This window comes from Rhodococcus sp. NPDC055112, from assembly GCF_053607505.1.
The window spans coordinates 1-44512 of the sequence record NZ_JBSGTR010000045.1 but is presented as its reverse complement, the minus strand read 5'-3'; the positions used below and the strand labels follow the sequence as shown (position 1 = coordinate 44512).

Here is a 44512-nt window from a genome sequence, read left to right as displayed (position 1 = left end):
CTCTCCCGAGGAGCGCCGGCCCCTCGGCCACCGCGCAGGCGGCTGATTCCCGCACCCGGGTGATCGACACCCGCCCCTCGACCCCGTGTGCTCGGCGCAGCGACCGCCGCGCGCCGAGCACACGGATCCACGCCCCCAACGCCGCGACCCTCATGCCGAAGCCGACGGTCGCATTCCCAACCACCGAAGGAACAGCCATGACACAACGAGCGATCACCCGAGGCGTCGCCGCAGGCGCTGCCGCCGTACTGTCCATGGGGGCGCTCGCCGTCCTCGGGGCAGGTACCGCAGGCGCTGCCCCCGGCTCGACCTCGTGGGATGACGGCAAGTCCCAGTTCACCCGGACCATCAGCAACACCACCCCAACTGTGGGCGACACGGTGACCGTGACCACGAAGTTCGATCGGACCAGCTGGGTAGACGAGTACATCTACAGCGTCACGGACCGGCATCCGTCCTGCCTGACCTACATCCCCGGCTCCGCCAAGATGGGCGGGGCCCCGACCGACACCGACGACGTCAAGCCCGACTACGCCCATTCCTCCTGGAGCGTCATCTCCTGGGTGGTCCAGAATCGCCCGGGCTTCCACGCAACACCGGAGTACAGCGTCTCCTACAAGGTCGGCGCGAACTGCCCCATCGGCACCCCCCTGGCCACCGGCATGGACTACACCGGATCACTCGGCAGCGGCAACTACGGCAACAAGGGCCCGTCGATCACCGTTGCCCCCGCCAGCACCGGTGGAACGGGCGGAACGGGCGGCACCGGCGGCACCGGCGGAACGGGCGGCACCGGCGGCACCGGCGGCACGGGCAGCCTCAGCAAACTCCTGGCCGGCTTCGGTTCCTGACGACCGGCACGCGATGAAGGGTCTGTCCCCGGCCACCGCGGCCGGGGACGGGCCCTTCATTTCTGACGTGCACAGCACGACGCTCGATCCGGGCTATGGATCCTGCTGGTTCTCCACGATCCAGGCGGCGATCTGGGTTCGCGAGGTGAACCCGAGCTTGGACAGGATGTGTTCGACGTGGCCCTGGGCGGTGCGGGGCGAGATCACCAGCATCGAGGCGATCACCTTGTTCGGGTGGCCTGCCGCGACCAGCCGGGCCACCTCGGTTTCGCGCGGGGTCAACAGTGAGGACACCGGCGCGGGCCGGGGCTGGTCGGTGAGATTCTCCCCGAGTGCGTAGGCGACGGATTCGTCGAGGTTCATGGCGGTACCGGTGCGAAATGCTTCGCCATAGGCCTTGTCCCCGAGCGTATTACGGGTGAGTTGCTCGCACTCCTCGTGGTTGCCGAGCAGGTTCGGGAGGGTCACCGAGATCCTTCCGACCGTCTGCGCGAGCGTCTCGGCGGCGCCCATCAGGACGGCGGCCCGGGTTGACTGGTGCTCGCGTATCACGGCCCAGGCCAACGACTCGAGGCACCAGCCCGCCACGACCAGGTCTTTGAGGCGCCGGAGGAGCGGCAACGCCGATTTCAGGAGGGCTGTTGCCCGATCGGTCTCCCCCGCCTCCAGTGCGGTCAGCGCGAGGGCCCATGACGCCCACGCACGGTAGGTGGACTCGCCTCGCGGCGCGGTGATCGCGAGCACCTGCTCATGACAGGCGATCGCGGTCTCCTCGTCACCCGACAGTCCACTCGCGATCGCCAGGCCGAGGAACCCGCCTATCGATCGTGCGATCTGGAGTCCGGTCCCAGTCGGGTGGGAGCCCTCCGCGCGTGCCCCGGCGAGGGCCGACTGGAACGGTTCGACCGCCGCTGCGAGGTCTCCGGTGAACAGGGCCAGATATCCACGCGCGTAGTTCGCGATCTCGAGCGACTCCGCATGCCCCAATTGCTGTGCGAGCGAACAACATTCCACCGCCCGTGCCGCGGCCTCCTCAAGTTGGCCCTGCATCCCCGCCAACAAAGAGTCGCCGTACAGCGTCTTGACGCGCTCCTCGGCACTCGCGGTGTCCGAGCCGTTGAGGCAGCGGCCCATCCAATACCGGGCCTCCGTCAACAGACCCCGGCACGACCAGAACAGCCACAGGGCGTTCGCCATGCGCGGGGTGACATCCGGGTCGGTGGCGATGACCGATTCGGTCATGCTGAACGTCAGCGCCTCCCGCAGATTCGGCTGTTCCCGATCGAATCGATCGACCCAGTCCACCTGGTCGGGGCCGATCCACTCGATCTCGACCCGCTTCACCAACCGCTCGTACCACGCCAGGTGCCGCCGCTGCGCCGTGGAATAGTCGCCGGATTCGCGCAGCTTCTCCCTGCCGTATGCGCCGATCGTCTCGGCCATGCCGAATCGCACCACCGCCCCGTGTTCCTGGCGAACCAGGATCGACTTGTCGACGAGCGAGGCCACCGAGTCGAGAAATCCGTCGGTGACCAGATCCTCGGGACAGATGCCCTCGGCCGCGTCCAGCTCGAAACCGCCAACGAACACCGACAGCCAGGCCCACAGCTGCTGCTCACGGGGCCCGCACAGCTCGTAGCTCCAGTCCACGCAGGACCGCAAGGTCTGCTGTCGGGACGGTGCCACCCGGGAACCGACGGTCAGCAGCCGGTAGCTGTCGGTCAGGCGCTGCAGGGTCTGCTCGGCCGACATCGCGCGGATCCGCACCGCGGCCAGCTCGATGGCCAACGGCAGCCCGTCCAGCCTGCCGCAGATTGCCGCTACCGCAGCGCAATTGGCCTCGGTGAGCGCGAAATCAGGCACCGCGGCGGTGGCCCTCGCGACGAACAGCGTCACCGACTCGTATCGGGGCATCGCCTCGAGCTGTGACGGCTGCTCCACATCGGGAACAGTCAACGGCGGCACCCGCAGCACCCGCTCCCCGTCCACCCCGAGGATCTCGCGGCTCGTGACCAGGATCCGCAGCTCCGGGCACTCTCGCAACAGTTTCTGCGCCAAATCCGCGACGGCACCCAAGAGGTGCTCGCAGTTGTCCAGGACCAACAATGTGTGCCGGGTGGAGAGGTGATCGGCCAGCAGGCGAGCCAACGACAGGCCCGGCTGATCCGGCAGCCCGAGCGCGCCGGCGACCGTCTCCACCAACAAGTCGGAATCCTGCAGGTCACCGAGCGCGACGAACCACACCCCATCAGCGAAAGCTCGCCGCGAATCCTCGGCGACCCGCAAGGCCAGCCTGGTTTTGCCGACCCCACCGATGCCGGCCAAGGTCACCAACCGCGAGATCGCCAAAAGCCGCCTCGCCTCGGCGATCTCGTGGCGCCTGCCGATGAAACTGGTCAGCTCCGCCGGCAGGTTTCCGGGCTTCTGCTTCACCAAGGTCGCCATCGAGCGTCCTGTCGTTTCGTCGTTGTCGTGTGATCGAAACTACCCCTGTCACACCATGGCAGGGGGATCGATGGCCCGTGTGTTCCGTTCGAAGTCGCACGGCGAGAACGGCGAAGGGGCTGTCCCCGGCCGAGGTGGCCGGGGACAGCCCCTTCACTCTGAGATCTAGGCGCCGATCAGTCGCTGGGCCAGGTAGCCCTCGACCTTGTCGAGCGAGACCCGCTCCTGCTCCATGGTGTCGCGCTCGCGGATCGTCACGGCCTGATCGTCGAGGGTGTCGAAGTCGACCGTGATGCAGAACGGGGTGCCGATCTCGTCCTGGCGACGGTAGCGGCGGCCGATGGCGCCCGCGTCGTCGAACTCGACGTTCCAGTTCTTACGCAGCAACGCCGCGAGATCCTTCGCCTTGGGGGTGAGGTCGGCGTTGCGGCTGAGCGGCAGGACGGCGGCCTTGACCGGGGCAAGGCGACGGTCCAGGCGCAGCACGGTGCGCTTGTCGACCCCGCCCTTGGCGTTCGGCGCCTCGTCCTCGGAGTAGGCGTCGACCAGGAAGGCCATCAGCGAGCGGGTCAGGCCGGCTGCCGGCTCGATGACGTACGGGGTGAACCGCTCGCCGCTGGCCTGGTCGAAGTAGTTCAGGTCGGTGCCCGAGTGCTCCGAGTGGGTCTTGAGGTCGAAGTCGGTGCGGTTGGCGACGCCCTCGAGCTCGCCCCACTCGCTGCCCTGGAACCGGAAGCGGTACTCGATGTCCACGGTGCGGGTCGAGTAGTGCGAGAGCTTGTCGGCCGGATGCTCGTACAGCCGCAGGTTCTCTGGGTCGATGCCGAGGTCGGTGTACCAGGCGAGCCGGGTGTCGATCCAGTACTGGTGCCACTGCTCGTCCTCGCCCGGCTTGACGAAGAACTCCATCTCCATCTGCTCGAACTCGCGGGTGCGGAAGATGAAGTTGCCGGGCGTGATCTCGTTGCGGAAGCTCTTGCCGATCTGGGCGATGCCGAACGGCGGCTTCTTGCGCGAGGTGGTGAGCACGTTGGCGAAGTTGACGAAGATGCCCTGCGCGGTCTCGGGCCGCAGGTAGTGCAGCCCCTCCTCGGTCTCGATGGGGCCGAGGTGCGTCTTGAGCATCATGTTGAAGTCGCGCGGCTCGGTCCACTGGCCGACGGTGCCGCAGTCCGGGCACACGATGAGGTCCATGGCCACGTCGTCGGGGTTGTCCAGACCCTTCTTCTCCGCGAAGGCCTCCTGCAGGTGGTCCTGGCGGTGCCGCTTGTGACAGTTCAGGCACTCGACGAGCGGGTCGTTGAAGACCCCGACGTGCCCGGATGCGACCCACACCTCGCGCGGGAGGATCACCGAGGAGTCGAGGCCGACGACGTCGTCGCGGCTGGTGACGATGTTGCGCCACCACTGCCTCTTGATGTTCTCCTTCAGCTCGACGCCGAGCGGCCCGTAGTCCCAGGCAGACTTGGTACCGCCGTAGATCTCACCGCAGGGGTAGACGAGCCCCCTGCGCTTCGCGAGGTTGGCGACGGTCTCGATCATGGACTTGGGTGCCACTTGGGGAGCTCTCCATCTGGGTAATAGATGCTGCGGTCACGTGCGGTTTTCTGCGCCCCAGCCTATCTGCCCCGCCGGGCCGACCGAAATCTCCCCATTTGACATGCGCATCCATGCATATCAAAATGGAATCGATTTGCAATAAGGCGAGCGGGACCGGCCACGGGATCCGACGAGGAGGTGGGTGCGGGGTGAGCATCAGCGATGCCGACGATCTCCACGCCACCGAACACGTCCCGTCCGGCTCCAGGCCGCCTGCCGCCCTGCCGAGCAAGGACACCCTGAGCGCGGCGGGTGACATCCTGCGCGCCCTTGCCGCTCCCGTGCGGATCGCGATCGTGCTCCAGCTGCGCGACGCGGAGCGCTGCGTGCACGAACTCGTCGAGGCGCTCGGCGTCACCCAGCCGTTGATCAGCCAACACCTGCGGGTGCTCAAGTCGGCGGGCGTCGTGCGCGGCGAACGCACCGGCCGCGAGGTGTTCTACCGCCTCGTCGACGACCACCTCGCCCACATCGTGATCGACGCAGTCGCCCACGCCGAGGAAGGACCGAGACCGTGACCGAAAAGAACGACCGGCGCAGCCCCGTCGTGGTCGGCGTGCGGGCCACCAAACAACGCAGCGCGATCTCCGCACTCCTCGACGAGATCGACGAGTTCCGCTCGGCGCAGGACCTGCACGACGAGCTGCGCAAGCGCGGCGAGGGCATCGGCCTGACGACGGTCTACCGGACGCTGCAGACCCTCGCCGATGCCGGCACCGTCGACGTCCTGCGCACCGACACCGGCGAGTCGGTGTACCGCCGCTGCTCCTCCGGCCATCACCACCACCTGGTGTGCCGGTCGTGCGGGTTCACCGTCGAGGTCGAGGGCCCGACGGTCGAGCAGTGGTCGCAGTCCATCGCCGACGAGAACGGCTTCACCGACGTCAGCCACACCGTCGAGATCTTCGGCACCTGCCGCAACTGCTCCGCCTAGCGTCGGCTCGATTCCGCGCCCGCCGCTCGGGCCGCCCGCGCCGGTGGGTGCGCGGGATATGCGTGTACCAGAGCGGTCGAGAACTTCGGGACCGCTTGGGTGAGAGCGTGTTCGGCTCGATGCGCGATCCGGTGCGCGTCCTCGAGACTGGCACCGGCGTCGATGTCGAGTTCGGCGTCGGCGTGCAGCCGGTGACCGATCCACCGCATCCTCAGGCTCCGGACCCCGGCCACCCCCGGCTCGGCGGCGAGCACACGCTCGCAGGCATCGACCAGATCCGGATCGACGCCGTCCATCAACCGGCGGAACACCTCGCGCGCCGCGCTCATGAGCACGACCAGGATCGCGGCCGTGATGAGCAGACCCACGACGGGATCGGCCAGCGGGAACCCGAGGGCGACGCCCCCCGCACCGAACAGCACTGCGAGCGAGGTGAATCCGTCCGTGCGCGCATGCAGGCCGTCCGCTACAAGGGCGGCGGACCCGATCTGCCTGCCGACCCTGATCCGGTAGAGCGCGACCAGCTCGTTGCCGATGAACCCGACCAACCCGGCCGCCGCCACCCATCCGAGGTGCTCGATCTGCACCGGATCGAGCAGCCGACGCACCGCCTCGTATCCCGCGATCAGCGCGGACAGCGCGATCATGGCGAGCACGAACAGGCCGGCCAGATCCTCGGCGCGACCGAACCCGTACGTGTAGCGGCGGGTCGCGGCGCGGCGGCCCAACGCGAACGCGATCCACAGCGGGACGGCGGTCAGCGCGTCGGAAAAGTTGTGGATGGTGTCGGCCAGCAGCGCCACCGACCCCGAGACCGCGACGATCGCCAGCTGCAGGAGCGCGGTGACACCCAGTACGACCAGGCTGACCTTGACCGCCCGGATGCCGATCGCGCTCGATTCGAGGGCATCGTCCACGCGGTCGGCCGCGTCGTGGCGGTGCGGGACGAACACCTCCCGCACCGCGGACCGAAGACCGCCGCCGTCCGCCGTCCGATGGCCGTGCCCGTGGTGTTCGTGTGTCATGCCGGGCCGCCGATCTCGCCGACCGCAGCCTCCCCCGCGCCATCGGCGTGCAGGACCCGCAACCCGCTGTCGGTGCGGTGATGGCCGGGCACGCCGGGACCGGCGTGTTCGGCGTTGAACACCGCGTCGGTCAGCAACTGGCGCACGTGGTCGTTCTCGAGCCGATAGAACACCGTCGTGCCCTCGCGGCGTGTCCGTACCAGCCGCGCCATCCTCAGCTTCGCCAGATGCTGGGACACCGACGGTGCCGGCTTGCCGACGTGCGCCGCCAGCTCGTTGACCGAGCATTCCCGGTCGACCAGGGCCCACAACACGTGCACGCGAGTGGCATCGGCCAGCATGCGGAATACCTCAACGACCAGGTCCACCTGGTCGTCCTGCAGCCGCCGGCGGCAAGCTGCATTATCTGCATTCATACGCAGATAATACTCCCGAAAGCGGCGTCGGGCTCGACCGGACATACGCGACGTACAAGTCCGCCGCGCTCATCGAGGCCGATAGATTCTGGGGACATCCCGGGAAGGATCGAAGATGGTTCGTGACGTCGTGCGCCGTGCGCGCGAGCTGATCGCTGAGGGCGATCAGGAGCAGGCGCACGCGATCCTGACGCTGGCGCTGGATGCGCAGAGGTCCGCCGCCCAGGACGTGGAAGCAGTAGCCGTGGCCGAGGCGACCGGGATGCTCGTCCGGATGGAAGCTCCGTCCGAAACGCCCGATGTCGTCGAGCGGCGTATCGCGAGGATGAGCGAACTCACGGACGGCTTCGACGGCGACGCCGTCCGTGAGGCCCGCGCACTCGCCGAGCTCGAGGCGATCGAGTGGATCCACAGACACGAGCCCGATGATGCGGTCGTGCTGGTCGATGTGATGCGAGCGGCGGAGTCGTTCGCGGCACGTCACATCGGGGACCATCAACCGCTCGGTGTGCGACAGGCACGAGCTGAAGCAATGTTCACCGCCGAGATCCTGCGGCGGCACCTGGGACGGGATCGCCATCGAGTCGCGGTCGGACTCGAGACGCTGGCGCTCACGCTCACCTCGGAATCCGATGACAGACTGCGTCACCTGCGCATTGCAGCGCTCTATCAGGCGGCGCAGATCCGCTACGACATCGGCGATGACCCGGAGTCCGCGATCGGCCTGATGCACCGTGTGATCGCCGAGGCCGAGCCCGTCCCCTCGGCACGGACGCTCCTGTACGCCGCATCGCTCTGTCTGGTCGACGACGAGATCCGCCGGGGAGCGCCTGCCGCGGTGGCGATTGCCCACGGCCTCCGCGCCCTTGACGTGCCCGTCGCCGATCTCGGCTCCGAGGCGGCCACCGAACAGGTCCGGCATCTGGACCAGATACTGGAGCGGCTTCCCCACACCGAGCGCGACCTCGCCACCGTGGAACACGGTGCCGCACTGGTGGACCGCTATGCCACCTGCGCATCCGAGGACGCGCGCGAGGCGATCCTGTGGTGGGTGCTCAGGGGCGTCTCAGGGGACGCGGGCGCGGTGACGGAGGCCGGTCGACAAGTCCTCGCGCACGCCGACCACGCGTTCGGCGCCGACCCGAGCCCGCTCACCGCCGCAGCACGGGCGCGGGTGGCGGCACGTCTCGCCGAGGTGACCGCGCATCTCGGCGACCCCGAGGGTGCCGTGCGACTCTACGAGCGGCTCGATGCTCGGTTCCCTGGGCACGAACACGACGAGCGCCTCGTCGTGCCGCTCGCCCTGGCGATGGTCGACAGGGCACTCCGACTCGCCGACATCGGACGACGCGGAGATGCACTCGATGCGCTGGCGCAGGTGCCCCACCGTTACGCCACGGCCGCCGGTGTGCCCGGCGTCCCGGCCGCGATCGCCCAGGCGATGTACTGGCGAGGACGCCTACTGCGGGAAGCAGGCGAGCTGGCCGAATCTCGCCGCGTCATCGGCGACACCGTGGCTCGCTCGGCCCCCGACTCCGACGCCGACGTGCGCCTGTGGGCGGCCAATGCGCTCTTCTCGATATGGCAGTCACCCGGGCTCGATCCCGCCGAGATCGATGGTGCCCTACATCGCTTCGCAGACCTGTTCGCCGACGACGAGGACGTCCGCATCCGCCGCCTGGACGCCCGGCGACGCCTCACTCAGTCGACACGCGCGGCAGAGCGCGGCGAACGCCAGGTGGCGGCGACGGTGCTGCAGGGCCTGGTGACCAAACATGCGGACAGCGACGACCCTGACGTTCGCGACACCGTCGAACTCGCGACCGAGAATCAACGGATCCTCGCGATCTCCTCCCCCACGGATGCGGCCCCCGCCTCGGCGGGAGAGGCCAACTACCGCGATTTTCGCGAACAGGTGCACCAGGCCGACCGGGCGGTCGAGGAGGGACGCCGCGCGGACGCCGAAGAACTCCTCACGGCGATTGTCGCCGACACCGGCGCAGACCCCGATCCGAACATCGTCATGCTCGGGCTCGCGGCGTCGGACGTGCTCGGAGGCTTGTTGGTCGACGCCGGGCGGTGGGAGGAGCTCGTCGCCGTCGCACGCGGCGCCGCCTTGCGCCGCCCCGGTCTCGACACCCGGGCACGCCGGGTGCACGCACGGGGTCACCTGAGGCTCGGCATCGCGCTCGGCCGGCTCGGCGAGGAGCGTGCCGCGATCGAGGCCTACGAGGCGCTCGAGCGGCTCGCCGACGGATCGACCGACGGCGACATCGTGAACGCCCGCGAAGTCGCCGCCTACAACCGCGCAGTCCTGATCGACGACCTGGACGACCCCTTCGCCGCGATCGCCGCCTACGACCACGTCCTCAGAATCCACGACCAGTCCGTCGACTCCGCCGAGCGCCGGCTCCGCCGCATCAAGACACTGCGCAACAAGGCGCTGCTCCTGACCGGTCTCGGCCGCCTACCCGAGGCGACCGGCGCCCACCGAACGATCCTGGACATCGCCGGCGCCTTCCCCGATGCCGACATCGCCGAACGAGGTCGCAAGTCCGCCTTCGACCTGGCGGCCTGCTACGCGCAACTCGGCAGCCACCGTGCAGCATCGGACCTCTACACCTGGATGCGATCCGCCCATCACCTCGGATTCACCCGCGACGAGCTCAAGAGCATCACCCGCTCCGCCAAGAAGGCGGCCCGCGAATCCAAACGCGCACACCGGTGACGCCTGAGCGCGGCGACTACGGCAGCAACCCCTGCCGACCCTGATCCGCGCCCGAGAGCACCAGCAGCAGCATGGTGGTGAGCGCCTCGTCCTCGAGCCCGGCGGCCGGGAAGGTGTAGCGCAGGATCACGTCGGCCAACTTGCCGCGGGTGATCACCGTGATCGACCCGAACTGCATCATCGAGTTCTTCTCGGCGACCTTCTTGTGCAGCGCGGGCTTGACGGGACGGTCCCACGCCAGCACGGCGGTCACCGACAGCACGTCGAGTCCGGGCGCGAGGTTCACCGCCCGCAGCGAGCACAGGGCGCCCGCGTACTCGAAACCCAATGACCCGTCGTCGGATTCGCGCACCTCCACGAAATGCGCGAGCGCATCACGCGCGCGGACCTGCAGCTGCTCGGCGGTCCCGGCGCCCGTCACTTCACTCCTCCGAACCTTCGGTCGCGCGAGGCGTACTCGACGCACGCGGCCCACAGGTCGCGGCGGTCGAAGTCCGGAAACAGCTTCTCCTGGAACACCATCTCCGCGTATGCGGACTGCCAGATCAGGAAGTTCGACGTGCGCAGCTCACCCGAGGGACGCAGGAACAGGTCCACGTCGGGCATGTCGGGCTCGTCGAGATACTTCGCGACGGTCGCCTCGGTGACCTTCTCCGGGTTCAGCTCGCCCGCCGCCACCCGACGCGCGATCTCCCGTGCCGCGTCGGCGATCTCGGCTCGACCGCCGTAGTTCACGCACATCGTCAGGGTCATCGTGGTGTTGTGCTTGGTCAGCTCCTCGGCGACCTCGAGCTCCTTGATGACGCTCGCCCACAGCCTTGGCCTGCGCCCCGCCCAGCGCACCCGCACACCCATCTCGTGCATCTCGTCGCGCCGACGCCGGATCACGTCCCGGTTGAAGCCCATCAGGAACTTCACCTCCTCGGGACTGCGCTTCCAGTTCTCGGTGGAGAACGCGTACGCCGAGAGCCACTTCACGCCGATCTCGATGCAGCCCTCGAGGGTGTCCATCAACACCGCCTCGCCGCGCTCGTGTCCCGCGGTGCGCGGCAGGCCCCGCTCCTGGGCCCAGCGACCGTTGCCGTCCATCACCAACGCGACATGCCGCGGGATCAGCTCGGGCTGCAGGATCGGCGCCCTGGCGCCGGAGGGGTGGGGGGCCGGGGGCCGGATCACGCGGTTAGGCGGAGCTTGCGGTTCGCGTCGTCGAATCACGATCACCATCCTGCCCGACCGGACGGGGTGGTCCCGCCACCGCCCGCGGATCCGCGGCATCCGACTCGACCACGGCGTGCGGCCGCGAGCGCTCGATCAACGGCAGGGTGCGCAGCTGACGCTCGAGGTGCCACTGCAGGTGCGCGGCGACCAGCCCGCTGGCCTGCGCGCGGACCGCGGCCGTGACGGTCTCGGTGTTCGCCCACTCGCCGCGGGCGAGCGCGTCCATCAGGTCGAGCACGCCAGGGGATGGTGTCGCCGAGCCCGGCGGTCGGCAGTGCACGCACACCGCCCCGCCCGCGGCCACGTGGAAGGCCCGATGCGGACCGGGCGCGGCGCACCGCGCACACTCCTCCAACGCGGGTGCCCAGCCGGCGAAACCCATGGCCCGCAACAGGAACGCATCGAGGATCAGCTCGGGCGGCCGGACCTGCTCCCCAACCGCGCGCAGCGCGCCGACGGTGAGCTGATGCAGCCGAAGGGCGGGGGCCCGCTCCTCGCCCGCGAGCCGCTCCGCGGTCTCGAGCACCGCGCAGGCTGTGGTGTACCGGCCGTAGTCGTCGACGATGTCCCCTGCGAAGGCGTCCAGGGTCTGCACCTGGGTGACGATGTCGAGGTTGCGGCCGGGGTAGAGCTGCACGTCGATGTGCGCGAACGGCTCCAGGCGGGCCCCGAACTTCGACTTGGTCCGGCGCACACCCTTGGCCACCGCCCGCACCAGCCCGTGCTGACGGGTCAGCAGGGTGACGATGCGGTCGGCCTCGCCCAGCTTGTGCTGGCGCAACACCACCGCGTGGTCCCGGTACAACCTCACCCGGAAAGTGTCCCACGATGCGGGGACAATCCCGGACCGCCCGCCTCGGCGCGCACCGCGTCAATCCAGCCGCTGCCCGATCAGCTCGGCGAGCCGGTCCGGCGCCTCGAGCTGCGGCCAGTGCCCGATGTCGGGTAGCACGGTCACCGCGGTGTCGGGGCGCAGTTCGAGCAGCCGCGCCGGCATGTCGGGGACGGCGATGGGGTCACACTCGCCCCACAGCAGCGTCAGCGGCTCCCGGTACTCCACCAGCCCCGCGGTCCAGCGATCCTGATGCGCCCGGCGCTCGAGAATGTAGCGGTTCTGACGGGGCAGCAGCCGCCCGCCGCCGTCGCGCTCGATCGCCTCGATCAGGGCGTCGATGGCACCGGCAGGGGCGGGCGCGCGCGGCGAGAAGCTGCGGTCGAGCGCGCGGGCCAGCAACCATCGCGGGGGCGAGAACGGCAGGGCCCGCGCGGGCAGTCGCAGCATCGCGCGCTGGCCGGACGTCAGCTGCGCGAGGTCGATGAAGATCGAGCCGTTGGTCAGGATGACCTGCTCGGGAACGAACCCCAGTGCGCCGTGATTGTGCCGGTACATGAGCTCGGCCACCACGGTGTCCCCCATGTCGTGGGCGATCAGCACACAGCGGCCGATGCCCAGTTTGCCGAGCACGGCCTCCACCAGGTCCGCCTGCTCGAACAGCGAGTAGCTGGCGGCGGCCGGCTTGTCGGACAGCCCGAACCCCAGCAGGTCGAGCAGCACCACCCGCCGACCGGACCCGAGCCGCTCCGCCACCGCGGCGAAGTCGTGCGACGAACCGGGAAACCCGTGCACGATCACGAGCGGAGTGCCGGTTCCCTCCCCTACCTCGGCGACGAAGATCCGGTTCCCGTCGACCTCGAGGTGGCGCCCACGCCCTTCCCAGGCCCTCAGGTCACCGCTCATGACTCCTCCGATGTTCGGCGCTGGGCCCAAAGTTACTCACCGGCCTGGCCTCCTGGCGCGAAAACCTGGCGGGCGACACCGCCCAGAGGTACTGTTCGTTCGAACGAACAGACACGGGGAGGCACGGCGTGAGCACGCACATCGAAGACACAAGGGAGCTCGGACTCGAGGAGACCGCACGTTCTCTGGCGACCGGCGCGTCCACGTCCGTCGACCGGGTTCGCCACAGCCTGGACGCCATCGATGCCAGCCAGCCGGGCCTCAACGCCTTCCGGGTGGTTCGCCGCGAGGCCGCGCTCGCGGAGGCGGCCGAGGCCGACCGTCGGCTGGCCGCGGGTGAACGCCTGCCACTGCTCGGCGTGCCGATCGCGGTGAAGGACGACGTCGACGTCACCGGCGAACCGACGGCCTTCGGCTGCCCGGGCGAGTTCCCCGCCAAGACCGCGGATTCCGAGGTCGTGCGGCGACTCCGCGCCGCGGGTGCGGTCATCGTCGGCAAGACCAACAGCCCCGAGCTCGGCCAGTGGCCGTTCACCGGCGGCAGCTTCGGGCACACCAGGAACCCGTGGGCGCGCGAGCGGACCCCCGGCGGATCCTCCGGTGGCAGCGCGGCCGCGGTCGCCGCCGGGTTGGTACCGGCCGCGCTCGGCTCGGACGGCGCGGGTTCGGTCCGCATCCCGGCGTCGTGGACCAACCTGGTCGGCATCAAGCCGCAGCGCGGACGGATCTCCACCTGGCCCGACGCCGAGGCCTTCTACGGCATCACCGTCATGGGCCCGCTCGCCCGCACGGTGGCGGACGCGGCGCTCCTGCTCGACCTGGTCTCCGGCAGCCACGAGGGCGACCTGCACCAGCCCCCGCCGGTGACCGTGCGTGACGCCGTGGACCGCGAGCCCGGCAAGCTGCGGATCGCATTGTCGCTGAAGATCCCCTACACGGCCACGCCGAGGACCCTGCACCCCGAGGTCAAGGAGGCGATCGGCGCCACCGCGCACGCGCTGCGCCGCCTCGGCCACGAGGTGACCGTCGCGGACCCCGCCTACGGGCTGCTGTTGGGCACGAATTTCCTGCCGCGGTCGATGGCCGGGCTGGAACAGTGGCGCTCGCGGGTGCCGGACCCGACGCTGCTCGACCCGCGCACCCTGTCCAACGCGCGCACCGGCAGGCTACTGGGGGGCCTGCCGTTGCGCGCGTCCCGCGCCGCCGAGCCGCGCATGCGCAGGCGGATCGGCACCATCTTCAACGACTTCGACGTCATCCTCGCCCCGACCACCGCCACCCCGCCGCCGCCGGTGGACGCGATCGACGGCATCGGGCACTTCGAGACGGACAAGGTGATCACCGCCGCCTGCCCGTACACCTGGCCGTGGAACATCCTGGGGTGGCCGAGTGTGAACGTGCCCGCCGGCTTCACCTCGGACGGCCTGCCGGTCGGCGCGCAGCTGATGGGGCACGACAACACCGAGCCGCTGCTGGTCTCGCTCGCGGCCCAGCTCGAGCGTGAACTACGTTGGGATCGTGAACGTCCCGAACAGTGGTGGTGACCGGTGAGCGAGGCCCCGGTTCGTGAGCGGATCCTCGCCGCGGTCCTGCACATCATCGGCACCGACGGCATCGCCGCCGTCACCAACCGTCGGATCGCGGCGCAGGCCGAGGTCTCGCTCGGCTCGATCACCTACCACTTCCCCAGCCAGACGGACCTGCTGCGCGACGCGCTGCTCGGGTTCGTCACCGCCGAGACCGCTCGGCTGACCGCCCTGGCCGAGCAGTACCGGGATGCCGGGTTGAGCGTGCAGGACGCCGCCTCCCTGACCGAGCAGGTGGTCCGGGACCTCGCGTTCGACGCCGAGCGGATGGCGCCGTTCGAGCTGTACATCCAGGCCGGCCGCGACCCCGAGCTACAAGCGGCCGCCGACGAGTGCTTCGCTGCCTACGACACGCTCACGGTGACCATCCTCGAAGCACTCGGGATTCCCGACGCCGCCGCGATCGCGCCGACCCTGGTCGCGACCATCGCAGGCCTGCAGCTGCGCCGCCTGGCAACCGGTACCGCACAGGACGTGTCCGCGGCCATCCTCAGGCTCGTCCTGCCGCGGTGAGAGCCCCGATCAGCACTCCCCCTCAACCGCGGCGTCGTAGCCGCGAATCAGATCTGCCCGTTCCTCGTCGCTGGCCATGACCCAGGCGGGCGAGGACCGGACCAGGTCGAGCATCCACGCGGCCTCGTACTCGCGTGTCCAGTCGCCGTCGCCGATCTGACGCCGGAACGCCTCGCTGGATTCGAGCAGGCGCGCCACGCCCGCGCAGGTATCCGAGGTCGACCTGAAAGCGTCCGCGTGATCGACCGGCGCCTGCGACCACATCATGTACATGTCGTCGGGTGGTGGAGTCCTGCGGACCTCCTGGTCGCCGCCCGAGCACCCCACCAATACCGAGCACGACAACACGCCCACGGCGATCCCGACGCCGCGGACCGTGCCGCTCCGAAGCGGCCGCACCGGCTAGAACCCCAGGCGGCCCAGCTGTTTCGGGTCGCGCTGCCAGTCCTTGGCGACCTTCACGTGCAGCTCAAGGAAGATCCGGGTGCCGAGCAGCTTCTCGATCTGGGTGCGCGCCTTGGTGCCGACCTCGCGCAGCCGGGCACCGCCCTTGCCGATCACGATGCCCTTCTGGCTGGGCCGCTCGACGTAGAGCAGCGCGTGCACGTCGAGCATCTCGCCCTGCTTCTCGGTGCGACCCTCGCGCTCTATGACCTCCTCGATCACCACGGCCAGCGAGTGCGGCAGCTCGTCGCCGAGCCCCTCGAGCGCGGCCTCGCGGATGAGCTCGGCCATCAGCGTCTCCTCCGGCTCGTCCGTGATCTCGCCGTCCGGGTAGAACGCCGGGCCCTCGTCCATCGACTTCGCCAGGAGGTCCACCAGCATCTCGACCTGCTCGCCCGATGCCGCCGACACCGGGATCACGTCGGTCTCGGGTCCGAGCAGCTTCGACAGCGCCACCAGCTGCTCGGCGACCTTCTCCCGGCTGACCTTGTCGATCTTGGTGACGATGCCGATCAGCTTGGTCTTCGGCGCCATCTGGCGGACCTGCTCGAGGATCCAACGGTCGCCGGGGCCGATCTTCTCGTCCGCGGGGATGCACAGGCCGATCGCGTCGACCTCGGAGTAGGTGTCGCGCACCAGGTCGTTCAAACGCTGACCGAGCAGCGTCCTCGGCCGGTGCAGCCCGGGGGTGTCGACCAGGATCAGCTGGGCATGCGGGCGGTGCACGATGCCGCGGATGGTGTGCCGGGTGGTCTGCGGCCGCGACGAGGTGATCGCGATCTTGCTGCCGACCAGCGCGTTGGTCAGCGTCGACTTGCCGGTGTTCGGCCGTCCGACGAAACAGACAAAGCCGGAACGGAATTCGGTCTCAGTGCTCATGGGCATCTCCAGAAATGGGTCGGTAGGGCTCCCAGCCCATGACATAGGGGTCCGAGCCGTCGGCTCGGGCGGCGATCAGCTTGGCGGATGGCGTCACCTCGGTCAGCGCGAGCACCCCGGGCTCGTTGTCCCGGACGGCGGTCACGATGTCCGGGGCGCTGCCGGGCAGGTCGCCCACCACCGCGGCGGCCTCGAAACCCTCCGCCCCGCTCGAGAGTGCCGCGGCGATCGCGGCCTGCAACGCGGTCAGGGTCAGGGCGTCGAGCGAGACCGGACCCGCGGCGTAGGTGCGACCGTCGAGGTCCCGCACCGCGGCACCCTGCGTGCCGCCCGTTCGCCCCATCGCCCCGCGGGCGAGGACCACCAGCTTGGCGTCCTCCTCGTCGAGATGCTCAGTCATGTCGGCCCTCGTCTCCCTCGTCATCGCCGACCGAGTCGGCGTCCGGTTCGGGCGCTCTCCATGCAAGAACAGTACTGATCCGGACACGGCCGCGGACGTCGCTGCCGCCCTCGGCACGCAGCATCAGGCCGTCGGTGGTGACCTCCGAGCCCGGCAGCGGGACGCGGCCGAGCCCGTAGCCGAGCAGCCCGCCGACCGTCTCCACCTCGTCGTTGTCGATCTCCATCTCGAAAAGCTCGGCGAGGTCCTCGATCGGCAGGCGGGCCGAGAGCCGAAAGCGACCGTCGCCGAGGTCCTCCACCGGCGCGATCTCGCCGATGTCGTACTCGTCGGCGATCTCGCCGACGATCTCCTCGATGACGTCCTCGATGGTGACCAGCCCGGCGATGCCGCCGTACTCGTCGACCAGCAGCGCCATGTGGTTGCGGTCGCGCTGCATCTCCGCGAGCAGGCTGTCGAGCGGCTTGGAGTCGGGCACGAACACCGGCGGGCGCATCACCTCGCCGACGGTGACGCCACGGCCGCCGTCGGTCGAGTGATACGTCCTCTGGACCAGGTCCTTGAGGTACACGACGCCGAGGATGTCGTCGACGTTCTCGCCGATCACCGGGATCCGGGAGTGACCGCTGCGGACGGCAAGCGAGGTCGCCTGACCCGCGGACTTGGTCGCCTCGATCCACACCATCTCGGTGCGCGGGACCATCACCTCCCTGGCCGGGGTGTCGCCGAGCTCGAACACGGACTGGATCATCCGGCGTTCCTCGTCGGCCACCACCCCGCGCTCCTGCGCCATGTCGACCAGCTCACGCAGCTCGATCTCGGAGGCGAAGGGGCCGTTGCGAAAACCCCGACCCGGGGTGAGCGCGTTGCCGACCAGGATGAGCAGCCGGCTGACCGGGGAGAACAGGACGCCGATCACCTGCAGCGGCAGCGCCGCGGCGAGCGTGATCGAGTACGCGTGCTGGCGGCCGATGGTCCGCGGCCCCACCCCGATCGCGACGTAGTCGATGAGCACCATGACGACCGCGGTGACCAGCAGCGCCCAGCTCCGCTCGAGCATGTCCAGCAGCGCGGCCGCGAGCAGGACCGTGGCGGTGATCTCGGCCAGGATCCGCAGCAGCACCATGAGATTGACGTACCGGGGCCGGTCCGCCACGACCATCAGCAGCCGCTGCGCACCCGGACGCGCATCCTTCGCCAGGTCCTCGACCCGGGCCCGGGAAATCGTGTTGAGCGCGGAGTCGATGGCGGCGAACAGCCCACCGAGCGGTACCAGGACCGCGGCCAGCAGGATCTGGACTAGCTCATCACTCACTGCTCGGGGCCGTCGAAGAACCCGGTCTTGCCCAGCAGCCTGCGGTCACGGGCGGCCAGTTCCGCCTCCCGCTCGGCCAGGCGCAGTTCGTCGTACCAGTCGGCGAGCAGGCTGTTCTGCAGCGCGAACATCTCCTTCTCCTCCTCCGGCTCGGCGTGGTCGTAGCCGAGCAGGTGCAGGACACCGTGCACGGTGAGCAGCGCCAGCTCGTGCGCGGTGGAATGGCCGGCCTTGGCTGCCTGGTCGGCGGCGAACGCGGGGCACAGCACGATGTCGCCGAGCATCGCCGGTCCGGGTTCGGGGGCGTCGGGCCGGCCGCCGGGCTCGAGCTCGTCCATCGGGAAGGACATCACGTCCGTCGGGCCGGGCAGGTCCATCCACCGCATGTGCAGGTCGGCCATCGTGTCGAGGTCGACGAGCACCATCGACAGCTCGGCCGCCGGGTGCACGTCCATCCGGCCGATGACGAACCGTGCGACGCTGATCAGCTCGCCCTCGGAGACGTCGATCCCGGACTCGTTGGATACCTCAATGCTCATGACAGTCGTTCTCCTCGGGGCCGCCTGCGGCGGGGAATGGGCGGGGGCGGTGTGGTCACGTGGGCGGTGGGCCGACCGTCAGCGCCGCGACGAGCGGGCCTGCGCCGCCCGGCGCTGCGAGCGGTTGCCGAGCTTGACCTCGTCGATCCGCTCGGTCTCGAAACGTTCGTAGGCGTCGACGATGTCGGAGACCAGGCGGTGCCGGACCACGTCCGCGCTGGTGAGCTCCGCGAAGTGGATGTCGTCGATGTCGGTCAGGATCTCCGAGGCCGCCCGCAGCCCGGACCGGGCGCCGCCGGGCAGGTCCACCTGGGTCACGTCGCCGGTCACCACGATCTTGGAACCGAACCCGAGCCGGGTCAGGAACATCTTCATCTGCTCGGCCGTGGTGTTCTGCGCCTCGTCCAGGATGATGAACGCGTCGTTGAGGGTGCGGCCACGCATGTAGGCGAGCGGGGCGACCTCGATGACGCCTGCCTGCATCAGCTTCGGGATGGCCTCGGGGTCCATCATGTCGTGCAGCGCGTCGTGCAGCGGCCGCAGGTACGGGTCGATCTTCTCGTGCAGGGTGCCGGGCAGGAACCCGAGCCGCTCGCCCGCCTCGACCGCGGGGCGGGTCAGGATGATCCGGCTGACGTTCTTGCTCTGCAGCGCCTGCACGGCCTTGGCCATGGCGAGGTAGGTCTTGCCGGTGCCGGCGGGACCGATGCCGAAGACGATGGTGTTCGCGTCGATCGCGTCGACGTATCGCTTCTGGTTGACCGTCTTGGGCCGGATGGTCTTGCCGCGCCGGGACAGGATGTCCAAGCTCAGGACCTCCGCGGGCGATTCGGAGATGCCCTCGGTGAGCATCGCGATGCTGCGCCGCACCGCGTCCGGGGTCAGGGTGTTGCCGCCTGCGACGACGGCGATCAGCTCGCCGATCACCCGCTCGGCCAGCGCGACGTCCGCAGCCCTGCCGGTGAGGGTGATCGCATTGCCACGAACGTGAATGTCTGCGTCGAGGGCGCGTTCGAGTTCCTTGAGGTTCTGGTCCGAGGAACCGAGCAGCGGGAGCACCGCGTCGGGTGAGACCTCCATGCTCGACCGCACCGTGCGCTGCGCCGGGCGGTCCTGATTGCCGTTGGCCTTCGCCCCTGCGCGCGAAGCGCGTCCCCCTGCGTCGTCCGACTGATCGCCCATGTCGCTGTCTGCACTCACGTGGTAGCTATGGCCTGCTTTCCTGGTTCCGTGTCCCGACGGCTCGGGCCGCCCTGATACCTCGAAGTCTATCGCGGGTCGTTCGCGCCGCCCACACGATTACCGCCGGTCAGGGCCAGCCGCGGACACCGGAGGGCCCGCGGTGTCGCGGATCCACGCCCATGCCTCCTCGACCACCGCCGCCGCTCGCTCGGGCGGGACCCCGAGCAGCACCAGCGAGGTGACGCCGAACGACTCCCCGGAATCGCGGATGCCGCCCTTGTTGGCCTGGTCGAGCAGGGTCATCGTGACGGCCTCGGTCATCGCGACCAGGAGCCCGGCGGGCAGATACGAGGAGAAGAGCCCGTCGCGCTGGCCCTGCTCGACGAGGGCGATGGTCGGCGCCCGCGCCGGTTCCATCAGGTCGAGCATCCGCTGCTCGCCGAGCTCCTTGCGCGCGAAGGTCAGCAGCATCCGGAACCGGTCGCCGACCGGCCAGGTCAGCAGGGCGAGCACGGCGAGCGCGAGGTCGGGGCGCTCCGGCCGCGCGATGTCCGCACCGAACGACGCGACCAGCGCGGCGGACGCCTCGTCCGCGATGCCCTCGACGAGCGCCTCCCGGCTGGGGAAATGCGCATAGACCGTGCGGCGGACCACCCCTGCCGCGCGGGCGACGTCGTCCATGCTCGCGTCCGGATCGGCGGCGAAGGCGCCGATCGCGGCGTCGATGATGCGCGTCCGATTGGCCCGCGCCTCGCTGCGTCGACGCCTCACCGGCTCCGCCACCGTCGCATCCACCCTCTCGCCGCCCGATGTGATCTGCGTCAAGCATAGTTGCACAGCAGTGTGCAAGCTATTAACTTGCACATCAATGTGCAGATAGGTCCGGGCACGGACCGCCGCCGCCGAACGGAGCGCCGAAGATGACGACACTCGCGACCAAGCCGGTCTCCCGGATGGAGCAGCCCTATCGCTGGCGCTGGGCCGCGCTCGGCGTGCTGTGCTTGAGCCTGCTGATCGTGGTGATGGCGAACACCGCGCTCATCGTGGCGGCGCCGGACATGACAAGGGACCTCGGCCTGACCAGCGCGCAGCTGCAGTGGGTCATCGACGGCTACACCGTGCCCTACGCGGCGCTGATGCTGCTGGCAGGCGTGATCGGCGACAAGTACAGCCGCCGCGGCGCGCTGCTGACCGGCCTGCTGGTGTTCGGCGGCGGCGCGGTGTTCGGCAGCCTCGCGGGCACCACGACCGCGGTGATCGCCGCCAGGATGACCATGGGCGTCGGCGCGGCGATCATCATGCCCGCGACGCTCTCGCTGCTGGTCGCGACCTTCCCCAAGTCCGAGCGCTCCCGCGCGATCGCCGCATGGGCGGCCACCTCCGGGCTGGCCATCGCGTTCGGACCGCTGCTGGCGGGCTGGATCCTCGAGAGCCACTCCTGGAACGCGACCTTCCTCATCAACGTCCCCATCGCCGCGGTCGCGGCCGTCGCCGCCGTGATCCTGGTGCCGCCGTCGCGCGCGGAGGGCCTTGGCCGCGTCGACTGGATCGGGGGCCTGCTGTCGGTGGTCGCGATCGGGGCGCTCGTCTACGCGATCATCAACGGCTTCCACTTCGGTTGGGGCACAGGCCCGCTCGTCGGCGCCGCCACGGCACTGGTCGGGCTCGCGGCGTTCGTCGCCTGGGAGCTGCGGCACCCGCAGCCGCTGCTGAACGTGCGCAAGCTCGGCGAGCGCGCCGTCGGCGGCTCGACCCTCGCGGTGCTGCTGCTGTTCCTGTCCGCGTTCGGCGCCATCTACTTCATCGCCCAGGAGTTCCAGTTCGTGCTCGGCTACGGCCCGCTCGAGACCGGCGTCCGGTTGCTGCCCCTCGCCGCGGCAGTGTCCGCCGGCGCGATCGTCAGCGGCCGGATCACCCCGCGCATCGGCGTGCGCAGCTCGATCGTGGCAGGCATGGTCCTCGCCGCGGCGGGCGTGCTGCTGCTGACGCGGGTCGACGGCGGCTCGGGCTACCTCGACTTCCTCGTGCCGCTGGTGCTGCTCGGTGTCGGTGTCGGCCTGAGCCAACCCCCTGCGACCGACGCGATCATGGGCAGCTTCCCCGACAACGACCTCGGCGCCGCGGGCGGACTCAACGACACCGCGATCGAGCTGGGCGGATCGCTCGGCATCGCCATCCTCGGTTCCATCCTGGCCGCCGGCTACAAGGACTCGATCGCCGGCTTCATCGACGGCGCGCCGCTCCCCCAGCTCGGCGGAGACCTCGCCGCCAAGGCCGACTACGCGATGGAGGTCTCGCGGGAGTCTGTCGGCGGCGCGGCCCTCGTGGCGCAGGAACTGGCGGGCAATCCGCTGTCGGCCTCGTACGCACAGCCGCTCCTCGAGGCGGCCTCCACCTCGTTCGCGGACGCGATCGTGAGCGCGAGCCTGGCAGGCGGGCTCGCGCTCGCCATCGGCGCGGTGCTGGTGGCGGTGATCCTGCCGGGCCGCGAGCCAAGGTGACGGCCTGCCCCGAACGGGGCGCAATCAGACCTCCCCCGCTTGCTCTATCTCTAGCTCTACAAGCCTCTGCGGTGTCTCCGGGATTTTTGACCTGGGCTCATCGTTCGCGGGTCCGTCGCGCGCAGACGAGACAGTGCGGTTCCTGTCCACAACCTTTCGCGTGGAACGAATTCGAAAGAATGAGTGTGGGTGCAGCTGTTGGTGTCGCTCGTTGGCCGCGTGGCGGATCTGCGTCTGTGGGGCTGGCATACTGATTCGATGTCAGATGGGTCGATGTCTGGTCGCCGTGAGGGTTATCTGTTCGTCGAGGGCGGCGCCGGGATTCCGGCGGCTGGGGATGTCTACGTCAAGCAACCGTTCGAGCCGCCCTGTCTCGTTGTCGACTATTCACTCGCTGATGTCCTTGCCACGAAATGGCCCGGTCGATTGCTGCGCGTCAGCGTGGGCGAGCCCACCACGGCTGAGGAATCAGCCGCGACCGAGGCTCTTCAACACAATTTTGACCGCGCGCAGTACGCGCGCACCTATCGCGTGACCATTCTCGAGGAACTCGCACCATCGCTCCTATTCGGACGCGCCGGCGAGCACGTCGCCGCTGTTGTCGCCGTGGCTCAGAGCCTCACCCTCACGATGGCGGACAGGCTTGCAGCCGGGATTTCGCCCGACGCCGCGGCCGAGTTCGATGCGTGCTGGCGTCGTTGGCTGGCCGACCAGCCGGACGGAACCAGCTACCTAGCGGGCAATCACGAATCCACTCTTCTGATTCCAGGCGCCGGCTCGGCGGGCTCACCTGTCGGGCACGGGCTCGTTCTGATCAACAGCGAACTCAACAGACGAGCGCGGATGATCGATCCAGGCGCTATTGAAACGGTCAGCGTCGACGGGGAGTTCGAAGAAGTCCTTTCTGACCCGTGGAGCAACGCGCAGACCACACTCCGACACGCAGCCATGGCGTACGGGGCGCCCCAGTACACCGAGAACTCCGAGGTACTCACTGCGGCCTGGCGGGGTGCAGGCCATCCGGCCTTCTAGGCCGAATGGTCCCTCCAAATCGGTCCCCTCTACCCGAACGCGCAATCCTCGCCTCCCGACAGAAAGCCGACGGCATGGACAGGTACGACATCAAGAAGGCGGTGGACCACTCCGACGAATTCATCCGTGCGGTGGTCGACGAGGCCCTGCACCGGACACCTCCGGGTGGTTTCCCGGAGCTGGAGGAGCGCCGTGGCCTGACTCCGGGGACTCTGTTCGACTGGGTCGAGCAGTACGGGCCGCCGTCGCCGCCGCGGCCGTTCTCGGCGTTGCACTTCTGGATCGGCAACACCTCTCTCGACGAGGCCACGTTCGGCAGCTACTTCGACCACGACGCGGCGTACTGGTCGCTGGACGTAGAGGACATCGAGCGCGCTACCGGCGACGTGACCGGCTGCGGATTCTCCGCCGACCTCGGCGAACGGTTCCTCTACGACGACGACCTCCTGCAGGTGATCTGGATGCCGACCCCCGTGTCGGTGCGGGATGTCGTCGACGAGTCGACGCTGACCTCCGAGGAATCGGCGGAGCGGATCGTACGAGTGTGCGCGGCACGCGACATCATCTCGGCGAACGCCGCGTTCGTGTACGCGGATCCCACCCAGGTGATCCGCGACCCGGCCAAGACCTACAACGGGTTGCCCTACATCGGCCTGCTCGAGGACGTGTGAGAGCTTCGCTTGATGACTGACTACCGAATCGCCGAGGTCGCATTCACTGACGCCGACATCGTGCTGACCCTGACGAACGGCGACGTGCTGACGACGCCGATCGTGCGCTACATCCGGGTCGAGAAGGCGGCACCCGCCGAGCGCACCCGCTGGGTGCTCGCCGACGACGGGCACGGTGTGAACTGGCCGGAGCTGTGGGAACCCGGCGACGAGGGCATGGTGAGCGTCTGGGACATCCTCCAAGACCGCCTCTACGAGGCCGCGCTCGGTCGCTTGCGGCAGGCGGGGTGGGACGTGGATGCCGTGTCGCAGCGCGACCGCGAGCTGGTCGCATTGTGGCGACTGGAGGCCAACATCAACAACGGCGGGTTCTTGCAGTTCTTCGGCAACTGGGGCGAGCGTAACCATCTCACCGCCGTCGCATCACTCGACGTGATCGGCGCATGCAGAGCCGCAGATCTCGTCCGCGGGATGTACGCGGTGATCGAGCCTTACGGGCGCTCCGGCGAGGTCGTCTCACTCGCCGATCTTCCAGGTCTGCTCACCGAGGCCGACCATGACCGGCTGCAGGGGCTGGACGAGGCATTCTGGGGGTACCCCGACCGGCTCGCGCGACTCGTCGTGCAGCACTACGGCACTCGTACGCGGAAGGTGGGAGAAGAACGGATGGGGAACAGGTCTTGATCAGAGTGATGGTCGGAAGCACCGTGCCAACCGAACACCTCGACAAAGTTCTCGAGCTCTACGACCGGCTCGTGGCGGAGACGAGGAAGGAGCCGGGATGCACGAGCTATGAGCTCCTGCAGCAGGTCGACGACCCACGGGAACTGATGTTGGTCGAGGAATGGGAATCTCAGGAGCACCTCGATGCGCACACCAGGACGTCCCACTTCGTGAGCATTGTCGGAGAACTGGACCAACTCGAACAGGCTGCGCCTGCACTCATCTACACCCAGACCTTCTAGGCCGGCATCGGACCGATGAGTTTCGCCCCGCCGACCGGTCTACCTCCCCAAGGGCACAACGGGAGGCGGATCATGCGAGTGATGCTGACAGTGGCGAGCGGTTTCGGCCAGCTGGAATCCCCACGCTGGCACGACGGCCGGCTGTGGTTCGCGGACTGGACGGCCGGGGTGATCCACGCGATCGACCAGGAGGGCCGGCTCGAGGCCGTGGTCGAGCACCGGTCGTTGCCGCTGTGCTTCGACTTCCTGCCCGACGGGGCGCCGGTGCTCGCCTCGGGCCCCGAGCGAGCGCTGCTGCGCCTGTCCCCCGACCGAACCCTCACGCGCTACGCGGACCTGTCGGCGCTGTCGCCCTACGGCAGCAACGACATCGTCGTCGACGGCCGGGGAAACACCTACGTCAACAACATCAACTTCGACTTCGCCGCCGGGCCGCCCGCGGCCGGGACCGCACCCGGATTCGTTGCGCTGGTCACCGCGGACGGGCGAGCACGCGTGGTTGCCGAGGACCTGGCCTTTCCTAACGGCATGGCCGTCACCGCCGACAATGCCACGCTCATCGTCGCCGAGTCCTACCGTCACCGGCTCACCGCCTTCGACATCGAGGCCGACGGGTCGCTGACGAACCGGCGTGTCTGGGCCGACGTCGGCGACCACTCACCCGACGGCATCTGCCTCGACGCCGAGGGCGCCGCCTGGTACGCCGACGTCGGCGACCGGTGCTGCGTGCGCGTCGCGGAGGGCGGTCAGGTCCTCGACCGGGTGCAGCTCGATCGCGGCGCCTTCGCCTGCGCGCTCGGCGGGGCAGACGGCGACACCCTGTTCGTCGTCGCCGCGCGGTGGCCGGGAGCCGAGCGCCTGATGGACCACGAGGCGTGGGAGGGCACCGTGATCAGCGCGACCGCGCCCGCGCCGGGATCCGGATGGCCAGGTCCGGCGGCCTGAGTCACCCCTGCGGCGTCGACCACGGATCGTCGTCGAGCAGGGCCCGCAGGGTCAGGTCCCAGCTGCGGGAACCGCGGGAGAGGAAGTCGTTGTGCCCCTCGCCCGGCACCTCCCAGAACACCACCGTGTCCCCGGCCGCCGCCGCGGCATCCCGGTACGCGCGGCTGGCCGCCGCCGGAACCTGGATGTCCTCCGCGCCGTGGATGCAGACCACCGGGACACCGATCGGGACCCGATATACCGGTGAGGCGTCGCGATAGAGCTGCGGCGCGTCCTCGAATCGCGCGCCGAAGAACGCCGCCAGGGCGGCGCCGGCCGTGCGACCGGCCGCACGCGCCGCCAGGTCCATCGCGCCCGCCTGCGTGACGACCCGCTCGGGGCGGACCGGGGAATCCCGTTGTCCGGCAACCCATAACGCCAGCTGCGCTCCCGCGGAGTGACCGACGATCCGGACGTTGGCCAGGTCCAGCGGGATCGGTGACAGGGCGGGCAGCACGCTGCCGACCGCGGCCAGCGCGGCCTCCATGTCGGCACTGGTCTGCTCCCAGCCGCCGCCCGCGCCGACCCGGCGGTACTCGACGTTCCACGACGCCACGCCGAGCCGTGCCAGTTCGATGGCGAGGGAAGTCGCCAGATTCAGGTGGAAATCGGCGCTCCAGTAGCCGCCGTGCACGAGCATCACCACCGGCACCGGGTCTGCGACCGGGGCGGCGGGCAGGTACAGGTGCCCGAACTGCTGCGGCTCGGGCCCGTAGTCGACGCGTTGGCGGGGCACGGCGACTACTGCAGGGGCCGCGCGGACCAGCGGTCGGTCAGCACACCGATCGCGCCGAGCGCCACGGCGCCCGCCGTGGAGGTCCGCAGCACCGTCGGCCCCAGGCGCACCGCGACCGCGCCCGCCGCGGTCAGCGCGTCGACCTCCGCGTCGTCCAGGCCGCCCTCCGGCCCGACCACCAGCAGCATCTCGGCCGCCGTGGCCAGCGGCAGCTCCGCCAGCGCCGTCGTTGCCGACTCGTGCAGCACCGCGACCACGGCGCCACCGGCCACCGCGGCCGCCACCCGCTCGACAACGGCGGGCGTGCGGTGCAGGTCGAGTACCTCCGGAATATGTGCTCGCCGTGACTGTTTCGCAGCGGCCGCAGCCACCGCGCGCCATTTCGCGACGCCCTTGTCGGCCTTCGGGCCCTCCCAGCGGGCCACGCACCGCGCGGACTGCCAGGGCACGATCGCGTCGATGCCTGCCTCGGTGGCCAGCTCGACCGCCAGCTCGGAGCGCTCCGCCTTCGGCAGCGCCTGCACCAGCATCACCGCCGGGGCGGCCGCAGGGACGGTGGCGCGGGCGGTGACCTCCAGGTCGAGGCGGTCCTTGCCGACCTCGACGACCACCGCGTCCGCGACGGCACCCCGGCCGTCGGAGAGCACCAGCCGCTCACCGACCCGGATCCGGCGCACCGTGGCGGCGTGCCTGCCCTCCTTGCCGTCGAGCACGGCGACGGCGCCGACCTCGGGCAGCGGGTCCAGATAGAACACCGTCGCGGCCATGTTCGTTCGCCCGACCCGTCAGCGACCGCTGAACGCGTCGCGCAGCCGGGAGAACAGTCCGCCGTTGTGCTGCGAGGCGGTGGTGACGACCTCGGCGTGGTCCTTGTCGCGCAGGTCCTTGAACGCGTTCAGCGCCGCGGTCTGCTTGCCGTCGAGGCGCGCGGGGACCACGACCTCCAGGTGCGCGTGCAGGTCGCCGCGCACCCCGGAACGCAGCTTCGGCATGCCGTGTCCACGGACCGATTCGACCTTGCCCGGCTGGGTGCCCGCGGGAATGGTGATCTCCGTCGGGCCGTCGATGATCGTGTTGACGGTGACGGTGGTGCCGAGCGCCGCGTCGACCATCGGGACGCGGACCGTGCAGTGCAGGTCGTCGCCGTCGCGGACGAACACGTCGTGCTGCTGCTCGATGATCTCGACGTACAGGTCGCCTGCGTGGCCGCCGCCTGGACCGACCTCGCCCTGCGCGGCCAGCCGGATCCGCATGCCGCCGCTCACGCCGACCGGGACCTTCACCGCGATGTCGCGGCGGGCGCGTACCCGTCCGTCGCCGCCGCACTTGTGGCAGGGATCGGGGATCGTCTCGCCGGCGCCGCGACAGGTCGGGCACGGACGGGAGGTCATAACCTGGCCGAGGAACGAGCGCTGGACGGACTGCACCTCGCCTGCGCCGCGGCAGGTCTCGCAGGTCACGGGCTTGGAGTCGCCGTTGGTTCCGGCACCGGTGCACGCGTCGCAGAGGATCGCGGTGTCCACGGTGATGTGCTTGGTGACGCCGGTGGCGCATTCCTCGAGGGTCAGCTTGGTCCGCAGCAGCGAATCGGCACCGGGCTGGACGCGGCCGCGGGGTCCGCGGCTGGTCTGGCCGCCGCCGCCGAAGAACGCCTCGAACACGTCGCCGAGTCCGCCACCGAAGCCGGCACCACCGAAGCCGGCGCCGCCCCCGCCACCCTGCGACAGCGGGTCGCCGCCGAGGTCGACGATGCGTCGCTTCTCCGGATCGGAGAGCACCTCGTATGCGGTCGAGATGTCCTTGAACCGCGCCTGCGCCGCCTCGTCGGGGTTGACGTCGGGATGCAGCTCCCTGGCGAGCTTGCGGTACGCCCGCTTGATCTCCTGATCGGTCGCCTTCGTGCTGACGCCCAGAAGTCCGTAGTAATCCCGTGCCACGTTAAGTCTCTCGTCCTCGTTGTCGATCAGTTCCAGCTGTCAGTGAAAGTCCTGCTCGCGGCCGCCCGCGCACGCGCGTCAGCGCTCGGCGAGTACCTCGCCGATATACCTCGCAACGGCGGCGACCGATGCGATTGTTCCCGGGTAGTCCATCCGGGTGGGGCCGAGCACCCCCATGCCGCCGAAGACGTTGCCACCCGCGCCGTAGCCGGTGGTGATCACCGAGGTCCCGCGGATCTGCTCCATCTGGGTCTCTTCGCCGATGCGGACGGTCACCTTGCCCGCGTCGCCGGTGGCGGCGAGCAGCTTGAGCACGATGACCTGCTCCTCGAGGGCCTCGAGGACGGACCGCAGCGAACCGGGGAACCCGGTGAAGTCCGCCGCATTGCGGGTCAGGTTCGAGGTGCCGCCCAGCACCAGCCGCTCCTCGGGGTGCTCGACGAGGGTCTCGATCAGCACCGTCGCCGAGCGGACCACGGCGTCACGCAGGTGGTCCGGGGCGTCGGCGGCGAGCTCCGAGACGGCGATCGACGCGGCGGCCAGGCGCTTGCCCTCCAGCGCGCCACCCAGCAGGTTCCGCAGCCGGGACAGATTCTCGTCGTCGATCACGTCGCCCAGTTCGACGATGCGCTGATCCACGCGACCGGAGTCGGTGATGAGCACCAGCAGCAGCCGGGCCGGGGTCAGCGCGACCACCTCGAGGTGGCGGACCGAGGACGACGAGAGCGTCGGGTACTGCACGACCGCGACCTGCCTGGTCAGCTGGGCCAGCAACCGCACCCCGCGGCGGAGAACGTCGTCCAGGTCGACGCCGGATTCGAGGAACTCCAGGATGGCGCGGCGTTCGGCGGGCGAGAGCGGCTTGACGTCGGCGATCCGGTCCACGAACTGCCGGTAGCCCTTGTCCGTCGGCACCCGGCCCGAGCTGGTGTGCGGCTGGGCGATGTAGCCCTCGGCCTCGAGCACGGCCATGTCATTGCGCACGGTGGCACTGGAGACGCCCAGGTTGTGGCGCTCGACGAGGGCCTTCGAGCCGATCGGCTCCTGGGTGGCGACGTAGTCGGCGACGATCGCGCGCAGCACCTCGAAACGTCGTTCATCGGTACTCGACACAGCCGCCACCTCCGTCACCCAACTCCCCCGTCCGGAAGTCCGGCGAGACCATCGTCGCGGTCGGCGTGGTTCACACCCCCGCGACCGGCTACCAGTCTAATCGCCCTGCCGGGCTCGCCCCGCGAGGCCTTACTGTGTGTGGTGCGCCAACGGCGCCAGGCGCCGACCGCGCACCCCGACTACCGCGACGGAAACACCGATGATTTTCAAGGGCGTGAGGGACGGCAAGCCGTACCCGGACCATGGGCTGTCGATCCGCGACTGGTCGAAGATCCCGCCGCGGCAGGTGCGCCTCGACGAGATCGTGACCACGACCAAGGTCCTGGAGCTGGATCGACTGCTGTCCGAGGACTCCACCTTCTACGGCGACCTGTTCCCGCACGCGGTGCTCTGGGACGGCGTGATCTATCTCGAGGACGGCCTGCACCGCGCGGTCCGCTCCGCCCTGCGCAACAGGGTCGTCCTGCACGCCAGGGTCTTCGACTACGACGCGATCCGCTGACGCGAGGAGCCACCATCAACATCGCCAGCGCACTCATGCTGCCGGAACGCGTGGTCACGCGTGGATTCGGCGAACTCCGCGACCTGGAGCGTCAGTTCATGACGACCCTCGCCTTGGCCCGCGGCGTCTTCGACGCGTTCTCCCCGATCGTGGACCGGGCGCAACAACTCGGTGCGCTCATCGATCGACTCGGCCCCGCCCTGGACGACCTCTCGGAGTTGCTGGTGGCCGCCAGGCAGATCGCCGAGAGCGCCGAACGGATCGCGGTGAGCGCGCAGGGCATCGACGGCAGCGCCGCGATCATCGCCCGCGACGCCGAGGTGCTGGCTCGCGATGCCGGCCGGCTCGCGCGGTTCACCGACCGGATCCCCGGTGGCGGCAAGCGCCAGGCGTGACGCCAGGGCGTTGGTCGCGTCAGATCATCAGGGCGGCGAAACCGACACAGGCGACGGTGAACAAGGCAACGAGCGCGCACAGGACGACGGATCCGGTCACGATCAATGCGGGCGCGCAGGCCGAGACCCCGGAGCCGAGCGCGATGGTAGGCGACGATCGGAGCCGGGAGGTCGACGGTTCGGCGGGGACGAGGGCCCGGCCTGCTGCTGGGTGGTTCATGTGATCTCCTGTCCGGGCCTACAGGCCGACGGTCTTTTCGAGGGCGCAGAGTTCGTCGTCGAGGTGACCGAGCAGGGGCTGAAGGAGCGGCACCGCTCGCCTGCAGCCGGTCAGCCCGAACGCGATCTCGTCATCGGTACTGGTGCACGTGATGTTGAGGGCCTGTCCGTCGACCGGGATCGACAGCGGATACAGCGCGGTCAGTCTGGCGCCGTTCCAGTACAGAGGCGTGGCAGGCCCGGGAACGTTGGAGATCATCACGTTGGGCGGGCGGACCGGCCCGCCCATTCCGAACATGCCAAGTGCGAGCGGCGCGGCCCCGAGCGCACTCATCGCCAGAGCCTGCGCCGAGCTCATCGCCCGCAGCGCCTGTTTGCCCTCGCGCATGGATGCCGTCACGGTCGCGAGCCGCTTAGCCGGGTCGGCGAGGTCGGTGGCGAGATTGCACATCAGCACCCCGATCTCGTTGCCTGCCTTGCTCTCCCGCTGCTCGCCGCGTAGCGAGACCGGCACCATCGCGATCAGCGGGTCGGCGGGCAACGCCTCGAAGTCGCCCAGGTAGCCGCGCAGCGCCCCTGAGCACATCGCGAGCACGACGTCGTTGATGGTCACCTCGGCATGCTTGGCGACCAGCCGTAGCCGATCGATCGGCCAGGAGCGCACCGCAAACCGTCGGGCCCCACCGATCGGCACGTTGAGCATCGACCCGGGCGCAGAGAGCGAGAGCGATCCGCCACGCCCGTGCATGGCCCGGTCGACGGTGCCCACGAGCGCGGGCACGAGACCTCCCAACTCACCGAGCGCGCCGCGGGCGACGCGCAGCGCCGTGGCAGGCACGCCGAGGGGTCCGGGGCCGCCCGCCTTCGGGTCCGGGACGAGTCGCAGCGCGCCGCGCTCGCGTACCAGCGGCTCCCAGGGCGCTGGCATCTCCCGCCGTGCCGGATCCGCGCTGAGCCCACGGCGCAGCAGCTTCATCGCCGACACGCCGTCCGCGAGGGCGTGGTGGATCTTCGTGTACACCGCGAAGCGGCCGTCAGCGAGGCCCTCTATCAGGTGCATCTCCCACAGCGGCCTGCTCCGGTCCAGCAACACGGCGTGCAGGCGGGAGACCAACTCCAGCAGTTCCGTGATCCCACCGGGACGCGGCAGGGCGTCGTGACGCACGTGGTGTCCGAGGTCGACCTCGACATCCGTCTCCCAGCCCCACTGCCCCAGGGAGGTCACCGACCGACGGGCGCGTTTGCGCAACAGCGGCGCGACATCGCCCCGACCCAACGACGAATCGAGCAGAGCCCGCACATCGCACGCATCGGCGCCCTCCGGCGGAGCGAACAGCGCGAGCCCCCCGACGTGCATCGGATGGTCGCGGGACTCGCCCAGCAGGAACATCGAATCGGTCGGCGCCATCGGCAGCAGCAAGTTTCGGCCTTTCCATGTGCCCGCACCCGGACGATCACGCGGTTCGTGGAGCCGAGGGGGCGTGTCCTGGATTTTGTCCAGCGACAACGATGCGGCCAACGGTAGATGCAGCAACACCTGAAGGCTGTCCCCGAAGCGCGGGCGATGTCCCGATTGCGCAGGGACTTCGGCGTGCCGGGGGATTTGCCGTCCGGGTCACGTCGTGGTGAGGGTCTGCGACGGCGGTTGTCCGTACCGCTTCCGGTAATCGAGGGCGAATCGGCCGAGGTGCCGGAACCCCCACCGGTAGGCCACGTCGGTGACCGCGACGACGGCCGGATTCGACCGGATCAGGTCCTCGTGAGCCCGCTCGAGCCGCACATCGCGAAGGTAGGCCAGCGGCGCGACCCCGACGTACCGCTGGAATCCGTCCTGGAGGGTGCGGACACTGACGCCCACGAGTGTCGCCAGCCTGCTGACGGTCCAGGAGTCCTCGGGATGAGCGTGAATCGCGTCGATGGCCCTGCCGATGGTGCGCGGGCGGGCCGCCTGCGCGGGCGAGTCCAGGATGTCGCTGCTGTCGTGATTCGCCGCGAGCAGCAGGCCGGTGGTCACGGCATCGACCAGTCGGCTCGAAACCAGCTCGTTGTAGAGCAGGCTGCTGTCGTCGTCGAGTTCCGCGGCGAGGGTCCGGACCAGCGCCAACCAGCTTGCACCCGCCTTGCTGGACAGATCGAGCACGGGGTCGAAGTTCACCGGTTTGCCTACCGGCCGGCCGAGTAGGGCGCGAAGTTCGGACTCGAGGTAGGCACGATCGAATTTGATGCCGTACACAACGCAGTCCGCGCTCCATCGTGTGATCCTGGTGGAGCGATGCGGGAGGTAGATGGACGCACGCCCAGGGGTGACCACATCGGACTCGCCGCCGGCTTCCGACTCGATGCCGCCCGACATCGGAATGCTCACGTGGTAGGCACTTTCCAGCTCGCCGAGGTCGATGCGCACGTCCGCTCCGTACGACAACCGCCCCACGGACACCGGACCGAGCTGCACGGTGCGTAGCGACATGTCGAGGTCGGAATCCGTGGTGAGCTGGGCCAGCCGGTGGGGGTAGTACGTCCCGCCGACGGCCGCACGCGCTTCGTCGAGGGTTCGGGCCTGAAATGCCGACACCCGGCGCGTCGGTTCGGGCGCACCCGCTGCAGGCGATTTATCGTGCATCTTTCGCCTCCACACTCAGGCTACGCGCCGCACGGTTCCGGAGATGCCCGCCTGCCCACTTGTGCCGCTGACCCAAAAGGCCCTTGGTTGTTGGCCGAATCGGCCAAGCGCCGCCGCTCCGATCACACCGATACTCGACGTCACCCACCACCGAGGAGTGCGCGATGAGTATCGATCAGATGGTGCCGACGACCGGCCGACCGCCCGTGACCGTCCACTGCCCGGCGACCGGCGAGGTGGTCGGGTCGGTCCCAGACACCGAGCCCGACTCCATCGCCGAGGCGGTCGACGAGCTCCGCGCACAGCAGCCGGCCTGGGAGGCACTCGGCCCCAAGGGGCGAGCGAGGTGGCTGTTCGAACTGCGGGACTGGTTGCTGGACAATGAGATCCATCTGATGGATGTCCTCCAATCGGAGACCGGCAAGCCGCGGGCCGAAGCTGCGATCGAGATGCCGGTGGTCGCCGAGATCATCAATTTCTACGCCTCCCGCGCGCCGCGTGCCCTGGCCGACGCGAAGCTCCCGAACGCAGGCACGTTCAGCCTCAGCAAGTCGAAGCGCAAGACCTACCGTCCGCATCCGGTGGTCGGCGTGATCACGCCGTGGAACTTCCCACTGCTGATGCCCGCCATGGACGTGATCCCCGCACTGCTCGCAGGCGCCGCCGTCATCCTCAAGCCGTCCGAGGTGACCCCGCTGTCGGCGCTCGAGCTGGCGCGCGGATGGCGGGAGATCGGCGCACCGCCGGTGTTGGCCTGTGTCACCGGCCGTGGGGGCACCGGCGCGGCCGTCGTCGACGTCGTGGACATGGTGCAGTTCACCGGCTCCACCGCCACCGGCCGCACGATCGCCGCCAGGGCGGGCGAGCGCCTGATCCCCTGCAGCGTCGAACTCGGCGGCAAGGACGCCGCGATAGTGCTGGCCGACGCCGACCTCGAGCGCGCCGCCAACGGGATCCTCTGGGGCGGACTGATGAACGCCGGCCAGGCCTGCATCTCCGTCGAACGGGTCTACGTCGAGGCGTCGGTTCACGACGAGTTCGTCGCGCTGCTCACCGAGAAGGTCCGGGCGCTGCGTCAGGGCGCCGACGACGACTCCTACTCCGCGGACGTGGGTGCGCTCGCCAACGCGAACCAGCTCGACATCGTGCGCCGTCACGTCGACGACGCGATCGCCCGCGGCGCCACCGCGGCGATCGGCGGCGCCCCGACCGGCGAGGGGACCTTCTTCGAACCGACCGTGCTGGTCGACGTGGACCACACCATGGCCTGCATGACCGAGGAGACCTTCGGCCCCACCATCCCGGTGATGAAGGTGGCCGACGCGGACGAGGCCGTGCGGCTCGCCAACGACTCCGTCTACGGCCTGTCCGCGACGGTCTGGACCGGCAGCCGCTCGCGCGGGAACGCCGTCGCACGACGCCTCGAGGCCGGGGCGGTCAACATCAACGACGTGTTCAGCAACCTCTTCTGCTTCGGCCTGCCGCACGGCGGGTGGAAGAGCTCCGGGATCGGCGCGCGTTTCGGGGGAGATTCGGGCCTGCAGAAATACTGCCGGGTCCAGGCCGTCACCGCGCCCCGGTTCCCCACCCCGACGAACGAACCGCTGTGGTACCCGTACACGCCCTCACGCGGGCGGGTCGCGGCCCGGCTGCTGCGGGCGATCGTCGCCCGCGACGTTCGCAGGCGGCTCTCCGCAACCCGTCGGTGACGCTCGGAAACCAGACCGCCCCCGCTGTCGGTGCCGGTCCTGTTTAACGGTTGACCTGCGACGACGCTGCTTTCCGAATTCGACTGTGGGCCCGGCTGACTCGCCCTACTCTGACCGATCGGGGGGGGCGTGCGATGCGGGCCACCCAGCAAGCACACTTCGAACGAAGGAACCTCATGTCACGATCCCTGGCGCGCCGCGGCGCGTCTGTCCTTGTCGCCGCGGCTCTGCTCGGTGGCGGCCTGGCCCTCGGTGGGGGTACTGCATCGGCCGAGGAAGCCCCCGACAGCGGCAGCTTGATTGGCCCCGACTCTGGGCCGTTCCTGATGTGGCCGGCAGTCGCAGTGCTTCTCATCGGGACCGGGACCGGCTCAATCGGCGACGATTCCCCCTGGCTCGACTGCTACACACTCGACGGCCCGGGGAACCGCTGCCCCAAATCCACGGAACAATTCTTCGGATTGTTGCTGGGAGGCGGGTCCTGAGCTGACCGTCGGTTCGTAGGCGCACCCAGACGGCCGCAACTCCGCCCGCCCGCACAGGATTCCGGGCGGGCGGAGTTGCGTAGTGAGGGTTCAGCTCAGGATGTCGCGGATCACGCCGTCGGCCAGCAACCTGCCGCGGTCGGTGAGCACCAGTCGGTCACCGACGCGCGAGAGCAGTCCGTCCGCGACGACCTGCTCGGCGGCCGCGAGCTCGCTCGGGCGCAGGTCCGACGCAGGCAGCCCGGACCGCAGCCGCATCGTCAGCATCACCCGCTCCATGTGCCGATCCTCGTCGGTGAGCTGCTCGCTGTCCGCGACGGGCAGTTCACCCGCCGTCAGCCGGTCGGCGTAGCGGGCGGGGTGCTTGACGTTCCACCAGCGCACCCCGCCGACGTGACCGTGCGCGCCGGGACCCGCGCCCCACCAGTCGCCGCCGTCCCAGTACCCCAGGTTGTGCCTGCACTCGGCACCCTCCTTCGCCCAGTTCGACACCTCGTACCAGGTCAGCCCGGCGTCGGCGAGGCGCGCATCGATCCGCTCGTACCGGGCGGCGAGGACGTCGTCGTCGGGGGCGGGCAGGTCGCCGCGTCGCACCTTCCTTGCCAGCGCGGTGCCGTCCTCCACGATCAGCGCGTAGGCCGAGACGTGGTCGACACCCGCGGCGAGCACCGCATCCAGGGACGCGTCGAGGTCCTCGTCGCGCTCGCCGGGTGTGCCGTAGATCAGGTCCAGGTTCACGTGCTCGAACCCCGCCGCGCGCGCCTCCACGGCCGCAGCGACCGGTCGCCCGGGGGTGTGGGTGCGGTCGAGGATCCGCAGCACGTGTTGCGCCGCCGACTGCATGCCGAGCGAGATGCGGGTGAAGCCGGCCTCGCGGAGGCGGTCGAAGAACTCGGGCGAGGTGGACTCGGGGTTCGATTCCGTGGTCACCTCCGCGCCCGCGGCAAGGCCGAAGCTCGAGCGGACCGCGCCCAGCACGTCGGCCAGCCCGTCGCCGCCGAGCAGCGACGGCGTGCCGCCGCCGACGAACACCGTCTCCGCCGCGGGCACCGCGCCCTCGGCACCGAGCATCGCTGCCGCCGCGTCCAGCTCTCGACGCAGACCCTCGAGCCAGGACTGCGGCGACGCGGAGGTGCCCAGCTCCCCCGCCGTGTACGTGTTGAAGTCGCAGTACCCGCAGCGCGTCGCGCAGAACGGGACGTGGATGTAGATGCCGAACGGACGCGACCCCACTCCGGCCAGGGCATGGTCCGGCAGCGCAAACGCAGCAGCCACCGGCTCGGTCATCGATCCACTCACCTCATCAGTGTCCCATTACCAGAGGACGTGACGAGCGCCACACATCGCCCTGCCTGCGCATTTCCCCCAGATCAGGGGGAAATGATGTCCGGGTGTCGGAATCGGCGAGGCGATCTGGCACAATTGGCCGGGTGACCGGACTTGGGATTGCGCTCGTGGCTCGACGCCACGTCGATCTCAAGCGTGTCTGTAGCTGTCTGCCCTTGCCTGCGTAGACGCCATTCGCCAGCCCCCTCTCAGTCCCGGCCGGTCTCGGATGTGCCTGCGGGGACAGCCCTCCCCGTCGGCGATGCCATCACAGACCGGCGCACCGAAGAAGATTCTGGAGCGCCTCCGATGTCGCAAAGTGTCGACACTCCTCCTCCCGCCCGCGCGCCGCGGCCGGCCAAGCGCCGTGCCGAGGGCCAGTGGGCCCTCGGCTACCGCGAGCCGCTGAACGCCAACGAGCAGGCCAAGAAGGACGACAACCCCCTCAACGTCCGCGCCCGCATCGAGAACATCTACTCGAAGCAGGGATTCGACAGCATCGACAAGTCCGACCTGCGCGGCCGGATGCGTTGGTGGGGCCTCTACACCCAGCGCGAGCAGGGCTACGACGGCACCTTCACCGGCGACGAGAACATCGACCTGCTCGAGGCGAAGTACTTCATGATGCGGGTGCGCTGCGACGCAGGCGCCCTCAACGTCGAGCAGCTGCGCACCATCGCGGGGATCTCCACCGAGTTCGGCCGCGACACCGCCGACCTCTCGGACCGCGAGAACGTCCAGTACCACTGGATCGAGGTCGAGAACGTCCCCGAGATCTGGAAGCGGCTCGAGTCCGTCGGCCTCAAGACCACCGAGGCCTGCGGCGACTGCCCCCGCGTCGTCCTCGGGTCTCCGCTGGCAGGCGAGTCCCTCGACGAGGTCCTCGACCCGACCCCGGCGATCGACGAGATCGTCCGCCGCTACATCGGCAAGCCCGAGTACTCGAACCTGCCGCGCAAGTTCAAGACCGCGATCTCCGGCCAGCAGGACGTGGTGCACGAGATCAACGACGTCGCGTTCATCGGCGTCAACCATCCCGAGCACGGACCCGGCCTTGACCTGTGGGTCGGCGGCGGGCTCTCGACGAACCCGATGCTGGCGCAGCGCGTCGGCGTCTGGGTGCCGCTCGACGAGGTGCCGGACGTGTGGGAGGCCGTTGTCTCGATCTTCCGCGACTACGGCTACCGCCGACTGCGGTCCAAGGCGCGGCTGAAGTTCCTCATCAAGGACTGGGGCATCGAGAAGTTCCGTGAGGTGCTCGAGACCGAGTACCTCAAGCGGAAGCTGATCGACGGCCCCGCGCCCGAGCAGCCCAAGCGGCCGATCGACCACGTCGGCGTCCAGAAGACCCGCAACGGTCTCAACGCCGTCGGCTTCGCGCCGATCGCGGGCCGGGTCTCCGGCACCATCCTCGCGAAGGTCGCCGACGCCGCCGAGAAGGCAGGCAGCGACAAGATCCGCTTCACGCCGTACCAGAAGCTGATCATCCTCGACGTCGCCGACGACAAGCTCGATCAGCTGATCGCCGACCTCGACGAGCTGGGCCTGCCCGCCCGCCCGTCGCACTGGCGACAGAACCTGATGGCCTGCTCCGGCATCGAGTTCTGCAAGCTGTCGTTCGCCGAGACCCGCAAGCGCTCGCAGGTGCTGGTGCCCGAGCTCGAGCAGCGACTCGCGGACATCAACGCGCAGCTCGACGTGCCGATCACCATCAACATCAACGGCTGCCCCAACTCGTGCGCCCGCTCGCAGGTCGCGGACATCGGCTTCAAGGGCATGCTCATCGACGACGGTGAGGGGAATCAGGTGGAGGGCTTCCAGGTTCACCTGGGAGGCAGCCTCGGATTCGACGTGGCCTTCGGCCGCAAGCTGCGCCAGCACAAGGTCGCCAGCACCGAGATGGGCGACTACATCGACCGGGTGGTCCGGCAGTTCGTCAAGCACCGCAATGCGGGCGAACGCTTCGCCGAGTGGGCCGTCCGAGCAGACGAGGGGGATCTCCGTTGACCGAAGCGAAATTGGATCTGGCCACCGCGACCGCGGACGACCTCCGCGCGCTCGCCGAGCAGGCCGCGGCGAGCCTCGACGGCGCGTCCGCGCAGGAGCTGCTGCAGTGGACGGAGGACACGTTCGGGACCGACTACATCGTCGCGTCGAACATGCAGGACGGCGTTCTTGTGCACCTGGCCGCCCAGGTGCACCCCGGCGTCGACGTGCTGTTCCTCGAGACCGGCTACCACTTCGCGGAGACCATCGGCACCCGCGACGCGGTCGAGGCGGTGTACGGGGTGAACGTCATCAACGTCCAGGCCGAGGCCAGCGTCGCCGAGCAGGACGCGGCCGAGGGCAAGGACCTGTTCGCCCGCGACCCCGGCCGGTGCTGCGCACTGCGCAAGGTCGCGCCGCTGAAGAAGTCGCTCGCCGGATACAAGGCCTGGGTGACCGGCATCCGCCGGGTCGAGTCCCCCACCCGCGCCAACGCCCCGCTGATCTCGTTCGACGACGCGTTCGGGCTCGTGAAGATCAACCCGATCGCCGCGTGGTCCGACGACGACATGCAGGCCTACATCGACAAGCACTCGATCCTGGTGAATCCGCTTGTCGACGAAGGCTATCCATCAATCGGGTGCGCGCCGTGCACCGCCAAGCCAGCCCCCGGCTCCGATCCGCGCAGCGGACGGTGGGCCGGTAACGCCAAGACAGAATGCGGGTTGCACGCCTCATGACTGCTGAACTGACCGACATCCGACCGCAACTCGACGGCACCGACTTCGACACCCTCGCCGCCCTCGAGTCCGAGGCCATCCACATCTTCCGTGAGGTGGCAGGCGAGTTCGAGCGCCCGGTGATCCTGTTCTCCGGCGGCAAGGACTCCACGGTGCTGCTGCACCTGGCCATCAAGGCCTTCTGGCCCGCGCCGCTTCCCTTCGCGCTGCTGCACGTGGACACCGGGCACAACCTGCAGGAGGTGCTGGACTTCCGCGACCACGTTGTCGAGAAGTACAACCTGCGCCTGCACGTGGCCAAGGTCGAGGACTACCTCGCCGACGGCAGGCTCACCGAGCGGCCCGACGGCATCCGCAACCCGCTGCAGACGGTGCCGCTGCTGGACGCCATCGCCGAGAACCGCTTCGACGCGGTGTTCGGCGGCGCCCGCCGCGACGAGGAGCGGGCCCGCGCCAAGGAGCGGATCTTCTCGCTGCGCAACGCGTTCGGCCAGTGGGACCCGAAGAAGCAGCGTCCCGAGCTGTGGAACCTGTACAACGGCAAGCACTCCCCCGGCGAGCAGGTCCGCGTGTTCCCGCTGAGCAACTTCACCGAGCTCGACATCTGGCGCTACATCGCCCGCGACAACGTCGAGCTGGCCAGCATCTACTACGCCCACGAGCGCGAGGTGTACCAGCGCGACGGCATGTGGATGACCTCCGGCGTCTGGGGCGGACCGCGGGACGGCGAAGAGGTGCAGAACCTGTCGGTGCGCTACCGCACCGTCGGCGACGGCTCCACCACCGGCGCGGTGCTGTCCGAGGCCGCCGACAACGAGGCCATCCTGGCCGAGGTCGCGGCGTCGCGACTGACCGAGCGCGGCGCCACCCGTGGCGACGACCGAGTTTCCGAAGCGGCCATGGAAGACCGCAAGCGAGAGGGCTACTTCTGATGAGCGACCTCCTTCGACTCGCCACCGCGGGCAGCGTCGACGACGGCAAGTCCACCCTGGTGGGCCGGCTGCTGTACGACACGAAATCCGTTCTCGCCGACCAGATCGACGCCGTCACCCGCGCGTCGGTGGACCGTGGGCTCGACACCCCGGACCTGTCGCTGCTCGTCGACGGCCTGCGCGCGGAGCGTGAGCAGGGCATCACCATCGACGTGGCGTACCGCTACTTCGCGACGCCCAACCGCACGTTCGTGCTGGCGGACACCCCCGGCCACGTGCAATACACCCGCAACACCGTCTCCGGCGCGTCCACCGCGCAGCTGGTGATCCTGCTGGTCGACGCGCGCAAGGGCGTCATCTCGCAGACCCGCAAGCACGCCGCCGTGCTCGCGCTGCTCGGAGTGCCGAAGCTGGTGCTCGCGGTCAACAAGATCGACCTGGTCGAGAACCCCGCCCAGGTGTTCGCGGACATCTCCGAGGAGTTCAACGCGCTGACCACCTCGCTGGGGTGGGCATCCGAGGACGTCGTGGAGATCCCGGTCTCCGCGCTGCACGGCGACAACGTGGCCGTCCGCTCCGAGAACACCCCGTACTACAACGGCCCCACCCTGATCGAGCACCTCGAGTCGATCCCCGTGGACGCCGAGCCGCACCGGGTCGGCCTGCGCTTCCCGGTCCAGTACGTGATCCGGCCGCGCACCGCCGACTTCCTCGACTACCGCGGCTACGCCGGTCAGGTGGCCGCGGGTTCGGTCCGTCCGGGCGACGAGGTGGTGATCCTGCCGTCCGGCACCCGCACCACCGTCGAGCGCGTCGACACCGCCGACGGTGAGCTCGACGTCGCGAACGCGGGGCGCAGCGTCACGCTGATCCTGGCCGACGACGTCGACGTCTCGCGCGGCGACACCATCGCCTCCGTCGAGGACGCGCCCGAGCCGATCGGCGAGTTCGAGGCGACGGTCTGCTGGCTCGCCGAGAAGCCGCTGCGGCCAGGCGCCCGCCTGCTGCTCAAGCACGGCACCCGCACCACGCAGGCGATCGTCGGCGGCATCGTGGAGCGGTTCGACGAGCAGGACCTCACCACGGCGCAGAGCCCGGACACCCTCGAGCTCAACGAGATCGGCAAGATCTCGGTGCGCGTCGCGGAGCCGATCGTGGCGGACGACTACACCGTCAACCGGCACACCGGCAGCTTCCTGCTGATCGATCCGGCTGGCGGCAACACGCTCGCGGCCGGCCTGGTCGGCGACGCGATCGCCGCCGTCGAGCTCGCGCGCGTCTAGCGTCGTGTTCGACATCCAGGTCGGGGCGCACGCGTCCCCCATGCCCGTCCCGGCGCCGCTGATCGCGGTCGCCCACGGCAGCCGAGACCCCCGCTCCGCGCGGGCGGTCGCGGCCGCGGTGGACGGCATCCGGGCGTTGCGCCCCGACCTGGACGTCCGCCTCTGCTTCCTGGACCTGTCCGCCCCGTCGGTGGACCAGGCGATCGATGCGGTTGCCGCCGAGGGACATTCGTCCGCCATCGTGGTGCCGCTGCTGTTGGGCAGCGCGTTCCACGCCCGGGTGGACCTGCCCTCGCTGCTCGCGGCCGGCCGTCGCAGGCACCCCGGGCTCGACCTGGTCCAGGCCGAGGTGCTCGGCGACGACCACCGGTTGGTGGCGGCAGTGCGCGACCGCATCACCCAGACGGGAACCGATCTCGGCGATCCGGAGGTCGGCGTGGTGCTTGCCGCGGTCGGTTCGTCGTCGGAGACCGCCAACGAACTCACCACCCGCATCGGCCCGCGGCTGCGGTCCGGCACCGCGTGGGCAGGCGTCGAGGTCTGCTTCGCGACCACCGGACGCGGCCTGCCGCAGGCGGTCTCGGCGCTCCGGGCCCGCGGCGCGCGGTCGATCGTCGTCGCCCCGTGGTTCCTCGCGCCCGGCCTGCTCACCGACCGGATCGGCCGGTCCGCCGAGGACTGCGCACCGGAATCGCTGCGTGCCGACGTGATCGGCGCCCATCCCCTGCTCGCGGAGGTCGCTCTCGACCGGTACGCCGCGGGCGTCGAGCGGCTCTCCGCCGCCCGGATCGAACTCTCCGCCTAGTCCGACCGCTCGACCTCGTCTAGCCTGCGCCGCAGGTGGTCCCGTTCGGCGTCGGTGCCGACCGTGGCCAGCGCCGCCCGGTAGGCCGCCGCGGCCTCGGGGAACCGGCCCAACCGCTGCAGCAGGTCCGCGCGGGCGACCGCGTACGGGTGATAGCCCCGCAGCCGCGGCTCCCCCGCCAACCCGTCGAGCAGGGTCAGGCCCGCCTCCGGTCCGTCCCGCATCGCCACTGCCACCGCCCGGTTCAGCGCGACCACCGGCGACGGCGCCAGCGCGAGCAGCACGTCGTAGAGCGCCACCACCTGTGGCCAGTCCGTCGACGCGACGTCCACGGCCTCGTCGTGCAGGGCCGCGATGGCAGCCTGCACCCCGTACACGCCGGGCGCGCCACCGGTCAGCGCGACGACCACCAGCGCGCCGCCCTCCTCGATGGCCGCGCGGTCCCAGTCGCTGCGGTCCTGGTCGTCGAGCAGTACCAGCTCGCCGCCGGGCCCGGTCCGCGCGTCGCGGCGGGCGTGGATCAGCAGCATCAGCGCAAGCAACCCGGCGACCTCGCGCTCGGCGGGGAGCAGACGCCGCAGGATCCGGGCGAGCCGGATCGCCTCCTCCGCGAGGTCGAGTCGCTGCAGGTCGGGACCCGAGCTGGCCGCGTAGCCCTCGGTGAAGACCGAGTAGATCACCCCGAGCACCCCGGGCAGGCGTTCCGGCAACTCGTCGGCACCCGGCACCCGGAACGGGATCCGGGCCTGCCGGATCTTCTTCTTGGCCCGCACGATTCGCTGCGCCATCGTCGCGGTCGGGACGAGGAAGGCCCTGGCCACCTCCGGCGTCGTCAGGCCGGCCAGGCAGCGCAGGGTCAGCGCGGCCCTGTCCTCGTCCGCGAGCGCCGGGTGGGTGCAGGTGAAGAACAGCTGCAGCCGGTCGTCGGGCAGGTCGGCGAGCGCGTCGGCAGGCGGGGCGGGGTCCGCCCGGTCGGACTCGACCTGCAGGACGGCGAGCCGGGCCGCGTAGGTCTGGTCCCGTCGGAGCCGGTCGACCGCCCGCCGCCGCGCCGTCGTCATCAGCCAGGCGCCGGGCCGGGCGGGAACTCCGTCCACCGGCCAGTGCACCAGCGCGGCCTCGATCGCCTCCGAGGTGACCTCCTCGGCCAGGTCGAGGTCGCCGAACCGGCGGACGAGCGAGGCCAGCAGCCGGCCGCGTTCCTCCCGGAACACGGCCTCGACGGACGATCCGGCCGCGGCCCGCTCGTCCATCGCGGTCACTCCCCGAAGTCGGCGATCGGCCGCACCACGACCGATCCGCCACCGCGGGCACCCGGGCAGCGGGCGGCCCAGTCGAGCGCGACGTCGAGGTTCGGCACGTCGATCACGTAGAAGCCGCCCAGGACCTCCCTGGTCTCGGCGAAGGGGCCGTCGGTGACGGTCCGTGCACCGTCAGCGCCGACCCGGACCGCGGTGGCGGTGGTCAGGTCCGCGAGCGATTCCCCGGACACGAAGATGCCCGCGTCGCTGACCTGCTTGTCGTAGACCATCCAGTCCTCGGGCGTGCACCCGTTTGCGACGGGATCGGTGGAGGCCGCATTGATCAGCATCATGTACTTCATGGTTCGACTCCTGTCGTTTCATCGTCCGGCGAGGTGCCGTACTCAATGACGACGAACGGAACCCGGTCGAATCGACATTAGGCGCCTCCGGCGCCTGTGCGCGGTTGACGAGTGTCTGGACTCGTCAACCGCGCACGGGCCGCGGAGCGGCCTAGG

At 69.8% G+C, this 44512-nt stretch carries 46 protein-coding genes; 20 read left to right on the top strand and 26 right to left on the bottom strand.

Going from position 1 to position 44512, the window contains the following annotated elements:
* Positions 1–199 (bottom strand): hypothetical protein (locus tag ACWFRB_RS18875; RefSeq protein ID WP_452642709.1); only part of this gene is annotated, 199 nt, incomplete at its 3' end.
* On the opposite strand from ACWFRB_RS18875, the gene ACWFRB_RS18870 reads away from it, so the two are divergent.
* Positions 198–851: a hypothetical protein gene (locus ACWFRB_RS18870; protein ID WP_452642707.1), complete on the top strand. Its 654-nt coding sequence runs from the start codon at positions 198–200 to the stop codon at positions 849–851. The two genes, ACWFRB_RS18875 and ACWFRB_RS18870, sit on opposite strands and share 2 nt — an antisense overlap.
* A gap of 93 nt (positions 852–944) precedes the next feature.
* On the opposite strand, the gene ACWFRB_RS18865 is transcribed toward ACWFRB_RS18870, so the two are convergent.
* Both ACWFRB_RS18865 and ACWFRB_RS18860 read right to left on the bottom strand, forming a co-directional pair.
* Positions 945–3296 carry an ATP-binding protein gene (locus ACWFRB_RS18865; RefSeq protein WP_452642706.1) on the bottom strand — a complete coding sequence of 784 codons (2352 nt, stop codon included), beginning with the start codon at positions 3294–3296 and terminating at the stop codon, positions 945–947.
* Positions 3297–3461: 165 nt separating this feature from the next.
* Positions 3462–4853, bottom strand: coding sequence for a glycine--tRNA ligase (locus ACWFRB_RS18860; protein WP_452642704.1), 1392 nt, complete (start codon positions 4851–4853; stop codon positions 3462–3464).
* Between the two features lie 191 nt (positions 4854–5044).
* On the opposite strand from ACWFRB_RS18860, the gene ACWFRB_RS18855 reads away from it, so the two are divergent.
* Positions 5045–5413, top strand: a complete 369-nt coding sequence (locus ACWFRB_RS18855) for an ArsR/SmtB family transcription factor (protein ID WP_452642702.1) — start codon at positions 5045–5047, stop codon at positions 5411–5413.
* Positions 5410–5829, top strand: a complete 420-nt coding sequence (locus ACWFRB_RS18850) for a Fur family transcriptional regulator (RefSeq protein WP_027499979.1) — start codon at positions 5410–5412, stop codon at positions 5827–5829. The genes ACWFRB_RS18855 and ACWFRB_RS18850 overlap by 4 nt, the downstream gene beginning before the upstream one ends.
* On the opposite strand, the gene ACWFRB_RS18845 is transcribed toward ACWFRB_RS18850, so the two are convergent.
* Both ACWFRB_RS18845 and ACWFRB_RS18840 read right to left on the bottom strand, forming a co-directional pair.
* Positions 5826–6854 carry a cation diffusion facilitator family transporter gene (locus tag ACWFRB_RS18845; protein WP_452642699.1) on the bottom strand — a complete coding sequence of 343 codons (1029 nt, stop codon included), beginning with the start codon at positions 6852–6854 and terminating at the stop codon, positions 5826–5828. The two genes, ACWFRB_RS18850 and ACWFRB_RS18845, sit on opposite strands and share 4 nt — an antisense overlap.
* Positions 6851–7270, bottom strand: a complete 420-nt coding sequence (locus ACWFRB_RS18840; protein ID WP_452642697.1) for an ArsR/SmtB family transcription factor — start codon at positions 7268–7270, stop codon at positions 6851–6853. The genes ACWFRB_RS18845 and ACWFRB_RS18840 overlap by 4 nt, the downstream gene beginning before the upstream one ends.
* 115 nt (positions 7271–7385) lie before the next feature.
* Between ACWFRB_RS18840 and ACWFRB_RS18835 the strand changes: the two genes are divergently transcribed.
* On the top strand, positions 7386–9998 hold the full coding sequence (locus ACWFRB_RS18835; protein WP_452642695.1) for a hypothetical protein: 2613 nt from the start codon (positions 7386–7388) through the stop codon (positions 9996–9998).
* Positions 9999–10014: 16 nt separating this feature from the next.
* Here ACWFRB_RS18835 and ACWFRB_RS18830 read toward each other — a convergent pair whose 3' ends face one another.
* The 4 genes from ACWFRB_RS18830 to ACWFRB_RS18815 are packed head-to-tail and all read right to left on the bottom strand — an operon-like array spanning position 10015 to position 12954.
* Complete coding sequence (locus ACWFRB_RS18830) at positions 10015–10419, bottom strand: hypothetical protein (RefSeq protein WP_452642693.1); 405 nt, start codon at positions 10417–10419, stop codon at positions 10015–10017.
* Positions 10416–11213 carry an isoprenyl transferase gene (locus tag ACWFRB_RS18825; protein ID WP_392981582.1) on the bottom strand — a complete coding sequence of 266 codons (798 nt, stop codon included), beginning with the start codon at positions 11211–11213 and terminating at the stop codon, positions 10416–10418. Before ACWFRB_RS18825 ends, ACWFRB_RS18830 begins: the two co-directional genes overlap by 4 nt.
* On the bottom strand, positions 11179–12027 hold the full coding sequence (gene recO, locus ACWFRB_RS18820) for a DNA repair protein RecO (protein WP_452642692.1): 849 nt from the start codon (positions 12025–12027) through the stop codon (positions 11179–11181). Before recO ends, ACWFRB_RS18825 begins: the two co-directional genes overlap by 35 nt.
* 60 nt (positions 12028–12087) lie before the next feature.
* Positions 12088–12954 (bottom strand): alpha/beta fold hydrolase, encoded by an 867-nt coding sequence (locus tag ACWFRB_RS18815; RefSeq protein ID WP_452642690.1) that lies wholly within the window; start codon positions 12952–12954, stop codon positions 12088–12090.
* A 128-nt stretch (positions 12955–13082) separates the two neighbouring features.
* Here ACWFRB_RS18815 and ACWFRB_RS18810 point away from each other — a divergent pair, with 128 nt between their 5' ends.
* Positions 13083–14498: an amidase gene (locus ACWFRB_RS18810; RefSeq protein ID WP_452642688.1), complete on the top strand. Its 1416-nt coding sequence runs from the start codon at positions 13083–13085 to the stop codon at positions 14496–14498.
* A 3-nt stretch (positions 14499–14501) separates the two neighbouring features.
* Positions 14502–15053, top strand: coding sequence for a TetR/AcrR family transcriptional regulator (locus tag ACWFRB_RS18805; protein ID WP_452642686.1), 552 nt, complete (start codon positions 14502–14504; stop codon positions 15051–15053).
* A 9-nt stretch (positions 15054–15062) separates the two neighbouring features.
* Here the strand turns inward: ACWFRB_RS18805 and ACWFRB_RS18800 are convergent, their stop codons facing one another.
* From ACWFRB_RS18800 to ACWFRB_RS18770, 7 genes are all read right to left on the bottom strand, one after another.
* Positions 15063–15452 (bottom strand): hypothetical protein, encoded by a 390-nt coding sequence (locus tag ACWFRB_RS18800; protein ID WP_452642685.1) that lies wholly within the window; start codon positions 15450–15452, stop codon positions 15063–15065.
* A 3-nt stretch (positions 15453–15455) separates the two neighbouring features.
* Entirely contained in the window at positions 15456–16376 is a 921-nt protein-coding gene (gene era / locus ACWFRB_RS18795) for a GTPase Era (protein WP_037175549.1), read from the bottom strand.
* Positions 16366–16776 (bottom strand): cytidine deaminase, encoded by a 411-nt coding sequence (locus tag ACWFRB_RS18790; RefSeq protein ID WP_452642683.1) that lies wholly within the window; start codon positions 16774–16776, stop codon positions 16366–16368. The genes era and ACWFRB_RS18790 overlap by 11 nt, the downstream gene beginning before the upstream one ends.
* A complete protein-coding gene (locus tag ACWFRB_RS18785; RefSeq protein ID WP_452642681.1) occupies positions 16769–18091 on the bottom strand; it encodes a hemolysin family protein in 1323 nt (440 codons plus the stop codon). Before ACWFRB_RS18785 ends, ACWFRB_RS18790 begins: the two co-directional genes overlap by 8 nt.
* Positions 18088–18630 (bottom strand): rRNA maturation RNase YbeY, encoded by a 543-nt coding sequence (ybeY, locus tag ACWFRB_RS18780; RefSeq protein ID WP_452642680.1) that lies wholly within the window; start codon positions 18628–18630, stop codon positions 18088–18090. The genes ACWFRB_RS18785 and ybeY overlap by 4 nt, the downstream gene beginning before the upstream one ends.
* 78 nt (positions 18631–18708) lie before the next feature.
* On the bottom strand, positions 18709–19710 hold the full coding sequence (locus ACWFRB_RS18775) for a PhoH family protein (RefSeq protein ID WP_452642716.1): 1002 nt from the start codon (positions 19708–19710) through the stop codon (positions 18709–18711).
* 219 nt (positions 19711–19929) lie between these two features.
* Positions 19930–20595, bottom strand: coding sequence for a TetR/AcrR family transcriptional regulator (locus ACWFRB_RS18770; RefSeq protein ID WP_452642678.1), 666 nt, complete (start codon positions 20593–20595; stop codon positions 19930–19932).
* A gap of 137 nt (positions 20596–20732) precedes the next feature.
* Here ACWFRB_RS18770 and ACWFRB_RS18765 point away from each other — a divergent pair, with 137 nt between their 5' ends.
* The 6 genes from ACWFRB_RS18765 to ACWFRB_RS18740 all read left to right on the top strand — a co-directional run bounded on the left by ACWFRB_RS18765 (position 20733) and on the right by ACWFRB_RS18740 (position 25926).
* Positions 20733–22313: an MFS transporter gene (locus ACWFRB_RS18765; protein WP_452642676.1), complete on the top strand. Its 1581-nt coding sequence runs from the start codon at positions 20733–20735 to the stop codon at positions 22311–22313.
* Positions 22314–22502: 189 nt separating this feature from the next.
* Entirely contained in the window at positions 22503–23345 is an 843-nt protein-coding gene (locus ACWFRB_RS18760; protein WP_452642674.1) for a hypothetical protein, read from the top strand.
* 74 nt (positions 23346–23419) lie between these two features.
* On the top strand, positions 23420–24016 hold the full coding sequence (locus tag ACWFRB_RS18755; protein ID WP_452642672.1) for an immunity 22 family protein: 597 nt from the start codon (positions 23420–23422) through the stop codon (positions 24014–24016).
* A 12-nt stretch (positions 24017–24028) separates the two neighbouring features.
* Positions 24029–24700 (top strand): DMP19 family protein, encoded by a 672-nt coding sequence (locus ACWFRB_RS18750; RefSeq protein ID WP_452642670.1) that lies wholly within the window; start codon positions 24029–24031, stop codon positions 24698–24700.
* An 8-nt stretch (positions 24701–24708) separates the two neighbouring features.
* A complete protein-coding gene (locus ACWFRB_RS18745; RefSeq protein WP_452642714.1) occupies positions 24709–24981 on the top strand; it encodes a putative quinol monooxygenase in 273 nt (90 codons plus the stop codon).
* An 81-nt stretch (positions 24982–25062) separates the two neighbouring features.
* Entirely contained in the window at positions 25063–25926 is an 864-nt protein-coding gene (locus tag ACWFRB_RS18740; protein WP_452642668.1) for an SMP-30/gluconolactonase/LRE family protein, read from the top strand.
* A 1-nt stretch (position 25927) separates the two neighbouring features.
* Here ACWFRB_RS18740 and ACWFRB_RS18735 read toward each other — a convergent pair whose 3' ends face one another.
* The 4 genes from ACWFRB_RS18735 to hrcA all read right to left on the bottom strand — a co-directional run bounded on the left by ACWFRB_RS18735 (position 25928) and on the right by hrcA (position 29751).
* Positions 25928–26701, bottom strand: coding sequence for an alpha/beta hydrolase family protein (locus ACWFRB_RS18735; RefSeq protein WP_452642666.1), 774 nt, complete (start codon positions 26699–26701; stop codon positions 25928–25930).
* 5 nt (positions 26702–26706) lie between these two features.
* Complete coding sequence (locus ACWFRB_RS18730; protein WP_452642664.1) at positions 26707–27468, bottom strand: 16S rRNA (uracil(1498)-N(3))-methyltransferase; 762 nt, start codon at positions 27466–27468, stop codon at positions 26707–26709.
* Between the two features lie 18 nt (positions 27469–27486).
* Entirely contained in the window at positions 27487–28638 is a 1152-nt protein-coding gene (dnaJ, locus tag ACWFRB_RS18725) for a molecular chaperone DnaJ (protein ID WP_452642662.1), read from the bottom strand.
* 78 nt (positions 28639–28716) lie between these two features.
* On the bottom strand, positions 28717–29751 hold the full coding sequence (gene hrcA / locus ACWFRB_RS18720) for a heat-inducible transcriptional repressor HrcA (protein ID WP_452642660.1): 1035 nt from the start codon (positions 29749–29751) through the stop codon (positions 28717–28719).
* A 199-nt stretch (positions 29752–29950) separates the two neighbouring features.
* Between hrcA and ACWFRB_RS18715 the strand changes: the two genes are divergently transcribed.
* Together ACWFRB_RS18715 and ACWFRB_RS18710 are read left to right on the top strand one after the other, a co-directional pair.
* On the top strand, positions 29951–30253 hold the full coding sequence (locus ACWFRB_RS18715; RefSeq protein ID WP_027499959.1) for a type II toxin-antitoxin system VapB family antitoxin: 303 nt from the start codon (positions 29951–29953) through the stop codon (positions 30251–30253).
* A 35-nt stretch (positions 30254–30288) separates the two neighbouring features.
* A complete protein-coding gene (locus ACWFRB_RS18710; protein ID WP_452642659.1) occupies positions 30289–30648 on the top strand; it encodes a hypothetical protein in 360 nt (119 codons plus the stop codon).
* Between the two features lie 19 nt (positions 30649–30667).
* On the opposite strand, the gene ACWFRB_RS18705 is transcribed toward ACWFRB_RS18710, so the two are convergent.
* The 3 genes from ACWFRB_RS18705 to ACWFRB_RS18695 all read right to left on the bottom strand — a co-directional run bounded on the left by ACWFRB_RS18705 (position 30668) and on the right by ACWFRB_RS18695 (position 33487).
* On the bottom strand, positions 30668–30868 hold the full coding sequence (locus ACWFRB_RS18705; protein ID WP_452642657.1) for a hypothetical protein: 201 nt from the start codon (positions 30866–30868) through the stop codon (positions 30668–30670).
* Positions 30869–30886: 18 nt separating this feature from the next.
* A complete protein-coding gene (locus tag ACWFRB_RS18700) occupies positions 30887–32287 on the bottom strand; it encodes a WS/DGAT/MGAT family O-acyltransferase (RefSeq protein ID WP_452642655.1) in 1401 nt (466 codons plus the stop codon).
* Positions 32288–32482: 195 nt separating this feature from the next.
* Positions 32483–33487, bottom strand: coding sequence for an AraC family transcriptional regulator (locus tag ACWFRB_RS18695; protein WP_452642653.1), 1005 nt, complete (start codon positions 33485–33487; stop codon positions 32483–32485).
* A gap of 164 nt (positions 33488–33651) precedes the next feature.
* Between ACWFRB_RS18695 and ACWFRB_RS18690 the strand changes: the two genes are divergently transcribed.
* Positions 33652–35196 carry an aldehyde dehydrogenase family protein gene (locus ACWFRB_RS18690; protein ID WP_452642652.1) on the top strand — a complete coding sequence of 515 codons (1545 nt, stop codon included), beginning with the start codon at positions 33652–33654 and terminating at the stop codon, positions 35194–35196.
* Between the two features lie 575 nt (positions 35197–35771).
* Here the strand turns inward: ACWFRB_RS18690 and hemW are convergent.
* A complete protein-coding gene (hemW, locus tag ACWFRB_RS18685; protein WP_452642651.1) occupies positions 35772–36968 on the bottom strand; it encodes a radical SAM family heme chaperone HemW in 1197 nt (398 codons plus the stop codon).
* Positions 36969–37316: 348 nt separating this feature from the next.
* Here hemW and ACWFRB_RS18680 point away from each other — a divergent pair, with 348 nt between their 5' ends.
* From ACWFRB_RS18680 to ACWFRB_RS18660, 5 genes are read left to right on the top strand one after another with little or no spacing between them, the layout of a single operon-like run.
* Positions 37317–39014 (top strand): nitrite/sulfite reductase, encoded by a 1698-nt coding sequence (locus tag ACWFRB_RS18680; protein WP_027499952.1) that lies wholly within the window; start codon positions 37317–37319, stop codon positions 39012–39014.
* Between the two features lie 11 nt (positions 39015–39025).
* On the top strand, positions 39026–39733 hold the full coding sequence (locus ACWFRB_RS18675; protein WP_397514155.1) for a phosphoadenylyl-sulfate reductase: 708 nt from the start codon (positions 39026–39028) through the stop codon (positions 39731–39733).
* Entirely contained in the window at positions 39730–40665 is a 936-nt protein-coding gene (gene cysD, locus ACWFRB_RS18670; RefSeq protein ID WP_452642649.1) for a sulfate adenylyltransferase subunit CysD, read from the top strand. Before ACWFRB_RS18675 ends, cysD begins: the two co-directional genes overlap by 4 nt.
* A complete protein-coding gene (locus ACWFRB_RS18665; protein ID WP_452642647.1) occupies positions 40665–41948 on the top strand; it encodes a sulfate adenylyltransferase subunit 1 in 1284 nt (427 codons plus the stop codon). Before cysD ends, ACWFRB_RS18665 begins: the two co-directional genes overlap by 1 nt.
* A gap of 40 nt (positions 41949–41988) precedes the next feature.
* A complete protein-coding gene (locus ACWFRB_RS18660) occupies positions 41989–42753 on the top strand; it encodes a sirohydrochlorin chelatase (RefSeq protein ID WP_452642713.1) in 765 nt (254 codons plus the stop codon).
* On the opposite strand, the gene ACWFRB_RS18655 is transcribed toward ACWFRB_RS18660, so the two are convergent.
* Positions 42750–44006 carry an RNA polymerase sigma factor gene (locus ACWFRB_RS18655; protein ID WP_452642711.1) on the bottom strand — a complete coding sequence of 419 codons (1257 nt, stop codon included), beginning with the start codon at positions 44004–44006 and terminating at the stop codon, positions 42750–42752. The two genes, ACWFRB_RS18660 and ACWFRB_RS18655, sit on opposite strands and share 4 nt — an antisense overlap.
* Before the next feature lie 5 nt (positions 44007–44011).
* Entirely contained in the window at positions 44012–44356 is a 345-nt protein-coding gene (locus ACWFRB_RS18650) for a YciI family protein (protein ID WP_452642646.1), read from the bottom strand.
* Positions 44357–44512: the final 156 nt, after the last annotated feature.

Excerpts from the sequence above, each read along its gene's own strand:
- ACWFRB_RS18870 (WP_452642707.1), top strand. The coding sequence starts at position 198 with ATGACACAACGAGCGATCACCCGAGGCGTCGCCGCAGGCGCTGCCGCC.
- ACWFRB_RS18865 (WP_452642706.1), bottom strand. The coding sequence starts at position 3,296 with ATGGCGACCTTGGTGAAGCAGAAGCCCGGAAACCTGCCGGCGGAGCTG.
- ACWFRB_RS18845 (WP_452642699.1), bottom strand. The coding sequence starts at position 6,854 with ATGACACACGAACACCACGGGCACGGCCATCGGACGGCGGACGGCGGC.
- ACWFRB_RS18840 (WP_452642697.1), bottom strand. The coding sequence starts at position 7,270 with ATGAATGCAGATAATGCAGCTTGCCGCCGGCGGCTGCAGGACGACCAG.
- ACWFRB_RS18835 (WP_452642695.1), top strand. The coding sequence starts at position 7,386 with ATGGTTCGTGACGTCGTGCGCCGTGCGCGCGAGCTGATCGCTGAGGGC.
- ACWFRB_RS18815 (WP_452642690.1), bottom strand. The coding sequence starts at position 12,954 with ATGAGCGGTGACCTGAGGGCCTGGGAAGGGCGTGGGCGCCACCTCGAG.
- era (WP_037175549.1), bottom strand. The coding sequence starts at position 16,376 with ATGAGCACTGAGACCGAATTCCGTTCCGGCTTTGTCTGTTTCGTCGGA.
- ACWFRB_RS18790 (WP_452642683.1), bottom strand. The coding sequence starts at position 16,776 with ATGACTGAGCATCTCGACGAGGAGGACGCCAAGCTGGTGGTCCTCGCC.
- ybeY (WP_452642680.1), bottom strand. The coding sequence starts at position 18,630 with ATGAGCATTGAGGTATCCAACGAGTCCGGGATCGACGTCTCCGAGGGC.
- ACWFRB_RS18775 (WP_452642716.1), bottom strand. The coding sequence starts at position 19,710 with ATGGAGGTCTCACCCGACGCGGTGCTCCCGCTGCTCGGTTCCTCGGAC.
- ACWFRB_RS18765 (WP_452642676.1), top strand. The coding sequence starts at position 20,733 with ATGACGACACTCGCGACCAAGCCGGTCTCCCGGATGGAGCAGCCCTAT.
- ACWFRB_RS18755 (WP_452642672.1), top strand. The coding sequence starts at position 23,420 with ATGGACAGGTACGACATCAAGAAGGCGGTGGACCACTCCGACGAATTC.
- ACWFRB_RS18750 (WP_452642670.1), top strand. The coding sequence starts at position 24,029 with ATGACTGACTACCGAATCGCCGAGGTCGCATTCACTGACGCCGACATC.
- ACWFRB_RS18745 (WP_452642714.1), top strand. The coding sequence starts at position 24,709 with ATGGTCGGAAGCACCGTGCCAACCGAACACCTCGACAAAGTTCTCGAG.
- ACWFRB_RS18740 (WP_452642668.1), top strand. The coding sequence starts at position 25,063 with ATGCTGACAGTGGCGAGCGGTTTCGGCCAGCTGGAATCCCCACGCTGG.
- ACWFRB_RS18730 (WP_452642664.1), bottom strand. The coding sequence starts at position 27,468 with ATGGCCGCGACGGTGTTCTATCTGGACCCGCTGCCCGAGGTCGGCGCC.
- ACWFRB_RS18715 (WP_027499959.1), top strand. The coding sequence starts at position 29,951 with ATGATTTTCAAGGGCGTGAGGGACGGCAAGCCGTACCCGGACCATGGG.
- ACWFRB_RS18710 (WP_452642659.1), top strand. The coding sequence starts at position 30,289 with ATGCTGCCGGAACGCGTGGTCACGCGTGGATTCGGCGAACTCCGCGAC.
- ACWFRB_RS18705 (WP_452642657.1), bottom strand. The coding sequence starts at position 30,868 with ATGAACCACCCAGCAGCAGGCCGGGCCCTCGTCCCCGCCGAACCGTCG.
- ACWFRB_RS18695 (WP_452642653.1), bottom strand. The coding sequence starts at position 33,487 with ATGCACGATAAATCGCCTGCAGCGGGTGCGCCCGAACCGACGCGCCGG.
- ACWFRB_RS18690 (WP_452642652.1), top strand. The coding sequence starts at position 33,652 with ATGAGTATCGATCAGATGGTGCCGACGACCGGCCGACCGCCCGTGACC.
- hemW (WP_452642651.1), bottom strand. The coding sequence starts at position 36,968 with ATGACCGAGCCGGTGGCTGCTGCGTTTGCGCTGCCGGACCATGCCCTG.
- ACWFRB_RS18680 (WP_027499952.1), top strand. The coding sequence starts at position 37,317 with ATGTCGCAAAGTGTCGACACTCCTCCTCCCGCCCGCGCGCCGCGGCCG.
- cysD (WP_452642649.1), top strand. The coding sequence starts at position 39,730 with ATGACTGCTGAACTGACCGACATCCGACCGCAACTCGACGGCACCGAC.
- ACWFRB_RS18665 (WP_452642647.1), top strand. The coding sequence starts at position 40,665 with ATGAGCGACCTCCTTCGACTCGCCACCGCGGGCAGCGTCGACGACGGC.
- ACWFRB_RS18660 (WP_452642713.1), top strand. The coding sequence starts at position 41,989 with ATGCCCGTCCCGGCGCCGCTGATCGCGGTCGCCCACGGCAGCCGAGAC.
- ACWFRB_RS18655 (WP_452642711.1), bottom strand. The coding sequence starts at position 44,006 with ATGGACGAGCGGGCCGCGGCCGGATCGTCCGTCGAGGCCGTGTTCCGG.
- ACWFRB_RS18650 (WP_452642646.1), bottom strand. The coding sequence starts at position 44,356 with ATGAAGTACATGATGCTGATCAATGCGGCCTCCACCGATCCCGTCGCA.